This is a genomic window from Lentibacillus juripiscarius (assembly GCF_042685205.1).
Lineage (GTDB): Bacteria > Bacillota > Bacilli > Bacillales > Amphibacillaceae > Lentibacillus > Lentibacillus juripiscarius.
The window spans coordinates 25,189-82,859 of record NZ_JBHUNA010000003.1 but is presented as its reverse complement, the minus strand read 5'-3'; the positions used below and the strand labels follow the sequence as shown (position 1 = coordinate 82,859).

At 44.6% G+C, this 57,671-nt stretch carries 54 protein-coding genes, 1 pseudogene and 1 riboswitch (1 of these 56 running past the window's edge); of the genes and pseudogenes, 42 read left to right on the top strand and 13 right to left on the bottom strand.

All coding sequences use genetic code 11. The features are described from left to right. Positions 1 to 598: the start of a Na+/H+ antiporter NhaC gene (gene nhaC / locus ACFSUO_RS01690; RefSeq protein ID WP_382390424.1), read on the bottom strand. It extends 812 nt beyond the left edge of the window; the window shows 598 of its 1,410 coding nt (coding positions 1-598); it begins with the start codon at positions 596 to 598; its stop codon lies off the left edge, out of view. Positions 599 to 840: 242 nt separating this feature from the next. Here nhaC and ACFSUO_RS01685 point away from each other — a divergent pair, with 242 nt between their 5' ends. The 13 genes and pseudogenes from ACFSUO_RS01685 to uvsE all read left to right on the top strand — a co-directional run bounded on the left by ACFSUO_RS01685 (position 841) and on the right by uvsE (position 13,710). Further along, a complete protein-coding gene (locus ACFSUO_RS01685; protein WP_382390422.1) occupies positions 841 to 1,299 on the top strand; it encodes a divergent PAP2 family protein in 459 nt (152 codons plus the stop codon). Between the two features lie 100 nt (positions 1,300 to 1,399). Then, entirely contained in the window at positions 1,400 to 1,714 is a 315-nt protein-coding gene (locus ACFSUO_RS01680) for a YolD-like family protein (RefSeq protein ID WP_382390420.1), read from the top strand. Between the two features lie 305 nt (positions 1,715 to 2,019). Then, positions 2,020 to 2,481: pseudogene (locus ACFSUO_RS01675) on the top strand (HD-GYP domain-containing protein); the annotation flags it as partial. Then, positions 2,473 to 3,165, top strand: coding sequence for an HD-GYP domain-containing protein (locus ACFSUO_RS01670; protein ID WP_382390740.1), 693 nt, complete (start codon positions 2,473 to 2,475; stop codon positions 3,163 to 3,165). The pseudogene ACFSUO_RS01675 and the gene ACFSUO_RS01670, both read left to right, overlap by 9 nt. A gap of 223 nt (positions 3,166 to 3,388) precedes the next feature. Continuing rightward, complete coding sequence (locus ACFSUO_RS01665; RefSeq protein WP_382390418.1) at positions 3,389 to 4,561, top strand: peptidase; 1,173 nt, start codon at positions 3,389 to 3,391, stop codon at positions 4,559 to 4,561. A 78-nt stretch (positions 4,562 to 4,639) separates the two neighbouring features. Beyond that, on the top strand, positions 4,640 to 5,530 hold the full coding sequence (gene garR / locus ACFSUO_RS01660; protein ID WP_382390416.1) for a 2-hydroxy-3-oxopropionate reductase: 891 nt from the start codon (positions 4,640 to 4,642) through the stop codon (positions 5,528 to 5,530). 31 nt (positions 5,531 to 5,561) lie between these two features. After that, positions 5,562 to 6,554 (top strand): LLM class flavin-dependent oxidoreductase, encoded by a 993-nt coding sequence (locus ACFSUO_RS01655; RefSeq protein ID WP_382390414.1) that lies wholly within the window; start codon positions 5,562 to 5,564, stop codon positions 6,552 to 6,554. A 222-nt stretch (positions 6,555 to 6,776) separates the two neighbouring features. Continuing rightward, entirely contained in the window at positions 6,777 to 7,862 is a 1,086-nt protein-coding gene (locus tag ACFSUO_RS01650; RefSeq protein ID WP_382390412.1) for a hypothetical protein, read from the top strand. A gap of 35 nt (positions 7,863 to 7,897) precedes the next feature. Beyond that, entirely contained in the window at positions 7,898 to 9,031 is a 1,134-nt protein-coding gene (gene tnpB, locus ACFSUO_RS01645) for an IS200/IS605 family element RNA-guided endonuclease TnpB (protein WP_382390410.1), read from the top strand. Positions 9,032 to 9,410: 379 nt separating this feature from the next. Next, a complete protein-coding gene (gene argC / locus ACFSUO_RS01640) occupies positions 9,411 to 10,448 on the top strand; it encodes an N-acetyl-gamma-glutamyl-phosphate reductase (protein ID WP_382390408.1) in 1,038 nt (345 codons plus the stop codon). Positions 10,449 to 10,475: 27 nt separating this feature from the next. Then, positions 10,476 to 11,702: a bifunctional ornithine acetyltransferase/N-acetylglutamate synthase gene (gene argJ, locus ACFSUO_RS01635; RefSeq protein ID WP_382390406.1), complete on the top strand. Its 1,227-nt coding sequence runs from the start codon at positions 10,476 to 10,478 to the stop codon at positions 11,700 to 11,702. 11 nt (positions 11,703 to 11,713) lie between these two features. Further along, on the top strand, positions 11,714 to 12,469 hold the full coding sequence (gene argB, locus ACFSUO_RS01630; protein WP_382390404.1) for an acetylglutamate kinase: 756 nt from the start codon (positions 11,714 to 11,716) through the stop codon (positions 12,467 to 12,469). Positions 12,470 to 12,738: 269 nt separating this feature from the next. After that, positions 12,739 to 13,710, top strand: coding sequence for a UV DNA damage repair endonuclease UvsE (gene uvsE / locus ACFSUO_RS01625; protein WP_382390738.1), 972 nt, complete (start codon positions 12,739 to 12,741; stop codon positions 13,708 to 13,710). Between the two features lie 65 nt (positions 13,711 to 13,775). On the opposite strand, the gene ACFSUO_RS01620 is transcribed toward uvsE, so the two are convergent. Continuing rightward, complete coding sequence (locus tag ACFSUO_RS01620; RefSeq protein WP_382390402.1) at positions 13,776 to 14,984, bottom strand: dicarboxylate/amino acid:cation symporter; 1,209 nt, start codon at positions 14,982 to 14,984, stop codon at positions 13,776 to 13,778. Positions 14,985 to 15,161: 177 nt separating this feature from the next. Continuing rightward, a riboswitch (purine riboswitch) is annotated at positions 15,162 to 15,263 on the top strand. A 229-nt stretch (positions 15,264 to 15,492) separates the two neighbouring features. Between ACFSUO_RS01620 and ACFSUO_RS01615 the strand changes: the two genes are divergently transcribed. Beyond that, entirely contained in the window at positions 15,493 to 16,080 is a 588-nt protein-coding gene (locus tag ACFSUO_RS01615; protein WP_382390400.1) for a xanthine phosphoribosyltransferase, read from the top strand. Further along, positions 16,080 to 17,375, top strand: coding sequence for a nucleobase:cation symporter-2 family protein (locus ACFSUO_RS01610; protein ID WP_382390398.1), 1,296 nt, complete (start codon positions 16,080 to 16,082; stop codon positions 17,373 to 17,375). The genes ACFSUO_RS01615 and ACFSUO_RS01610 overlap by 1 nt, the downstream gene beginning before the upstream one ends. Positions 17,376 to 17,455: 80 nt before the next feature. Here ACFSUO_RS01610 and ACFSUO_RS01605 read toward each other — a convergent pair whose 3' ends face one another. Next, on the bottom strand, positions 17,456 to 19,285 hold the full coding sequence (locus tag ACFSUO_RS01605; RefSeq protein WP_382390396.1) for a cation:proton antiporter: 1,830 nt from the start codon (positions 19,283 to 19,285) through the stop codon (positions 17,456 to 17,458). Positions 19,286 to 19,411: 126 nt separating this feature from the next. After that, the gene (locus ACFSUO_RS01600; RefSeq protein WP_382390394.1) at positions 19,412 to 20,566 is read right to left on the bottom strand and encodes a CdaR family transcriptional regulator; all 1,155 of its coding nucleotides are present in this window, start codon (positions 20,564 to 20,566) and stop codon (positions 19,412 to 19,414) included. A 191-nt stretch (positions 20,567 to 20,757) separates the two neighbouring features. Here ACFSUO_RS01600 and ACFSUO_RS01595 point away from each other — a divergent pair, with 191 nt between their 5' ends. The 6 genes from ACFSUO_RS01595 (at position 20,758) to ACFSUO_RS01570 (ending at position 27,756) form a co-directional block, all read left to right on the top strand. Next, entirely contained in the window at positions 20,758 to 21,924 is a 1,167-nt protein-coding gene (locus tag ACFSUO_RS01595) for an NAD(P)/FAD-dependent oxidoreductase (protein ID WP_382390392.1), read from the top strand. 80 nt (positions 21,925 to 22,004) lie between these two features. Next, positions 22,005 to 23,363 (top strand): sodium-dependent transporter, encoded by a 1,359-nt coding sequence (locus ACFSUO_RS01590; protein ID WP_382390390.1) that lies wholly within the window; start codon positions 22,005 to 22,007, stop codon positions 23,361 to 23,363. 68 nt (positions 23,364 to 23,431) lie between these two features. Continuing rightward, entirely contained in the window at positions 23,432 to 24,397 is a 966-nt protein-coding gene (locus tag ACFSUO_RS01585; protein WP_382390388.1) for an ornithine cyclodeaminase family protein, read from the top strand. A 39-nt stretch (positions 24,398 to 24,436) separates the two neighbouring features. Beyond that, entirely contained in the window at positions 24,437 to 24,658 is a 222-nt protein-coding gene (locus tag ACFSUO_RS01580; RefSeq protein ID WP_382390386.1) for a hypothetical protein, read from the top strand. Between the two features lie 17 nt (positions 24,659 to 24,675). Next, the gene (locus ACFSUO_RS01575; RefSeq protein WP_382390384.1) at positions 24,676 to 26,139 is read left to right on the top strand and encodes a sodium:solute symporter family protein; all 1,464 of its coding nucleotides are present in this window, start codon (positions 24,676 to 24,678) and stop codon (positions 26,137 to 26,139) included. A gap of 456 nt (positions 26,140 to 26,595) precedes the next feature. After that, positions 26,596 to 27,756: a YkvI family membrane protein gene (locus tag ACFSUO_RS01570; protein ID WP_382390382.1), complete on the top strand. Its 1,161-nt coding sequence runs from the start codon at positions 26,596 to 26,598 to the stop codon at positions 27,754 to 27,756. 153 nt (positions 27,757 to 27,909) lie between these two features. On the opposite strand, the gene ACFSUO_RS01565 is transcribed toward ACFSUO_RS01570, so the two are convergent. Together ACFSUO_RS01565 and ACFSUO_RS01560 are read right to left on the bottom strand one after the other, a co-directional pair. Continuing rightward, positions 27,910 to 28,917 carry a DUF3231 family protein gene (locus ACFSUO_RS01565; RefSeq protein WP_382390380.1) on the bottom strand — a complete coding sequence of 336 codons (1,008 nt, stop codon included), beginning with the start codon at positions 28,915 to 28,917 and terminating at the stop codon, positions 27,910 to 27,912. Positions 28,918 to 29,140: 223 nt separating this feature from the next. Then, a complete protein-coding gene (locus tag ACFSUO_RS01560; protein WP_382390378.1) occupies positions 29,141 to 30,040 on the bottom strand; it encodes a patatin-like phospholipase family protein in 900 nt (299 codons plus the stop codon). 263 nt (positions 30,041 to 30,303) lie between these two features. On the opposite strand from ACFSUO_RS01560, the gene ACFSUO_RS01555 reads away from it, so the two are divergent. From ACFSUO_RS01555 to ACFSUO_RS01545, 3 genes are all read left to right on the top strand, one after another. After that, positions 30,304 to 31,053: a YqjF family protein gene (locus ACFSUO_RS01555; RefSeq protein WP_382390376.1), complete on the top strand. Its 750-nt coding sequence runs from the start codon at positions 30,304 to 30,306 to the stop codon at positions 31,051 to 31,053. Between the two features lie 137 nt (positions 31,054 to 31,190). After that, positions 31,191 to 32,783, top strand: coding sequence for a long-chain-fatty-acid--CoA ligase (locus ACFSUO_RS01550; RefSeq protein WP_382390374.1), 1,593 nt, complete (start codon positions 31,191 to 31,193; stop codon positions 32,781 to 32,783). A gap of 84 nt (positions 32,784 to 32,867) precedes the next feature. After that, positions 32,868 to 33,998 (top strand): CaiB/BaiF CoA transferase family protein, encoded by a 1,131-nt coding sequence (locus tag ACFSUO_RS01545; RefSeq protein ID WP_382390372.1) that lies wholly within the window; start codon positions 32,868 to 32,870, stop codon positions 33,996 to 33,998. A 38-nt stretch (positions 33,999 to 34,036) separates the two neighbouring features. On the opposite strand, the gene sdhB is transcribed toward ACFSUO_RS01545, so the two are convergent. Continuing rightward, positions 34,037 to 34,810, bottom strand: a complete 774-nt coding sequence (gene sdhB / locus ACFSUO_RS01540) for a succinate dehydrogenase iron-sulfur subunit (RefSeq protein WP_382390370.1) — start codon at positions 34,808 to 34,810, stop codon at positions 34,037 to 34,039. Between the two features lie 239 nt (positions 34,811 to 35,049). On the opposite strand from sdhB, the gene ACFSUO_RS01535 reads away from it, so the two are divergent. Further along, on the top strand, positions 35,050 to 35,748 hold the full coding sequence (locus ACFSUO_RS01535) for an aspartate/glutamate racemase family protein (RefSeq protein WP_382390368.1): 699 nt from the start codon (positions 35,050 to 35,052) through the stop codon (positions 35,746 to 35,748). Positions 35,749 to 36,015: 267 nt separating this feature from the next. Here ACFSUO_RS01535 and ACFSUO_RS01530 read toward each other — a convergent pair whose 3' ends face one another. The 3 genes from ACFSUO_RS01530 to ACFSUO_RS01520 form a co-directional block, all read right to left on the bottom strand. After that, complete coding sequence (locus ACFSUO_RS01530) at positions 36,016 to 37,665, bottom strand: hypothetical protein (protein WP_382390366.1); 1,650 nt, start codon at positions 37,663 to 37,665, stop codon at positions 36,016 to 36,018. Continuing rightward, positions 37,658 to 38,413: an ABC transporter ATP-binding protein gene (locus tag ACFSUO_RS01525; protein WP_382390736.1), complete on the bottom strand. Its 756-nt coding sequence runs from the start codon at positions 38,411 to 38,413 to the stop codon at positions 37,658 to 37,660. Before ACFSUO_RS01525 ends, ACFSUO_RS01530 begins: the two co-directional genes overlap by 8 nt. Positions 38,414 to 38,591: 178 nt before the next feature. After that, on the bottom strand, positions 38,592 to 39,641 hold the full coding sequence (locus ACFSUO_RS01520) for a C45 family autoproteolytic acyltransferase/hydolase (RefSeq protein WP_382390734.1): 1,050 nt from the start codon (positions 39,639 to 39,641) through the stop codon (positions 38,592 to 38,594). Between the two features lie 188 nt (positions 39,642 to 39,829). Between ACFSUO_RS01520 and ACFSUO_RS01515 the strand changes: the two genes are divergently transcribed. From ACFSUO_RS01515 to ACFSUO_RS01505, 3 genes are all read left to right on the top strand, one after another. After that, positions 39,830 to 41,314 (top strand): glycine betaine uptake BCCT transporter, encoded by a 1,485-nt coding sequence (locus ACFSUO_RS01515; RefSeq protein WP_382390364.1) that lies wholly within the window; start codon positions 39,830 to 39,832, stop codon positions 41,312 to 41,314. Positions 41,315 to 41,586: 272 nt separating this feature from the next. After that, positions 41,587 to 42,483, top strand: coding sequence for an ectoine hydroxylase (thpD, locus tag ACFSUO_RS01510; RefSeq protein ID WP_382390362.1), 897 nt, complete (start codon positions 41,587 to 41,589; stop codon positions 42,481 to 42,483). A gap of 45 nt (positions 42,484 to 42,528) precedes the next feature. Continuing rightward, a complete protein-coding gene (locus ACFSUO_RS01505) occupies positions 42,529 to 42,771 on the top strand; it encodes a hypothetical protein (protein ID WP_382390360.1) in 243 nt (80 codons plus the stop codon). 148 nt (positions 42,772 to 42,919) lie between these two features. Here the strand turns inward: ACFSUO_RS01505 and ACFSUO_RS01500 are convergent, their stop codons facing one another. Continuing rightward, positions 42,920 to 44,506, bottom strand: coding sequence for a peptide chain release factor 3 (locus tag ACFSUO_RS01500; RefSeq protein WP_382390358.1), 1,587 nt, complete (start codon positions 44,504 to 44,506; stop codon positions 42,920 to 42,922). A gap of 877 nt (positions 44,507 to 45,383) precedes the next feature. Here ACFSUO_RS01500 and ACFSUO_RS01495 point away from each other — a divergent pair. From ACFSUO_RS01495 to ACFSUO_RS01445, 11 genes are all read left to right on the top strand, one after another. Beyond that, the gene (locus tag ACFSUO_RS01495) at positions 45,384 to 45,737 is read left to right on the top strand and encodes a hypothetical protein (RefSeq protein ID WP_382390356.1); all 354 of its coding nucleotides are present in this window, start codon (positions 45,384 to 45,386) and stop codon (positions 45,735 to 45,737) included. A gap of 7 nt (positions 45,738 to 45,744) precedes the next feature. Beyond that, positions 45,745 to 46,005 carry a metal-sensitive transcriptional regulator gene (locus ACFSUO_RS01490; RefSeq protein ID WP_382390354.1) on the top strand — a complete coding sequence of 87 codons (261 nt, stop codon included), beginning with the start codon at positions 45,745 to 45,747 and terminating at the stop codon, positions 46,003 to 46,005. A 156-nt stretch (positions 46,006 to 46,161) separates the two neighbouring features. Then, positions 46,162 to 46,641: a DsrE/DsrF/DrsH-like family protein gene (locus ACFSUO_RS01485; RefSeq protein ID WP_382390732.1), complete on the top strand. Its 480-nt coding sequence runs from the start codon at positions 46,162 to 46,164 to the stop codon at positions 46,639 to 46,641. Positions 46,642 to 46,723: 82 nt separating this feature from the next. Next, the gene (locus ACFSUO_RS01480) at positions 46,724 to 47,023 is read left to right on the top strand and encodes a rhodanese-like domain-containing protein (RefSeq protein WP_382390352.1); all 300 of its coding nucleotides are present in this window, start codon (positions 46,724 to 46,726) and stop codon (positions 47,021 to 47,023) included. Positions 47,024 to 47,038: 15 nt separating this feature from the next. After that, the gene (locus ACFSUO_RS01475; RefSeq protein ID WP_382390350.1) at positions 47,039 to 47,614 is read left to right on the top strand and encodes a sulfurtransferase TusA family protein; all 576 of its coding nucleotides are present in this window, start codon (positions 47,039 to 47,041) and stop codon (positions 47,612 to 47,614) included. Between the two features lie 19 nt (positions 47,615 to 47,633). Continuing rightward, positions 47,634 to 48,041, top strand: a complete 408-nt coding sequence (locus ACFSUO_RS01470; RefSeq protein WP_382390348.1) for a DsrE/DsrF/DrsH-like family protein — start codon at positions 47,634 to 47,636, stop codon at positions 48,039 to 48,041. A gap of 20 nt (positions 48,042 to 48,061) precedes the next feature. Beyond that, positions 48,062 to 49,192, top strand: a complete 1,131-nt coding sequence (locus tag ACFSUO_RS01465) for an MBL fold metallo-hydrolase (RefSeq protein WP_382390346.1) — start codon at positions 48,062 to 48,064, stop codon at positions 49,190 to 49,192. Between the two features lie 119 nt (positions 49,193 to 49,311). Further along, positions 49,312 to 49,539: a sulfurtransferase TusA family protein gene (locus ACFSUO_RS01460; RefSeq protein ID WP_382390730.1), complete on the top strand. Its 228-nt coding sequence runs from the start codon at positions 49,312 to 49,314 to the stop codon at positions 49,537 to 49,539. A 49-nt stretch (positions 49,540 to 49,588) separates the two neighbouring features. Further along, positions 49,589 to 50,371, top strand: a complete 783-nt coding sequence (locus ACFSUO_RS01455; protein ID WP_382390344.1) for a sulfite exporter TauE/SafE family protein — start codon at positions 49,589 to 49,591, stop codon at positions 50,369 to 50,371. 142 nt (positions 50,372 to 50,513) lie between these two features. Continuing rightward, entirely contained in the window at positions 50,514 to 50,813 is a 300-nt protein-coding gene (locus ACFSUO_RS01450) for a rhodanese-like domain-containing protein (RefSeq protein WP_382390342.1), read from the top strand. A gap of 466 nt (positions 50,814 to 51,279) precedes the next feature. Further along, positions 51,280 to 53,406: a heavy metal translocating P-type ATPase gene (locus tag ACFSUO_RS01445; RefSeq protein ID WP_382390340.1), complete on the top strand. Its 2,127-nt coding sequence runs from the start codon at positions 51,280 to 51,282 to the stop codon at positions 53,404 to 53,406. A 58-nt stretch (positions 53,407 to 53,464) separates the two neighbouring features. Here the strand turns inward: ACFSUO_RS01445 and ACFSUO_RS01440 are convergent, their stop codons facing one another. Next, the gene (locus ACFSUO_RS01440; RefSeq protein WP_382390338.1) at positions 53,465 to 54,013 is read right to left on the bottom strand and encodes a hypothetical protein; all 549 of its coding nucleotides are present in this window, start codon (positions 54,011 to 54,013) and stop codon (positions 53,465 to 53,467) included. Between the two features lie 191 nt (positions 54,014 to 54,204). Between ACFSUO_RS01440 and ACFSUO_RS01435 the strand changes: the two genes are divergently transcribed. From ACFSUO_RS01435 to copZ, 3 genes are all read left to right on the top strand, one after another. Further along, the gene (locus ACFSUO_RS01435; protein WP_382390336.1) at positions 54,205 to 54,516 is read left to right on the top strand and encodes a metal-sensing transcriptional repressor; all 312 of its coding nucleotides are present in this window, start codon (positions 54,205 to 54,207) and stop codon (positions 54,514 to 54,516) included. 13 nt (positions 54,517 to 54,529) lie between these two features. Beyond that, positions 54,530 to 56,911: a heavy metal translocating P-type ATPase gene (locus ACFSUO_RS01430; protein WP_382390334.1), complete on the top strand. Its 2,382-nt coding sequence runs from the start codon at positions 54,530 to 54,532 to the stop codon at positions 56,909 to 56,911. Between the two features lie 230 nt (positions 56,912 to 57,141). Beyond that, on the top strand, positions 57,142 to 57,348 hold the full coding sequence (copZ, locus tag ACFSUO_RS01425; RefSeq protein ID WP_382390332.1) for a copper chaperone CopZ: 207 nt from the start codon (positions 57,142 to 57,144) through the stop codon (positions 57,346 to 57,348). 107 nt (positions 57,349 to 57,455) lie between these two features. Here the strand turns inward: copZ and ACFSUO_RS01420 are convergent. Beyond that, positions 57,456 to 57,671, bottom strand: a 216-nt coding sequence (locus tag ACFSUO_RS01420; protein ID WP_382390330.1) for a hypothetical protein, incomplete at its 5' end; no start/stop codon positions are given.

The window sequence follows — 57,671 nt, the reverse complement described above, 5'->3', positions numbered from 1 at the left end:
CAAGACCGGGCACAGTCGAGTACAGCATGTGTTTAATATGCTCGAATAAATTGGTTTCGGTAAGACCTGCCGCCAGATTGGTTGTTTCCGAAAGCGGTGACATTTTATCACCAAAATAAGCACCGGAAATAACGGCACCCGCAACCATTGCTGCCGGTATGCCCATGGCAGCGCCAATTCCCATTCCAGCAACTCCTATGGTTCCCATTGTGGACCATGAACTTCCAATCGATAGTGCGACAATGGCACAAATGATGCAGATCGTTACTAGAAACAGGGAAGGGGTGATCATTTGCAAACCATAATAAATCATGGTAGCGACAACCCCGCCTCCAATCCAGGAGCCAATAATCATCCCGACGAGCATAATAATGATTACCGCCGGCAGTGCCAATCTGATCCCTTTGTACATGCTTTCTTCAATATCTTTCCACTGAAAGCCTGCATTCCACGCCACAAGGGCAGCAGTTACCGTTCCGATAATCAGCGGAACATGCGGTGCCCCTTCAAAAACAACAATCGTGACTGCCATGACGGTAATCATGACAACCAACGGGATAAGTGCCTGCAGTAATGATATTTCTTTGTTCTTTCCCATTGTATTCCCTCCCCAATATCCCCAGATGTTTAAGTATAAGTTTCAGAAAAGATGCATCAGTAATCGCTTCCAAAATAGTGAAAATTAGAGAAAATAATAAGCTAGTTAATTATATGACTAGTTTAAAATATTGTCAAACAATGTCGAGAAACCTGTTTTAAAGTAATACAATATAATTCTCGAACAATTATGATGCATAAAAGTGAATGGGCTGCGTCATTTTAAACTTGAGGTGAACGTATATGTTGAATCGTGCGATTACGACAGCTTTGATTGGGATTGGGGCTGCACAATTCTTGAAAATTCCTCTCCATTACAAGGAGACGGGCTCATGGGAGTGGGAAAAACTGTTTGGTTCCGGTGATATGCCGAGTTCGCATTCTTCGGCTGTTACGTCACTGACAACCTATATAGCGCTGCGGAAAGGGATATCCTCAACTGATTTTGGTATTAGCAGTATTTTTAGTCTGATTGTTATGTATGACGCCATGGGGATACGCTGGCAGGCCGGGCAAACGGCTATTGCTGTGAACGATATGTATGAACAATTGGAAAAGCTTGCAGATCACCATCCTGATATTGCCTATAAAAAACGGGAAAAAGAGCTGAAAGAAATGCTTGGTCATATGCCGAATGAAGTAGGTGGCGGAGCCCTGCTGGGAATAGGGATAGGCATCCTCAGTTATTTTGCTCAAAAATAACGTGTTTAACTTTCGAAAAATAAAAAGATGTTCAAGTTCAAGTTGAAGGGAAGGATTTTTTGTGCTAAAATAAGAACACTTGTTTCCTTGGGGTGCTAATATGTCTGATGTGAACGATCGTGGAACAAAAAAATGGACGGCTATGATGCTGCCGGAGCATGAAGAATTGCTGCGGAAGATGTGGGCTGAGCAGGAATATAAAGAAAAGCCAATACTGGACGAACAGCAAAAAGAGGAAATAGATGCACGGCTGCAAGCGGCCGTGAATAACGATCTGACGGTAGAAGTAAAGCATTACAACGGCCGGGATTTTCTTACAAATAAAGGTAAACTGACAAGAATAAATCAGGAACAACTGTGGCTGGGAGATGAATCTATCATTAAACTGGCTGATGTTTTGGATGTGTATATTTAATGACTCCACGTTTGTAAGCTGCAGCTGTTACTGATTAGCAAGGGGGATCTGAAAAGAGATAGACGAAACTCTTTCATTTTTGCTAAGTTATGTTAGAATAGGCATAAAGTTGCAGGATTATCTTTCTTAGTGATCATCCTTGCTCTATTACGTTTTTTTCATTATTCGACTTTGTACTAGTTGACAGCTTTTATTTTTTTAATATTCATGAAGTGGCTAATCATTTATAGAATGCTAGAGAGGACACTAGAATGCAGAACAAGCTGAGGAAGAATTCAACATTACTAAATTAAGAGAAACGTACGACTATATGGTTCTTGTGGCTTTTTTATATTATTTATTTTGCTTATGATATAGCTTATTATTACATATTGCCTGAATTTCCGTGGGAAGTCGAGCAAAAATTATTAAATGATGGAATGGGTTATTGGTCTTATATTATAATGCTAGGCCTACTACCTATAGTTATTTATTTAATGCATTATAAAAAAATATGGATGATAAAATATATTTATTTTGTAACATTTACGATAATGAATATTATAAATGATATTTGGATTTATTGGGGGAGTGAAGCTACATACAGTAATGGCAATGTGATTGAAGTGATAATAGTTTTATTTGCCCCTATATTTGTGAATAAGTATTTTTTTACTTTTGTATCCTTAGGTACCACCCTGAAATTCATCATTGTTGGTTTGGCTATAAAAGATTTGGTGGTTTTATTTCCGCTAATTTTAGTTGTTGTTTTATCCATAATGGGATATATCCTTCTACATCGTTTTCTAAGCTATGTGTCAGCAGTGGAGACATCTTACGACAGACAGCTTGAGGGAATTGTAAAAGGAGTTATTGCAACACTGGAATTGAAAGACCCCTATACACGCGGACATAGTGAACGGGTAGCTCAGTATGCCATGATTCTAGCTAAAGCGACAGGTAAGTTTAAAGTGGACGAGTTAAAATATTATTATTACGCCTGTTTGCTGCACGATATAGGGAAGGTTCATATTCCTGATTCGATTTTGACCAAGCCTGGAAGGTTAACAGATGAAGAATTTGAATTAATCAAAACACACCCATCTGTCGGAGCAGACGCTGTTCGGGATGTGGAAGGAATTGCTGATAATATTGATGTTATCAGACACCACCATGAACGATGGGATGGGGGAGGATATCCAGACGGATTAAAAGGCACAGAGGCGTGTTTCTTGGTCAGAGTGACGGCTATTGCGGATGCGTTTGACGCAATGACTTCTTCGCGATCGTATCGGGCTGCTTTGCCTCTGGATGATGCTTATCAAGAAATAGTTTCCGGTAGAGGGACTCAATTCGACCCAGATTTAGTAGATGTATTTAAACAAGTATATCCTTCATGGGTAGAGTATCATGAACAATATCATAAATATGAAGAGAACCTGAACCATGAAAAAGCAGCACCTACTTATTGAGGGAGGTGAAATGAGATGAAAATCCGTAAGCTTCATAAAATTAAAACCACTTGCTGGTGGTGTATTTGGGTCGGACGACCATGATCAGTGGATGCTACCAAGCTAGCATCCTATTTTTACGACCTAAGCTGATGGAAGCCGGCTTCTTGCCGTTTTCTGCCATTAATTTATCAACGGTTTTCACGAATCTATCAGCGCTTTCCGCCAGGGGGGTGAACAGAACATGGACCTAACGTTGCAATCAGAAATAACATTGTATCCCTTATCGATTCGGGAGGATAAAAAGCATTATATCGTGGAAGAGCCGATGTCGGGGGACTTTTTTGAGATGCCGGCTGTTTGTATTGATGCGATCCATTTAATCAATCAGGGGGAACCGCTGGATAAAATTGAGCGTCAGCTTGAAGCGCAGTATCCGGAAGAAGAGGTGGCGCTGGTTGGGTTTATTGAACAGCTTGTGGAGCTGGGCCTGGTGAAAGAAGTGGATGGAGAGGCGGTACCGGTGGCTAAGAAAAGGCAGTCGCCGAGCGGGTTTACCTGGTTACCTGCCGGGGTTGGCCGATTTTTCTTTAATCCCATTACAACGAAATTTTACATAGCGATCTTTTGTATCAATTTACTGCTGATTATCATGAATCCGCAGCTTTTGCCCGCGTATCAGGATTTATTTCTATTTGATGTGATGACGTTTAATATGCTGCTGTATATGGGTATTAGCCTGCTTTTGATTATAATGCATGAATTCGGCCATATTCTGGCGGTGCGTTCGCATGATTTGCCTGCTGCGCTGGAAGTGGGCCGGCGGTTGGTATTTGTGGTCTTCCAGACGGATTTGACGTGTGCGTGGCAATTGGCGCCAGAACAGCGGAATAAGTTGTATCTGGCTGGTATTTGTTTTGAGCAGGTCATTGTTCTGATAGCATTTGTCATCCAACTGGCTGTGGGTGAACAGACGCTTATTTCCGGTGTTTTAGCGCTTGTGGTATTGGATATTTTTATAAAAACGATTTATCAGTGCTGTTTTTATATGAAGACGGATATGTATTATCTCTGTGAAAACATGACAGGGAGTTACAATCTGATGGAAAATGGCAAACAGTATTTACGCAAATGGATTCCGTTTATTAAACAGGATTCGACGACAGAAACGTTTGCAGGGGAAGCGAAAACAGTACGATTGTATGCACTGTTTTACAGTATAGGGCTGATCCTGACAGCTGGCTTGTTTTTGTTTTATTTTATTCCGCAGATTGGTTATGCCTATGCACAGACATTGCCGGAGTTGCTTGATCCGACCGGAAATCCGCTCTTTTGGGATGCGGTTGTTTTTGTTGGGCAAACGTTTCTGCTAGGTGGTTTATTCCTTTATGCCTGGCGCAAACCCGGGACCTCCTGATCATAGTGATTCTATGTGATGGGGGTTTTTTTGTTTATTTAGAAATTTACTGTAAAATGGGAGATAACAAGGAGGGGATTGGTCGTGAAAATAGGTTTTGTCGGTCTTGGTATTATGGGGAAGCCGATGTGCCAGAATCTCATGAAGGCGGGCTATGATCTGGTCATTTCCAGCAGTAATCCGGATACAAACCGGCAGCTTCAAAAAGAAGGTGCCAATGTTGTTAGCTCGTATACGGATTTGGCTGCTGCGTCGGATGTCATGATTACGATGCTACCCAACTCGCCGGAAGTAAAAGAGGTTATTCTTGGACAAGGGGGCCTGAGGGATGGAGCAAGATCCGGGTCTGTTATTATTGATATGAGCTCAATTGCCCCGACAGTGAGCCAGGAGGTTGGCAAAGCGCTGGAGGAAAAAGAGATTGGTTTTCTGGATGCCCCGGTTAGCGGTGGGGAACCAAAAGCAATTGATGGAACCATTGCGGTGATGGCCGGTGGAGCGGAGGAAACGTTCCAGAACTGTCTGCCTATCATGGAGACAATGGCCGGATCGGTAGTAAGAACAGGTGACATCGGATCGGGGAATGCCACAAAATTGGCCAACCAAATTATTGTGGCGCTTAATATTGCTGCTGTTTCGGAAGCGATGGTGCTGACAAGAAAGATGGAGGTTGACAGTGAACTCGTCTATGAAGCGATACGCGGCGGGCTGGCCGGCAGCAATGTTCTGGATGCCAAAGCACCGATGATGATGGAACAGAATTTTGACCCAGGCTTTACCATTGATTTGCACTTGAAAGATCTGAACAATGTGCTGGAAACGTCCGGTGATATTGGCGTGCCGCTGCCATTGACAGCCTCCATTAAGGAAACATTGCAGGCGCTTCAAGCTGACGGCCAGGGGGACAGTGATCATGCGGCGGTTGTAAAGTTTTATGAAAAACTGGCAAACATGACAAATGATAGCTGATAATGGAACAACTTGAAAGGAGACACCACAGATGAAGCTGAGTGTACTGGACCAGGCGCCCATTTCCAGAGGATCAGGACCTGAAGAAACATTGGAAAACACACTGAAACTGGCCCAAATAACCGAAGAATTAGGCTATACACGCTATTGGGTGGCGGAGCATCATAATACCAATGGGCTTGCGAGTGTATCGCCGGAAATACTGATGACGCGCATTGCCTCCTGTACCGAGACGATACGGGTTGGTTCAGGTGGTGTGCTGCTCCCGCAATATAGCCCCTTTAAGGTAGCTGAGAATTTTAAACTGCTTGAGGCAATGTTTCCGGGCCGGATTGATCTGGGAATCGGGCGGTCACCAGGCGGGTCACAAGACACACGAATGGCACTGACGGACAGTATCCAAAAAAGCATGAGCGAATTTCCGCGCCAGTTGTCTGATTTACAAGGGTTTCTGCATAATACATTGCCGAAAGATCATCCGTTCCGCCTGGTTAAAGCTGCACCAAGGACAGCGACAGTGCCGCCCATGTGGGTGCTGGGGCTGTCCGAGAGAGGAGCGGCAAATGCGGCTGAACAGGGGACCGGTTTTGTGTTCGGACATTTCATTAGCCCGGCAAAAGGACAGGCGGCGTTAAAGACGTATCGGGAAAAGTTTCAGCCATCACTGAATGCGGACAAGCCGCAGACCATCGTTTGTATTTTTGTAGTGTGCGCTAATACCGAAGCAGAAGCTGAAGAACTCGCCCTCAGCCAGGATAAATGGCTGCTGAATGTTGGCAAAGGTTCGGATGTAAAAGTGCCCAGCGTTGACGAAGTGAAAAATAAAACATTCAAACCCGAAGAACTGAACGAAATCAGGAAAAACCGTGAACGCTGTGTCATTGGCACACCGGAACAGGTGAAAGAAGAACTGTACCGTCTGAGCGACGTTTATCAAACGGATGAATTCATGATTATTACCAACATCCATGATTTTGACGCCAAAATCCATTCTTATAAATTGCTGGCCGAAGCGTTTGCGTGAGAAAAGGTTGAAATTGCTGTTTTGGCTGCTTTCGATGATTTGTTTTGCATTTTTGCTCGAGGGAAAATAGAGTTTTCCAGGCTTTTCGATAGGTGATTATCAAGTTTTACCAACTCGACTGAATTGGCTGGATGGCTTATACTGTGAGTAATAGAGTGATTCATTCGCTGGGTATAAGCAGGCCTGTGGGACGCATGATTAAAACATGTGGGAGTGGAGAATATGGAAAATAATGATTATCTGCAAGCCATTCTGGAGCAGCAACAACAATTTCAGGTGGAAATGCGAAATGAATTTAGGAACGTCCATGTGAAATTGGATCAGCATGAAAAGCGTTTTGACAGAATAGATGAGAAGTTTGCCGAGGTAGATGAACGCTTCGACCAGGCGGATGCGCAATTTGCACAGATAGCGGAGCGCTTTGATGGAGTGGACGCGAAGTTTGCTGAGGTAGATGAGCGCTTTGACCAGGCGGATGCGCAATTTGCACAGATAGCGGAACGTTTTGATGGAGTGGACGCGAAATTTGCCGAGGTAGATGAGCGCTTTGACCAGGCGGATGCGCAATTTGCACAGATAGCGGAGCGCTTTGATGGAGTGGACGAGAAGTTTGCTGAGGTAGATGAGCGCTTTGACCAGGCGGATGCGCAATTTGCGCAGATAGCGGAACGCTTTGATGGAGTGGACGCGAAGTTTGCTGAGGTAGATAAGCGCTTCGACCAGGCGGATGCGCAATTTGCGCAGATAACGGAGCGCTTTGATGGAGTTGACGCGAAATTTGCTGAAGTGGATGAGCGCTTTGACCAGGCAGATGCGCAATTTGCACAGATGGCGGAACGTTTTGATGGAGTTGACGCGAAGTTTGCGGAGGTAGATGAGCGCTTTGACCAGGCGGATGAGCAATTTACACAGATAGCGGAACGTTTTGATGGGGTTGACGAGAAGTTTGCCGAGGTGGACAGACGTCTTGATGGGCTGGATGAAAAATTTGATTTACTGTCGGCTCAGACGGCAAATGCTGTCACGACACTGTCTGATAAGTTGGATTCGATGAATGAAAAGCTGGATGACAATATTGTGGCAAGGTATGAAATTGATTTTATCTTGTTTAGGCGAGAAGACCCCCACCTCAAGAAATGTGAAGGGGGAACCCCAGTGAGTAGGTGGGGGATGAATCGCCTTCGGACAAGGGATGGCTTTAGCCATCTCAATTGTCCGACCGATTGGATCTCAAGTGTCTTTCAAAACACCCCATTCACCTTATTACAAAGTAAGGAACAAATGTTTGCATACCTTAGAATAAAATGATATAATAATAGACATAATAGGGGGTGAATAAACTATTGGTCCACAAATCCTTCAACTTTCGTCTCTATCCAACCAAAGAACAAGCCATATTAATCAATAAAACCATTGGGTGCGCACGTTTTGTATACAACCATTTCCTCTCCAAGTGGAACAATACATACAACGAAACGGGAAAAGGCTTAACCTACACAACCTGCTCATCCCAACTGCCTCAACTAAAAGAAACGTTTGTCTGGTTAAAAGAAGTGGACAGTATCGCCATCCAATCATCATTAAAGAACCTTGCCGACGCCTATAGCCGATTCTTCAAGAAACAAAACAAAGCACCACGATTTAAATGCAAAAATCATAACATCCAAACCTATAAAACAAAATATACAAACGATAATATTACTGTTTCCGGAAATAAAATTAAGCTACCCAAACTTGGACTCGTCACGTTTGCAAAAAGCCGTGAAGTCGAAGGCCGCATCTTAAACGCTACCATCAGACGTCATCCAACAGGCAAATATTTTGTATCCATCCTCGCTGAAACAGAAATAGAAGAATTGCGAAAAACGGAATCAACCGTCGGAATTGACGTTGGATTAAAAGATTTTGCCACCCTTTCCGACCATACAGTCTACAAGAACCCCAAATTCTTTCGTGCATTGGAAGAAAAATTGGCCCAAGCTCAACAGATTCTTTCCAGAAGAAAAGTGGGTTCTTCCAACTGGAACAAGCAACGTATCAAGGTTGCCCGATTACATGAAAAAATCGCAAACGCACGCAAGGACTACTTGCATAAAATGTCAACCAACATCATCAAAAACCACGATGTGATTGGTCTAGAAGAATTGCAAGTGGCCAACATGCTGAAAAACGCTAAACTAGCCAAATCCATTAGCGAGGTAAGCTGGTCACAATTTCGGACCATGCTTGAGTACAAAGCGAAATGGTATGGCAAGAAAGTGGTCACGGTGTCCAAAACATTTCCCAGCAGCCAGCTATGTTCGAACTGTGGATATCGCAACAGAGACGTTAAGAATCTCGCACTGCGTGAGTGGGATTGTCCCGAATGCCATACCCATCATGACCGAGATGTAAACGCAAGTAAAAATCTTCGTAATGAAGTCTTACGATTAACCGCAGGAACTGCGGGGATAGCCTACTCCATAACTAACCAATAGGTTGGTGTTCTTAGGAATCCCCCACTTCAATCAGACCGTAAGGTTGATAAGTGGTGGGTAGTTCAAAACGGCAAAGGTTCAGCACCTGGAAAAAGAAGTATTTAAATTAAAGAATCAGTAATGGCTTAGAGCTTTGTTTGAATATAATTATGATCAATCGGCTTCGGAAAACCCCGTTATCTGCTAAAAAAATTAGCGGATAACGGGGTTTTTTTATTCCCCTTGGACAAATAGTATTGCTTGAACGGACCTGGTGTTGACATGTGAGCGTAGATTCGCCCCAAAATTTTTTGCGAAAATTATAATTATACACTTGACTTTATTTTTATACATTTTATAATAGTGGGAAAACATTTCGGAATGAATGGGAGGTTTCAACATGAAAGCGGCCATTATCGGGGCAACAGGCTATGGTGGGGCAGAGCTAATTCGTCTTTTGCATTATCATCCGGACGTGACATTACAGTCGTTCCACTCGTCCAGCCAGGAGGGGGAATCGATTGCGGCGAGCTATCCTCATATGCAGGGAATTGCCGAAAAAAACCTTAAGCATATTGATCCCGCACAAATTGCCAAAGAGGCCGATGTTGTCTTTGCAGCGGCCCCAGCAGGTGTATCAGCCGAGCTTGTGCCGGAATTGGTGGATAACGGTGCGAGAGTGGTTGATTTATCCGGTGATTTTCGTTTGCAGGATACCGGCAAATATGAAGATTGGTACCAAAAGAAGGCACCGGATAAACAGTATGTAAATCAGGCTGTCTACGGATTGACGGAGTGGCTGGAGACGGATATCACCGGCACACAGCTTCTTTCCAATCCGGGATGTTATCCGACAGCGGCCTTGCTCGCGCTTGCCCCGCTGGTTAAACAGAACCGTGTAGATACAAGCTCGATTATCATTGATGCGAAAACGGGTGTGAGTGGTGCGGGCAGAAAAGCAGCAGCGGCGACACATTTTACGGAAACGAACGATAATCTGAAAATCTATAAGGTTTTTAAGCATCAGCATACACCGGAAATCGAAGCAATGTTGGAAGCATGGTCCGGGAAACCGGAAGCTATTACTTTCAGTACGCATTTGGTTCCTATGACAAGGGGGATTATGACCACGATTTATGCGGATGCCCCGCAGGATATGACAGCACAGGAACTGACGGAACTCTATCAGGAATGTTATAACGATTGTTATTTTGTCAGGGTGAAAGAGCAAGGTACATATCCGAGCACAAAAGATGTTTACGGATCGAATTTTTGTGATTTGTCACTTTCCTATGATGAACGGACGAATCGGATCATGATTGTTTCAGTGATTGATAATCTTGTGAAGGGCGCGGCCGGTCAGGCTGTTCAAAATATGAACCGGATGTTTGGACTGAATGAGACGGCTGGGCTGGATTTAATACCAGTTTATCCATAAGTAAATAATCGGAAGGAGGAGATAGAATTGCTGACTGCAAAGAGCGGCATAAAAACATTGGAAAAGGGGTCCGTTGTGACACCGGATGGGTTCCAGGCAGCAGGTATGCATACGGGTGTGAAGCGTAAACGAAATGATTTGGGGATGATTTATTGTGATGTGCCGGCAAGTGCAGCAGCGCTCTATACGCAGAATGTGATCCAGGCCGCACCACTCAAGGTCACCAAAAAGAGTATTGCAGAAGAAGGAAAACTGCAGGCTGTAATTGTTAACAGCGGAAATGCGAATGCATGCACAGGAAAAAAAGGGGAAGAAGATGCTTATACAATGAGGAATGCCGCTGCTGAAGAATTATCTCTTCCTGAACATCGTGTCGCTGTTTCGTCGACAGGGATTATTGGACTCGATATGCTCATGGATCGGATTCTTCCTAATATTAAGCATCTGGATTTGCAAATGGATCAGGAAGCGGCAGCAGCCTTCAATCAATCTATCCTGACAACCGATGCCATAAAAAAATCCACATGTTATCAAACAGTCATTGATGATGTACCGGTGACCATAGCCGGATCGGCAAAAGGTTCTGGCATGATTGAACCGAATATGGGAACCATGCTCGCTTTTATAACCACGGATGCAGCCATCGAACCAGATATGCTGCAGCTGGCATTGAAGGATGTGACTGATCAAACATTTAACTGCATAACCGTTGATGGTGATACATCAACGAATGACATGGTGCTCACGATGGCAAGCGGTAAAGCCGGAAACGCGAGTCTGACACCGGCACATAAAGACTGGGATGTTTTTGTGGAAATGCTTCAAGAGACGTGTGAAGATCTGGCGAAAATGATTGCTCGTGATGGGGAAGGAGCGACGAAATTAATCGAAGTTCAAGTAGCGGGGGCAGCGGATGACGAACAGGCGGTCCAGGTAGCGAAAACGGTCGTTGGTTCCTCGCTGGTCAAAACGGCTGTCTATGGAGCCGATCCAAACTGGGGGCGCATTATTGCCGCGATTGGACGAAGCGGTGCGGATGTAGATGCCGGGACAATTGATGCGTCCGTCGGTCCGTTTCAGCTTCTGGAACACAGTCAGCCGTTACCTTTTTCTGAAACGGCCGCATCGGATTATTTAATGCAGGATGCGATCACCATAACCGTTGATTTGAATGTCGGCGACGGATTTGGCAAGGCCTGGGGATGCGATTTGACGTACGACTATGTGCGCATCAATGCCAGTTACCGGACGTAAGGAGGAGTGACATGAGCAGAATTGTTGTTGTCAAATGCGGTGGAAGCATATTGGATAATTTGACAGATTCATTTTTCGGAAATATGGCAAAGATGCTGGAAAATGACGTCTTTCCAATTGTGGTGCATGGCGGTGGACCGGCCATTCAGGAGATGTTGGATAAACTGGATGTAACCTGCGCGTTTACAGATGGACTCCGGACGACATCGGCAGCCGCGATGGATGTGGTGGAAATGGTATTGACGGGGAATGTGAATAACGAGCTGACACGCCGATTCAATCAGGCAGGTATGCAGGCGGCAGGATTTTCCGGCGCCGATGCCCGTCTGATACAGGCCGTACCAAAAAATTTTCAGCGGTATGGCTATGTCGGGGATGTAACAGATGTGAATGCTGCGTTTCTCTTGGCTATGCTCGGGCGAGGGATTGTGCCGGTCATTGCTCCTGTTGCTGTGGGAAGAGACGGGAGCCGGTATAATGTCAATGCTGATACAGCTGCTGGTGCCATTGCCAGAGCAACGAATGCGGAGCGATTAATTTTTGTGACCGATGTGCCTGGGGTTATGCAGGGTGAAAAATTGCTTAGCAATATATCAGAAACAGACATGGAACAGCTGATTGCTGAAGGAGTTATTCAAGGTGGCATGATTCCGAAAATTAAAGCGGCAGTCGGCAGTTTGGGAGAAGGACTCTCCGATGTGATGATTGCGGATGCGAACCAGCGCATTAGCGCGTCCGGCTTCACAGGAACAACCGTTACAAAATAGGGGGGGCTATCGACCCGTCGGTGTGGCATATCGACCTGTTAATGACGAGTATCAACCAGTTTGTGGTGGATATCGACCAGAAAGGAAAAATATCAACCTGCTGCCGTTGGATATCAACCGGTGACCAGGGAATATCAACCGGTCACCGGCTATTATCAGTCCGCCAACCCTGTGCGCGCAAACACGCATCTGCAATGATTTACATTCATGGAACGGTCAAAGACGGGGCAAACTCCTGTATAAGAGTGACCAAAAAGGAGTGTCTGTCTGTGACGTTTGTTCGTCTAGGATATGTGGCGATGAGTGTGCATCTGCAAAACGCTTCGCCATCGAAAACGATGACCTATTCCAATTTTTCCAGGATGGAGGATAGGGAAGCGGCTATCCATAAACTTGAAACGATTGCCCGAACAAATTTGGCTAACTGTCTGCGTTTGCTGAAACATAATATTGCCCACGACATTACTTTTTTTCGATTATCGTCGAAGCTGGTACCACTGGCGACACATCCCGAATTGAGTGACTGGGATTATATGCAGGCGGTGGGGGAACCGTTGGATAACCTTAAACAATTTTTACAAAATCATCCTGATATGCGTGTGGATTTTCATCCGGATCATTTTGTACTGCTTAATTCACCGAAAAAAGAGGTGCTGCAGAATTCGATCCGGACATTAAGCATGCATCACAAGCTATTGAAGGGGATGGGGATTGACCCTGTGAACCGGTGTGTCCTGCATGTCGGCGGAGGATATGGTGATAAGGAAAAAGCATTGGAACAGTTCATCCATAACTGGGCGTTTGTGCCACGTGATATCCAGCGTATGATTATACTGGAAAATGACGATAAGACCTTTACCCCGATGGATACGTTATATCTGTGTGAAAAACTGGAGTTGCCGATGGTGTTTGATTACCATCATTATCTGGCAAACCATAAGGAAGGGGAAAATTGGCGTGATGTCTGGGATCGGATTTCAGGAACATGGCAGCAGACGCAGCTTCCGGTAAAAATGCACATCTCCAGCCCGCAGTCTGCAGAAAAGTTCCGGGCACACGCTGACTATGTTGACAGTGGCATGCTGATGGACTTCTTGCAAGAGATAAACGGAAGTGTAACGCAAATCGACTGCATGATTGAAGCAAAACAAAAAGATGACGCCCTCTTTCAACTAATGCAAGACCTTGAAAAGCACCCCAACATTCAAATCGCAGACGGCGCAAGCTTTTACATCCAATAGGGACAGGGACAGGCTTCTTGTCCCGCCCCCATCCTCCCTTGAACAAATTTCTTCCTGCAACGGTTTTAGCTTTCCATTTGTCTTTCCGTATTATTGATCACCACGGATCCTGACGCGTCGCCCGTTATATTGACGGCAGTACGGAACATATCCATAAATCGGTCGACGCCAGCAATCAGTGCAATGGCTTCCAGCGGCAGGTTCAGTGTTGTCAGAACGAGCGTCAGCATTACTAATCCGGCACCTGGAACGCCTGCTGCACCGATGGAACCCAATGTGCCGATAAGAATGATGATCATAATTTGTGTAAACGTCAGTTCAACACCATATGCTTGCGCGGTAAACAAAGTGGCAACACTCAAATAAAGGGATGTACCGTCCATATTAATCGTTGCGCCTAATGGAAGGATGAAACTTGAAATCTTTTTCGATACGCCTAAACTATCTTCGGCGCATTTGATGGTCACCGGCAATGTCCCAGAACTGCTTTGTGTACTGAATGCGACCAGACTTGCCGGGGCAATGCCTTTGAAAAACTGAAACGGTTTCATTTTGCCGAACGTTTTGACGGCAAAAGAATAGGTGACAAGTGCATGGACAATGCAGGCAGCAGCTACAACGGATATCAGCTTAATCAGCGGCAGCAATACGGAAAGGCCATACTCACCGATAATCGGTGCCAGCAAACCGAAAATACCAATAGGGATAAGTTTCATGATAATCCATGTGATTTTGTACATGATCTCAGCAAAACCTTCAAAGAAGTAATAGACCGGTTCTGCCTTTTTTCCGACCATGGTAATGCCGATTCCGACGAAAATAGAAAAGAAGATGATTTGCAGAATGTTTCCGCTTGATAAGCTTTCGATGGGGTTGGTTGGGATGACGTTCAGTAATACACTGATGACACCATCTGTTTCTGTAGCTTCAGGTACCTCTCTGGATGTGGAAATGTCGACGCCTTTTCCCGGGGTGAACAAAAAGGCGGCTATCAGGCCGATGCTTACAGCGACAAAAGTAGTACAAATATAATAGAGGATGGTTTTTCCACCGATTCTCCCCAATGTTTCCATGCTGCCAGTGCTTGCCACACCAACAATAAGCGAAGAAACGATCAGCGGCACAATAATAAATTGAATAAGACGCAGAAACAAGTCACCCAATGGCTGTACAACATCGATACTTGGCCCAAAAATAATACCGGCAATTACAGCAGCTATAAAAGCAACCAAAATCTGTGTCAGCAAACGTGTCTGGCTGGGGTTACCCGCCATAAGATATTCCTCCTTTCATTGTGCTAGTAAATGAGTATGTTGAACGTATGAAAATGAGAACTTTATTAAACGAAATATTCAAAAAATAATTTCTGGTGGGCTACCCATTTCGGGTGCAGTTGGACAAGGAATTTCCGCGGGGTTGATTTTGTGGTAGGATGTGCTATAATGGGCTACATCAATTAAATAGCTTATTTTCATATAATAGCGGGAATATGGCCTGCAAGTTTCTACCGGTTTACCGTAAATAAACCGACTATGAAAGGAAGCCCAGTGAATGGTGCCGTTTTTAATTCAGAACCTTATAAGAAAAACTTCGGCACTCACGATAAGACGTGGCGAATGCCGAGTTTTTCTAATAATTGGCGCCAGTCTTGTTTTCGGATTCTTATACCCGGAAAACATGCTTTCCTCATAGTTTGAGTGGAAGCTTGTTTACGGGTTTTTTGTGTTTTGGGTCCCGGCTGCTTGTCAGTGGCGTATTCCTGGGAGCGGGAAGGAGATCATCATGAATTTGTTAAAGCAGAAGATTGTAACGGAAGGAAAAGTCCTGTCCGACTCGGTATTAAAAGTGGATGGGTTTTTGAATCATCAGGTTGATCCGGTACTGATGCAGGAATTAGGGGAGGAATTTGCTTCCCGCTTTGCCGGGGAAGGAGTCACCAAGATTGTGACACTCGAATCGTCAGGTATTGCACCGTCGGTTATGGCGGGCTTAAGCATGGGCGTCCCGGTTTTATTTGCACGGAAACGCAAGTCCCTGACGCTGACAGATCATTTATATACTGCCGGGGTTTACTCCTATACGAAAAACGAAACGAATGACATTTCTGTATCGGCTGATTACCTTTCCAGTGATGATGTCATCCTTGTCATTGATGATTTTCTAGCCAATGGGCAGGCTGCGGATGGTCTGATTTCCATTGTGGAACAAGCCGGAGCATCGCTGGCCGGAATTGGCATCGTGATTGAAAAAGGTTTTCAGAATGGCGGTGACGTACTCAGAGGCCGTGGTATTCGTGTGGAGTCACTCGCCGTTATTGATTCATTGGCTGATGGAAACGTAACATTTCATACGAAGGAGGCATCATTATAATGAAAACAGCCACACTCAGTCTGCAGCATTTGCTAGCTATGTATGCCGGAGCTATTTTGGTGCCACTTATTGTCGGTCAGTCACTGGGGCTGACATCCGAGCAACTGACATATCTGGTCGGTATCGATATTATGATGAGCGGGGTCGCGACCATCCTGCAAGTTGTCCGTAATCGTTTTTTCGGGATTGGTCTTCCGATTGTTCTCGGCTGTACCTTTACAGCAGTTGGACCGATGATTGCAATTGGCGGGGAATACGGGATTTCAGCTATTTATGGGTCTATTATCATTTCGGGAATTGTTGTCCTTTTAATCAGCCGGTTCTTTGGCAAGCTTGTTCGTTTTTTCCCGCCGGTGGTGACAGGGACAGTCGTAACGATTATCGGAATTACGCTTATTCCGGTTGCCATTCATAATATGGGTGGCGGCGAGGGTGCTAGTGATTTCGGGTCAATGACGAATATTTCTTTGGCATTCGGAACGCTGCTGTTTATTATTTTGCTGTACCGGTTCTCGAAAGGGTTTATTCGGTCAATTGCCATTTTGCTAGGACTAGCGGCAGGAACCATTACTGCCGCATTGATGGGCATGGTTGATTTTGCAGCAGTTGGCGATGCGTCGTACGTCCACATGGTCAAGCCGTTTTACTTCGGAATGCCGACGTTTGAGTGGTCGGCCATTGTGACGATGACGCTGGTTGCGATTGTGTCACTGGTGGAATCGACTGGCGTTTATTTTGCGCTTGGCGATATAACGGAGAAGGAATTGCATGAAGATGATTTAACTCGGGGCTACCGTGCAGAGGGTCTGGCAGTACTGCTGGGCGGAATTTTCAACGCGTTCCCATATACGGCTTTTTCGCAAAATGTCGGTCTCATGCAGATGACAGGAGTTAAATCGCTCAGGGTCATTCTTATAACAGGTTTCATGCTTGTGACGCTGGGGCTCGTTCCCAAGATTGCCGCAATAACCACAATAATTCCGACATCTGTATTGGGCGGAGCGATGGTGGCAATGTTTGGAATGGTGATTGCCCAGGGGATCAAAATGCTCAGCACCGTGATTACGGAGTCTGCAGAAAATGCGATGATTGTTGCCTGCTCAGTTGGAATGGGGATGGGTGTTACGGTTGTTCCGGAGCTCTTCAAGCAGTTTCCGTCCAGTGTCCAGATTCTGACGAGCAACGGTATTGTAGCCGGAAGTGTGACTGCCATTGCGTTAAACATTGTTTTCAACATGACACCAGTCCGACTGAATCAAAAGCAGCCATCTCCGGTGCATCAAGAAAGCGCCTAAGTTTGGCATTAGTGCCAGGTTTGTGTGCAGGCAGCATGCACAGGCGCCATTACAAAGAAAGACACGATTGGGCCGAGCGATCAGGAGGATTCTTCCTGATCGCTTTCGTTATTTTCCGCCTGTTCTGTGAGCATGACGACCCAATCCCCTTCATTCAGTTCGAGTTTTTCACGGCGGAGTGTCATAAACGCAATTTCTTTATTCTTCTTCCAGACAAACAGCAGCATACCACTTTCATCAAAGTCTTCCCGTTTCACTGCTTTCTGTTCGGTCATTTCCATGGAATCAAATGTATAGCCTTCCTGTAATTTTTTGCTTAATTCCGGCAGTATCGCATTTTCATGAAAAAGCACGTGCCCTTTTATGGCAGGGGCAATCTCTTCATTATCCGAATCCCCCCGCTTGCTCGCAGGCAGAGCGAATGTGTTATTGTACCCGAATTCCGGTGCATACGACTGGCAAATGAGCGCATTATACGCGGGTTCGTCCGTCATGGCCAGAATATAGTCATACGGGGTAAGGTCAACCTCAAATTGAATATACTCGGATAAAATTTGCCCGTAAAATGTGTTAATCCCTTTGTTTTGGGCATCTAACAAATGCTCATAGGAATCATCGATCATCAACACAGGAATTTCCAGCGATTTGCAATAGTCGGCAAACGCAATGGAAAAGCGGTTCGCCCCGATGATTAAAATACCTGCCTGTTCTTCGCTGGCGAGATTCAGTTTCTTTGCCAGTGGCCCCAATGTAAATCCGTGCGCACATACAGTAATGAAGACGAGTGCAAACGTGATGGTGGTCAAAATGGAAGCACCTGCATAGCCATCTTCAGCCAGTACACCCGCGAAATAGCCGGATACGGTCAGCGCAACAATACCACGCGGGGCTATCCAGCTGATTAGCGTCTTCTCGGAAGCGCTCATTTCCGTGCCAATGGTCGAAAGCCAGATGGAAAGCGGCCGGACGACAAACAGCATGATTAGTACAAAACCGAGAATAGGGATAGTAAAAATCTCCAAAATGGTTTCCCTTGTCAGCGATGCCGTCAGTAAAACAAAGATGGTTGACGTAAGAATAACGGAAATGTTTTCGACAAAATGGGAAACATTGCCGATGGACGTCACATATTTTTTCGTTCGTGCCATCGTCAGCCCCATAACCGTTACAGCGAGCATTCCGGTCTCATGCATAATTACTTCGCTGACGGTGAAGCAGAGCAGGACAAATGACAAGACGATGGGGGATTTCAGGAATTCCGGGAAAAGTCCTTTCCGCACCATCTTGCTTACGAAAATGCCGGCAGCGAGCCCGATAATCGCGGCTAGCAGCGCCCCTGCGAAAAACGTCAGCAAATAATGCCCCTGGACGTTCTTATCACCGATTACTTTGATTACCTGATAGGCAAACAGCGCCAATAACGGGCCGATTGGATCAATGATAATCCCTTCCCATTTCAGGACAGTTGCTACTCGTGGTTTCAGCTTTGCCTGCCTTAGCAGCGGAATAATGACAGTAGGCCCGGTGACGATAAACAACCCACCGATAATGAACGAAATGGCGAAATTCAATCCGGCAATGAAATGTGCTGCCAGGGCGCCGCCAATCCAGGCCAAAAACGCCCCAATTGTCACGACCCGCAATACCGATTTGGAGATTCCTTTCAGTTCGCGGAAATTAAGACTGGAACTGCCCTCATACAGGACAACCGCTACAGCCAGGGAAATGAGTGGTGTATACAGTTCATCAAGTGCTTCTTCCGGATTGATAAGCCCAAAAACAGGTCCAATCAGAAGGCCAGCAACCGACATGATGACAATCGATGGCCATTGGATCCGCCATGCCAGCCATTGTGAAAATATGCCTAGTATGATGATAATGACGATACTGAGCAGTTCTGCCTGTGCCAACGGTTTCACCCTCTTGTAAGACGAAAATGACAGCAATCATTGCTGTCTGGAAATAAAAGTCCACCATTAGCCTGCACGTTTTTTCGGTATACTATGCTTTATGCGTTAGGTGCTGCTGTTCGGATTTCAAGCTTTTAGGATGAGATAAAGCATCATGCAGTCTGCAAATGCTCCGGTATCGAGAGATGTAAGTGTATTAATTTTTTGCAGGCGGTAAATCAGGGTATTCCGATGAATGAACAAATCCTTGGCAGCCTGGCTGATTGTCAGGTTGTTTTCACAGTAGGCGATGAAACTTTTTGCTAGTTCCGGAAAATGATCATCTTCGAGAAGGTACTTGACGCGGAACTGCAGTTTTTCACGGAACGGTGCATGAAGCTGATCCGGAAGCAGCTCTTTTACCATATCCCAATTGTGGTAAGTGTAGATTTGTCTGGATGTGCCACACTGTTTCCCGAATGTGATAAGTGCTTCGGCTTCCTGGTAGGATTGGTTAATATCAGCCAATGACTTGGACAGTCCGCCCGCCGCGACCGTTGTGTCTGTTACACGGTAGACTGCAAACATTTCCAGCAAGTTTTCACTTTGACTGGTAAACCGGTCCAGCGCTTCTAAATAGGCCATTTCCGAATCCGCTTTTTTTAACAGAATAATTTTTTCGGTATTTAAGAACGAACAAATAACATCATCACTGCAATGATAGGCTCTTTTCGTGCAGTCAATCAGTCGTTCTTTCAACTGGTCAATTGGTATTGTTTGCTGGATATTGCTGATGAGGGAGTCACCGATATGGATCACAATGCAAAATCGTCTGGAACTTTGAGAGATAGCAAGCATTCGACAATATTGATCAACATATTCCTGGCTGATGGATTCATTGAGCAGGATATACTGGGCAAATGTCTCAAGTGTTTTCGTCTCCAAGTCTTCCAATTGCTGATGAAATGTTTCCTGCCACATCATTTCGACGTATTTTCTGACCAGTTTCGCATATGGTTTAACCTCTTCGGGCGGGCCAATAATGCCCAGGACACCGACTGTATTACCATTCAACTGAAGCGGAGTCGCCACCCCCGGGAGAACATTAGGCAATCCCCTGATTTTATCGTCGTCAAATGACAGGAAGTTATCTTTGGACAGTACTTCCTTGGATGGCTCATGCAACTTCCCAATCCGGCTGGGGTCTGTAGAACCAATGATATAACCGTTTTTATCACTTAAACTGATAGGGAATGGCAAAATTTCTGAAACCGCTTTCACAACCTTTTGTGCAACTTGCACGAATCCCTCGATCCTGCTCACATCCTCTCTTCAAGCATATCTTAACCACTGTTAATTGTAACATAATTAAGACAATTATAACAATACTAAGATATTTTTGTTCAAATTAACCATAGCCCCTAAGCTGCCAAATGCGCTATAAATGGATGTAATCTTGAAAATAATCTAATTTTACTGCCTGGGGTGATTTCTTGACGAAACAAACGGATATTATCATTGTCGGCGGCGGTGTAGTTGGGTCGAGCATTGCCTACAATCTGCTGCAGGATGGGTTTGAAGGATCAATAACGATTTTTGAAAAAGATAAAATATATGAGTTTGCATCAACGCCAAGAAGTGCCGGAGGGTTAAGGCAGCTGTTCACAACAGGTGTCAATATTCAGTTGAGCCGGTACGGACTGAAGAAATATAAAACATTTGCGGAAGATATGGCGGTGGACGGAGAAATTGCCGAAATCGATTTCAAACAACGCGGATATCTGTTTTTGGCCAAGAATGAAAACATGGAACAGCTTCAGCAACAACTTCAGCTGCAGCAGAAATATGGTGTTCCTGCTGAATTGATGGCAAAGGAAGAACTGCATTCCATCATTCCTGAGTTAATTATTGATGATCTGCAAGGAGGGCTTTACTGCAGCGAGGATGGCTACTTGGATCCATACTCCGTTATGCAAGGTTATGTACGGAAAACGAAGGAGCTTGGCGGTACGTATGTGTATGAGGAAGTCGAGACGATTCTGACGGAAAGGGGGAAAGCAGCAGGTGTTCAATTGAAAAACGGGGATGTTTATAAAGCACCTGTCGTTATTAATTGCGCAGGACCATGGGCATCGGAACTGAGTGAAAAAGTTGGCCTCCCGCTGCCGATTGTTCCTTTGAAACGGCAAATCATTCAGTTTGATGTGGCAGAGCCGCTGGAAAAATATCTGCCGCTCACAATTGACCCAAGCGGTGTATATTTCCGGCATGAAGGTAACGCATTGATTACCGGCTTCTCGGAAAATGTGAAACCGGGCATTGACTTCAGGTGGAAGCGATCGTTTTTTGAAGAACAGTTATGGCCGGTTCTGGCGGAAAGGGTTCCAAATTTTGAGCGGGCGAAAATTAATCGTGGCTGGGCCGGAATATACAGCCATAATACCAAAGATCAGAACGCTATCATTGGTGAACACCCACAGCTTGATGGGTATTACATGGCATGCGGATTCAGTGGGCATGGCATGCAACAGGCTCCCGGTGTTGGAAAGGGTCTGTCCGAATTAATTCGCAAAGGACGCTATGAAACGCTTGATTTGAATCCGCTCCGATTTGAACGATTTGCCAGTAATGAATTGATTATTGAAGGGGCTGTTGTATAAGAAGCAAAACTGACCGGCTTAAATCATTAAAAAAGCCGGTTGTTTGCATTGAGTTTTAATGGGGATGGAGGGAGATTAGTATGAGCAATTCTAATCGTGAAAAAGGAAGGGAAAGCTGGGGCAGCAGGTTAGGGTTCATTATGGCGGCATCCGGTTTTGCAATTGGCCTTGGGAATATTTGGCGATTTCCCTATATTGCTGGAAATAATGGTGGGGGAGCATTTCTTCTTATCTATCTTTTAATTGTTCTAGTTATTGGAGTTCCTCTGTTTTATGCAGAAGCTGGATTAGGACGAAAAGCGCAAGCCGGCGCGATTACGGGTATGCGTAAATTAGCCGGAAAAGGAAGTCCGTGGGTATCCATTGGGTGGCTTGGCACACTTGCGGCCTTATTGATTATGTCCTATTACCTGATGATTATGGGGTGGCTGTTTGCGTATTTTTTTAATATAGGTATCGGCACCTTTCAAGGAATTACGTCTGAACAGGCCGCTGTGATCTACGAAGATTTGATTTCCAACCCTCTTGCAGTACTGGGATACAGCATTATACCGACATTGCTCTTGGGTATTATTGTGTCGAAAGGTGTAAAAGATGGCATCGAGAAATTTGTGAAAACGGTCATGCCTCTTTTATTTGTTATGCTTATTTGTCTGGCTGTTTTTTCACTGTCCTTGCCCGGATCCTTCGAAGGGGTTGTCTGGTATTTGAAGCCTGATTTTTCTCAGATAAATGCAAATACGGTACTGGCGGCACTTGGGCAGGCCTTTTTTTCGATTGGCATTGGCTTGGCATCAGCCTTTACCTATGGCAGTTATTTAAAGCCTCATGGTTCAAACTTGGTGAAAGATGGTGCCTGGGTCATTTCGCTGGACACGTGTATTGCCTTTTTGTCAGGATTGGTAATTTTTCCAGCCCTTTTTGCTTTTCAAATGGCACCCAATTCGGGACCAGGGCTGCTTTTTTTAACGATACCGACGTTGCTTGATCAACTGCCGTTCGGATATATTTTCGGGTTGGCCTTCTTTTTACTTGTGATTATTGGTGCTATCACAACTGGGGTAGGTCTGATTGAAACACTTGCTGCTAATGTTGCTGAACTGTTTGATTTGAAGCGAAAAGCTAGTGTCTGGATTATTATTAGCGTGACCTTTGTAATGGCAATTCCATCCATTTTGTCACAAGGGCCATGGTCAAACGTGCAATTGTTTGGCATGGATATTTTTGGACTGATTGATTATGTTTCCGGAAATATTTTACTGACTTTAGGCGGGCTTCTTATCTCACTGTATGTTGTGTTCCAATGGACATTCAAGCGATTTATGAACGATATTAATACTGGAACGGTATCTATGAAACTTTCATCTGCTTGGAAACCAGTTATAAGTTATCTTATTCCTTTGTCTATTGCAATAATTCTTATAACTGGTTTAATGTAAAGAGAGAGGCCTGCTGGTAGTATCACATAGGTTAGTAAACAGGTTGATTTCTAAAGGAGATTGATAAAATGCTATTTTTAAGTGAACAGGACATGAAGCAATCGGTGACGATGAAAGACGTGATTGATGCCATTGATGACACGTACCATGTTTACGAATCGGAAACGTTTCAGGCGCCGGAGCGCATGCATGTACAGGATGGCGATAATACACTGCTGCTAATGCCGTGCTTTACCGGTGATGCAATTGCAACCAAACTTGTCACCATTTTTCCCAACAATCAGACACATCCGACACTGCATGGGCTGGTTGTGTTGAACAGTAACGAGACAGGTGAAGTGAAAGGGGTGTTAAACGGCTCTTTCCTGACCGGCATGCGCACAGGAGCCATTGGGGGTTCCGCTGTTCGTCACCTGGCGCGTGAAGATGCGGCGTCACTGGCTGTAATCGGCACGGGTACACAAGGTTTCTATCAAGCTATTGCTGCATGTACGGAACGGCCAATCAAGCATATTTACCTCTATAACCGTTCCAATGAAAAAATAGAAGCATTTAAGAGTTCGCTCCTAAACTGGGTTGGAAAAGCCATTCAAGTCCATCCCGTCTCCTCACCAGAAGAAGCTGTCAACGATGCTGATATCGTTATAACAGCGACAACATCCAAAGATCCGGTTCTTCCGGATAATCCAGACTTGCTGAAAGATAAATTGTTTATTGGCATTGGTTCATTTCAGCCATCAATGAGAGAGTTTCCTAAGTCCCTCTACGACATTGCGGATGTCGTGATGGTGGATACAGAACATGCCATTGCCGAATCGGGTGATATTGCCACACCGCTTGAAAAAGAATGGGTAACCGAAGACGCCATCACAGCAATGTCCCGCCATATTGCGAGTGGCACCGAGTTCAACAGCCGGGAAGCTGGGACAGTCGTGTTTAAATCAACTGGAATGGCTTTATTTGATGTGGTTGTTGCCAATTTGATGTATCAAAAGGCTCAGGAGAATAATGTTGGAACAAGACTGAGTATGTAGGTAGGAAAATTCAACAAGTGATGAAGGGAGGTGATAAGCGTGCAATCCAAATCAAGGCTTTTAGACCCTGGCATTATTTTAGTAGGTGTTTTGCTTTTTTGCGCAGCTGTAGTGTTGATATGGTGGCCGACTGATGTTTATTTTATGGGAATTTCACTGGCGGGATGGCTGATGTTTTCGAGTTATGCAGTATGGTTTCTTTTGGCGGTAATCTATGTTGTCTGGACTGAGAAGAGGGAAAAGGCAAAAAATGATAAATGAAATGGAGGGAAGCAGATATGCAAATACTCGAAACCACCATATTAGGGGTATACCTTATCTTAATGACGCTGATGGGCATTTATTTCACAAAACGTGCACACTCGTCTGAAAATGATTATTGGACAGCCGGTAAAAGCATCAATACGTTTGTCGGAGCGTTTGCGTTGTTTGCCGCATTAGCAAGTTCCAGTTCATTAATGGGTGCTGTTGGATCAGGTGTGGCACTTGGTGTTCCTTTTCTTTTTGCCTATGGGTTTGGTGCGGTCGCTATATTGCCGTTCACGCTGTTTTTGGTATCCGGTCAGATTAGGCGTTCGGGCGTCAGTACACTGCCTGAATTTTTTAAGCAGCGATATGGAAAAGCAGTGCAGATTGTGGCTGTATTTATAGTTGTATTTGGGATGACATTTTATATGGTTCCACAGCTTACGGCATCGGGTTTAATTGGATCTTATGTTTTAGGGGTTGACTATAAAACGGCTGTGATCGTGCTGGGAATTGGGTTTACACTTTATGCAGCTCTGGGTGGAATGTGGGCTATCACATATACCGATCTCATTCAAGGGTCTGTCATGCTCATTGGGATGCTCGTATTGTCATTAATTATTCTCGTTCAGCACAATGGGTTTTCATCACTGATACAGGACGCCTTAGCAACCAGTCCAAATTTCGGTGACATCACACAGCCTTGGATGTCTTATTTTGGTCTGTTTTTAGCTTTCTTATGGTTCGGAATTGTCTCACCGTCGGCAGTCATGCGTAACTTTGCTTCACGGGATGCAAAAACAGCGCGCCGTTCGGCCATGTGGGCTTGTCTCTTGTATTTATTGGTTTTCGCATTTGGGCTCATAGTTGCTGCAGGTGGGGCCAGTCTTGGTATAGCCGATACCCTGAACAATCAGGATATGATCTTTGTATCGGTGATTGAAAATTATATGTCACCACTTCTGGCTGGAATTATGCTTGCCGGATTGCTTGCTGCTATCATGTCTTCTGCTGATGCAATGCTTTTGGCGATTTCAGCAGGTGTTGCTCGTGATATTTATAAGGAGTATATAAATAAGGAAGCATCGGAAAAGACCGTTACCAAAATTGGTTTTGTGGTCATGATTGTTGCGAGCGTGATTGGTATTGCCATTGCTATTAATCCACCACAGCTGATAGCCATCATGGTTGGCTGGGTAGGTGGCTTTCTATTATCTTCCTTTGGTTTTCCACTGGTTCTGGGAATTTGGTGGAACCGGGCCAATAAAGCCGGTGCTCTCGCAGGTATGCTGGGTGGGGCCGTTACATTCCTTATACTTGTCATAACAAAGCCTTTCGCATTGGTATCAGAACCGATCATTGCAGCCCCTGTTTCGCTAATACTTGTCATAGTAGCCAGCTTGCTCACACAACCGCCATCATCTGAGACCCAGAACCAGGTCAATCGTTATCATGCAGAAGATGAGAAAACCGATCTGGGAAAGACCGCTGGATAAAATCATCTAGTAAACGAGTGAATTTCATAATTCAATATCTACCTTTAAAATACGAACAATTAGGTTATTGCGTTTGATTTCCACTTCAGGCGGACGCTTTCCGCGGGCGGCTGATGAGCCTCCTCAGGCTAACGCCTTGCGGGGTCTCATCTAGGCCTCTTATCCCGCAGGAGTCGTCCGCCTTCCGTTCCAATCTTCTAAGGTATAGTACGAATGACCAAGTGTATTTTCAGTTATAAGTTCGTATATTAAGCAAAAAAAGTATTTATAAAATTCACTCAAACGATAAAAAATTGCCCGGGAAATGATGTAAAATGTCAATGCTTAGATACCCCTTTGTTCAGAAATTATCCCGTACTAATAATCAAAATATATTTACAATTACAGTAAAATGAAATATGCTGGATATTAAGTGGGGCTGTTTCACTTTCATTCTCGATGGGGGAGGGTTTTTGTATGGCAGAACAAAGGAAAAACAGCTTTTTTGAAGGCGCTTTCGGGCGATTTGTGCTGCCGGGTATCATCATTCAGTCAACGCTGATTGGTGGTGGCTATGCAACAGGCCGTGAAGTTGTTTCTTACGGGGCAAAATTCGGAGCAATGGGCTGGATTGCTGGATTGACGATTGTGTTTGGCTTTGGACTGATGGCATTTTTGATGTTTGAAATTGCGCGCCGGTTCCGAGCGTATGACTATCGCAGTCTGGTGAAGCAGTTCTTGGGACCGTTCTGGTTTTTATATGATATTATTTACTTTTTGCTGGCAATCCTGATCATCTCGATTGTTATAGCAGCAACCGGATCGATACTGGAGAGTACACTGGGATTGAATTACTGGGTTGGTGTCGGTGTTATTGCCATACTGGCCGGAATTCTTAACTTTTATGGAACAAAATTGATTGAACGGTTTAAAACGGTGGGTACCACGGCGTTACTCGTTGCATACATTCTTTTTGCGATTTTGGTTATTTCCAGTTCGTGGGGCGAAATCACGAATGTGTTTGCGACAGGTGATACAAGTTTTGCCGGGGACTTTACCATTTGGTCGATTATTGGGGCAGGTATCATTTATGTTGGTTATAACCTTGCTGTTTATCCGGCAGCATTGTTCACAGTGAAGCGTCAGAAGTCTATTAAAGATACGCTGATAGGTGGTGCAGTTGCCGGCGTTCTAATGACGGTTCCGTGGTTTCTGACATATTTTGCATTAATGGGCTTTTATCCATCTGAGGCTGTTTTCACAGCTGAAGTCCCATGGCTTGAAATGCTGGATGGATACGGCTTATGGATAGGGATTATTTTTGGTATTGTCGTTGGCTGGACGCTGATTGAAACAGCAACCGGGATGATTCATGCATTCCTTGACCGTGTAAATCATAACCTTGAAGAGCTCGGAAAGGAACCGATGTCGAAGGGGATGGATGGAACAGTAGCGATTGTTGCATTGGTACTGTCTGCCATTCTGTCCAGCGTTGGCATAGACGGGCTTGTCTCCACAGGATACACCGTTCTCGGGTATGCGATGCTGATTGTCTATGGAATTCCAATCCTGCTAATCGGTTCGTACAAAATTGTTAAAGGCGTTAAAAGCGAAAAAAGCACGAAAATGAGTGCATGACGTAAGTGAACAGCCTCCGCTAATAAATCCCGAATATGTGGTTTTTAAAGCCTATATTCGGGTTTATATTTATCTAATGCTGATTTTTATGGCTAATAGGATTTTTATTCGGGATACCTAGTGATGTGGTTATGTGATAGTAGATCACTGCTTTTAATCGTTTGCTAATTCATCCCGGTCTCTGGCACGGGGTGGTTCTTCCATCCACCCATTATTTATCAGAATGTTCGCATCGTCCTCAGAGTATTTCAGAATTTCTTGGATAATCCGGTTATAATGCACGGTTAAATCACGTCTCATACTTGTGGATATACTTGTTCCGTAATACCCGACCCCTAGTGCAATTAGACCTGTGACGGTAAACATCATCAATTTATCGGATAAGGGTGAAACTTTGGATTCTGTTACATAGGTATCGGATGCCATTGGGACAGGAAGGTCATCTTCACGTAAAACCGAGCCAAAAATTTCGTTGTGTTTTGAAGCGATTTCCTTGCCCCGAACAAAAAATTGGGCAACTTTTTTTGATTCCGCGACCTGACTAAAACCGATCAATGTCGCTATCCCAAGTGAATTACGCTGAAAATTGGAATATAGATTCGTCATTTCCAATGAAAGGAGAGGCCTTCTTTCTCCAAACCATCCTGTAAGGAAACTTTGCTTTTTGACAAAATCCACCTTTTCGGGATACGGTATGTAAGGTGAACGGACATAAAGGCCTTTCGACAATAACGTGTTTTTTGCCATTGTATCCAGTTGAATCGCTTCCGTCAGGCATTGAGCATAGAACTCGTTAATATCTGATCGTACAGCTAAAGACTTTGAAACACTGTATGCATTGAGTGATATTTGCGCCATCTGATGCAAGAACATTAACATGTAGTTGTCAGAAAATAAGCGTGGGGCGTCTTTGTTTAAGTCCTGATTTTCCGAAAATCCCTGTGGTACCGGGTAATTCTCTTCATTATAAAGGGCATTAAGTTTTTGGATATGCGTTTGGGATAATTGTAAAGCATGTTCTAAAATTGGGCGAACGTCGGGGTCTTCAACGGTTGCTAAAAAATGCTTTATCATGCAAATAGATGCGGTATCATTTATATAAGAAGTCCAAAGCTGTGAAAGCTCTGCGGAAGTCAGTTTTATGTTCTGTTCAGTATCCACGGTAGTCAAGCCTCCATTTAATCTCTATCCTTATCTCTTATTAATTGCCCTCTATTGTATTAATTATTCTTACCCGGGTAGGGAACAGTCGATTTGTTTTCACATAAGGATACTGAATCTTGTCTTGGTTTTTTGTAAAAACATAAAACCATCCGAACGTATATATTTACCGGAAAAACGTCTGAAGCAGCCTGGGAAAGGCTGCTTCAGACGTAAGGCTCGATCAAGATGGGACAACACCATCTTTTATATATGTTGAGGGTTTTTCCGAGCTTTTCAGGAAGTTTTGCAATGCCTCGAAATTCTTTTCTGCTTCCTGATAGCCTTGCTGGTACAGAATTTCCAATTTTTGGCCGTTCTTTTCGATTCGGCTGGCTGCCAGTGGCTCCTCGGGCTGTATCATGAACACTTCATTGCGCTGTTCCATTTCTAAAAGCTTTCTCATTGTTTGGTTATAGCTTAAATGACGGTTGCGCAGTAATTGAATGAGTTCGGGTTTATTTTTGAAGAATCGCCTGAAGAACCAGTTTAATTTGGTTGCCTTTTTTCGATAGCCTTTATTACGCGTGAGGATGACGACGTGCTTTTTCAAACCGCGTTCGATCAAAGGGTTAATCGGTATCGGATCGGAAATACCGCCATCCATCAGCTGCTTGCCCTGATACTCGATACTGGGTGCGAGCACTGGCAAGGAACAGGAGGCACGGATAACCTGAAGCAAGTTATTTTTTTCGGTGAATGTATCATGGAAGAGGGGGCGTCCCGTGTTTATATCTGTTGTGCCGACAATGAACCTGGCGTTCGTCTGTAAAAATGATGCAAAATCGATTGGGAACTGTTCATTGGCAAGCTTCTCAAAAATAAAGTCCATGCTGAATAATTCTTTTTTCTGGAGCATGCGTTTAAATGAAATGACGTCCGGATTTTTCCCAAGTGCTTCAAGCAGCTGATAATTTCGTTCGCGCTGTTTGGCAACATAGGAACTTCCGATGAGTGCTCCTGCTGATGCTGTTGCGACAAATGGGAATTCCAGCTGCCGGTCCAGAAAATAGTCAAGAACACCAACCGTGAATGCACATCTCATGCCGCCGCCTTCCAACATAAGGCCTGCATTGTATTCCAATTTCCTACACTTCCTTTTTCTCAGATAAGAACCATTATAGCAGGGGACGCCGAAGACGAACAATTTATTGGACTGGGGGGAGGGATGAGCCTATAAAACCGCTGATGAAAAACTATTATGAACATATGAATCGCATTATTCTGTATGTATATGCAAATTGACCGGCATATATGAACTAAAAAAATACTCAATCCTTGCAATACCGTACTTGATGCTGTGCATATTAAAAGGTACAGTACATAAGTACATTTTAAGGAGTAAACATGATAAATAATATTTTAAAGAGTACCAGCCACCGGGAATATCCGCTTCCTAAAGGCCCGTGGATCATGATGCAGGAATGGGAGCATTTACTGTTTATGCATTGGCCAGTTTCACCGCACAAACTGAAACCCTATCTTCCGCCTGGGTTGGAACTGGATACGTATGATGGGGATGCATGGATTAGCATTATTCCATTTCAAGTCAGCAATGTACGTTTGCGAAAAATACCACCAATTCCATTTTTCAGACCCTTTTTGGAAATAAATGTACGGACGTATGTGAAACGGAATGGTGTGCGGGGAGTCTATTTTTTCGGTCTGGATGCCAATAAGCTGTTGGCTGTACTCGGTGCAAGAATGGCAACATTGCCGTACTTCTATTCTAAGATGTCCATGGCCAAGATAAATGGATCTTTTTATTATGATAGTGCTCGAAGTGGAAGAAATTCTGCCATTTTTCAAGCAAGTTATCAGCCAATCGGGGATCCTTATTATCCTGAAAAAAAGAGTCTTTCTTCCTGGCTGCTGGAGCGGTACTTTCTGTGGTCTTATAAATATGGAGCGCTTTTCCGGGGTGGGATTCATCATAGGAAATGGGAACTCCAGGATGCTAGGGTAAATTTGAAGGAACAGTCATTAACATCCTTTTTGCCCAGTGATTTATTAGAAACAGCCCCGTCGTTAGTGCATTATGCGACATCTAAAACTGCGCTCAATTGGATGATACGGAAAGAAGGGACAGATAGTTAGGAAGGGGAAAAATCTCATGTTGATTATCCGTCGAATATTTTGGAATATTTTAATGAATACTATTGCAATCGCATATATAATTTTCGTACAATATAGAATATATAGGGAACCCCAAAACAAAAAGGAGTTGGATGATGATGTTTTCCCCACTAACCCCACTGGATTGGAAGCGCAGGGCGGTCAAATATTATCCGGAAAAAATAGCAGTTATTGATGACAATAAACAGTTTACGTACAAAGAATTTGGTGAGCGGACAGACCGGCTTTCTATAGCATTGCAGGAGGCGGGCATTCATAAAGGTGACCATGTTGCAGTGATGCTGCCGAATACGCATTATATGCTGGAGTGTTTTTATGGGATTAGCCAGCTTGGTGCTGCGATGGTGCCGCTGAATTATCGTCTGAAAGCGGAAGACTTGGAATACATTATTCGGCACAGCGATGCCAAAATGCTAATCGTTGATGAAGAATTTAGTGGCCCGATTGAGGAGATTGTGGATAATCTGGCTTTGGAACAGATTGTGATTGTATCAGTGGACGGGCATGAAACGTCGTTAAGAGGGGTGGATTATGAAGCATTCCTCGAACACGTCCCGGAAAATGCGGCACCACCCGAAGTTGAGATTGATGAAAATCAGCTTCTTACATTGAATTACACAAGTGGAACTACGTCGAATCCGAAGGGCGTGATGCTGTCCCATCGCAGCAATTACTTGAACGCGGCCAATTTTATGTATCATCTCGGCGTCAGTCATGATGATGTCTATCTTCATACATTGCCAATGTTTCATGCGAATGGCTGGGGTGGTGTCTGGGCTATCACAGCTGCAGGCGCTACTCATGTATGTCTGCGCAAGGTTGATCCGCCGCATATTCTTGATTTGTTTGAGGACAAAAATATTTCGCTTTTATGTGGTGCGCCAACAGTAATAAATATGCTGGTGAATGAACCGAAAGCGAAGGAGACATCTATCAGTACCAGTCCGCGCATGGCGACTGCCGGAGCACCTCCAGCAGCAGCGCTTATTCAGAAAGCGCAGGATTTGCTTGGGTTAAATATGATTCATGTCTACGGGCTGACGGAAACATCGCCATTCATTCTTTACTGTGAGTGGAAAAAAGACTTTGTTTCTAAATCAGCAGATGAGCAAGCGGCCATTAAGGCAAGACAAGGGATTGAGCTGGCCTTTAACGGAGAAACAAAAGTCATCCATCCAGACGGAGAAGAAGTTGCCTGGGACGGAAAAGAATTGGGCGAAATTATTACCCGTGGAAACGTCGTTATGGATGGGTATTACAAGGATTCGGAAAAGACAGAAGCAGCCATTAAGGATGGATGGTTCCACACCGGCGACCTGGCAGTAACGCATCCGGACGGATATATTGAAATCCGGGATCGTGCCAAAGATTTAATTATTTCCGGCGGTGAAAATATTTCATCCACCGAAGTAGAAGGCGTGCTGTTCAAACACCCGGATGTTGTGGAGGCTGCCGTTATTTCCATCCCGCATGAAAAATGGGGCGAGGTACCTAAAGCAATTATTGTGTTGAATGAGGGAGCAGCTGTGACAGAGAAAGAGATCATAGACTATTGTCGCTCCAGTCTGGCTCATTTCAAAGCTCCTAAAGCAGTTGAATTTGTGGATTCACTTCCGAAAACAGCAACAGGAAAACTGCAAAAGTTTCGCTTAAGAGAAATGCATTGGGATGGCCCGAAAAAAGTGAATTGAGAAGGGACGGTCCGCGGTTTCCGTAATAATAATTCATTCGCAAAGACCTAAATAAAAAAATGACGAGACAAGGGAGGGAGCGTTTTGCCGCTGACATCCGTCCGTGTTCTTGATTTAACCCGGCTGCTTCCAGGTCCATATTGTACGATGCTGCTGGCTGATTTTGGGGCAGAAGTGATTAAAGTGGAAGACCCGGCAGTTGGTGATTATGCCAGGTATTACGAACCAAAAGTGGACGAGAATAGTGCGATGTTCCATTCACTCAATCGAAACAAAAAAAGCATTTGCCTTGATTTAAAATCCGCAGAAGGGAAAGAGGACTTTTTGCGGATGGCTGCTGATGCGGATGTGGTTGTGGAGTCATTTCGCCCGGGGGTCATGGAGCGGCTGGGGCTTAGTTATGACGATCTGAAGCAGGTTAATCCCCGGCTCATTTATTGTGCGGTTACCGGCTATGGCCAAACCGGACCATATGCAAATGAACCTGGTCATGACATTAACTATTTAAGTTTCGCCGGCTTGCTTTATTTAATGGGCGAAAAAGATGAAAAACCGGTTGTCCCCGCAGCACAAATAGCTGATATTGGCGGTGGTGCTCTTCCGGCTACTGTTGGTATCTTACTTGCTTTATTGGAGAGGAAAGATTCTGGAAGGGGGCAGTTTGTCGATATTTCCATGTTGGATGGAGTCATTTCATGGCTCCAAACGCTGCTCCCTAGCTACTTGTCCGGTGGTAATAATCCGGAAAGAGGACAGCAAATGCTGAATGGTGGCAGAGCCTGTTATGCCGTTTATGAAACAAAGGATGAGCGCTTCCTTGCTGTCGGCGCACTTGAGGCAAAGTTTTGGGAAGCCTTTTGCCATGTCATCGGCCGAAGTGACTTTATACCGCTGTTAGGGGCGCCACTCCAAGAACAGTACCGTTTAAAATACGAGATTCAAACGATTATTTCCCGGAAAACGCAAGCTGAATGGCTTGAGTTATTTTCGGAAGTGGAGGCCTGTGTGTCGCCAGTACTGACGTTTGATGAAATGGTTCAGCACCCACAAGTTAACGCGCGTGAGATGATTCAGTCGATGAACCATTCGTCATTAGGTACTGTAAACCAGATTGGAACGCCGATTAAGTTATCCGAAACACCTGGTAAAGTTTATGGACAGGCACCAAAACTTGGGGAACATACAAATGAACTTAAAGAAGCAAATAGAACGTAAACCATAAATGAAAAATAAGCAGCCTGGGCAAGGGCTGCTTAATAATTGTCACTTCCAAAAAAGCTTTTAAAGGATTGGAGGGTGGCTTCCCGGTTGACTGCTCCGATGGAAGTTGTAATCGGAATACCCTTGGGACAAACCTGCACACAGTTTTGGGAATTACCGCACCCTTGCAGACCGCCATCTTCCATAAACGATTCAATCCGGTCCCCTTTGTTCATCTCACCGGTTGGATGGGCATTCTTAAGTCGTACTTGAGGAAACACAAATGGCCCCATAAATTCACTTTTATCGTTGACATTCGGGCATGCTTCGAGACAGACTCCACAAGTAAAACATTTGGACAGTTCATAGGCCATCAGGCGCTTATTTTCATTCATGCGCGGACCAGGGCCAATGTCGTATGTGCCGTCAATCGGTATCCATGCTTTGACTTGCTTGAGAGAATCAAACATGCTTTCCCTGTCAATGATGAGATCCCGCACAACAGGAAATGTCCGCATTGGCTGCAGCCGGATGGGCTGTTCCAGTTCATCAACCAGTGTGGAACAAGCCTGACGCGGTACATCATTAATTACCATGGAACATATCCCGCACACTTCTTCAAGGCAGCTCATTTCCCATTGTACGGGCAATGTTTTTTCCCCTTTTTTGTTTACCGGATTTTCTCGGATGGACATCAGGGCTGAAATAACATTCATATTTGGCCGGTAAGGCACAGTAAATTCTTCCTTATAGGCTTCTGAATCCGGAGCTTCCTGCCGTTCAATAATTAGATGAATAGTATCCGTTTTTTCCTTTGTTGCTGACATCTTTTTCACCTTCCTGTCAAGTTTTTCCGCGGCTAGTAAACGATTGATAGATGATTCTCTCCATAGTATTGGAAAAAATATTTATTCTATACAGCTTGGAAACAGATTAAGAAATCGCAGTGAATGCTTATTTGATTTGAATATTGGACAGTGTATGGCTGTTCTTTTTCCAGCCATATGTGGTATGTTGGTAATAGGGCATTTTTCCTATGAAAATACTAGGGAAAGGGTGGAGGAGTATGAAACAAGCAGGTATTGTTGGTGGATTGGGACCAGAATCCACGGTTGATTACTATCAGTCATTCATCCAAAAATACCAGCAACGAATGAACAGCAAACAGACACTTCCGGAGATTTTTATTAACAGCATCAATATGTATAATATTTTCCAGTATATCAGTGAAGACCGGCTGGATGATTTGGCTGATTATGTCGGCGGGGCGGCACAGCAACTGGAAACGATCGGGGCGGATTTTGTTATAGTTGCAGCAAATACGCCGCATATTGTGTTTGACGAAGTTCGGAAAAAAGTAAATGTCCCGATGATCAGCATTGTGGAAGCGACATTGGATCAGGCTGACGAACTGGGGTTGGAGCGCCTTGGACTGCTTGGGACCAAATTTACGATGGAACATGACTTTTTTAAACAACCATTTGTGTCGGCCAATAAAAAGATCGTTGTTCCAAGTGAAGACGAACAGCAGCTGCTGCATCAAAAAATTGTGGATGAACTGGAAAATGGTATTGTGAAAGAAGAAACGAAAGAAATTTTCCTGAGGATTACGAACCAGATGATCGAGGAAGAACAGCTGGACGGTCTGATTCTTGGATGTACAGAACTGCCGATGATCCTGGGGGTAGACGATTTCGAAATCGCCCTATTGAACACGACGGACATTCACGTTAGTAAAATGATCGACGCAACATTTTCAGACTGAGAAACATTCGGTCTTAGCGTGTGGTGTGGCAACTCGAGCGGGAGCAGCCGGAACTCGAGCGGGAGCGCCCGGAACTCGAGCGGGAAGCGGCCCAACTCGAGCGAAAGCGGGGTGAACTCGAGCGAGAGCGCCCGGAACTTGAGCGGGAGCAGCCGGAACTCGAGCGAGAACGCCCGGAACTCGAGCGGGAGGCGTGGCAACTCGAGCGACAGCTGTCCCAATTCAAAAACGGAGCTCTGTCACCAACAAGAGCTCCGTTCAATTTTTTTATGCCTGGTTTTGCAGCTGATAAGCGCTATTCTTAGGAAAAGCCACAAACCAGCTAACAATCGTCACAATCAATAACACACCAAGATAAATATAAATTCCATTGCTGAATGATAAGGCGATAAAATGGATGAGTGCGAATAGTCCCGCAAGGAGTGTCAGTAAAATATTCATCCCTGTATTCATGTCCTGTGCTAATTCGAACGACTGGCTAAACGGATAGGTCCCCTTATTCAGTAGTTTATACGAAATAATTGTATGCAGACATCCCGCCAATAACACAACAGCCAAATCTGGTATAATTTTTACAGAAAAAATAACTGTAAACACTGTACCTAATACAATGAATATAGGCAGGTACAATTTTACCAGGAATGCCTTTATCGTCCCACGGTGAAGTGAAGCCAAATCCCTAATTGGTGCGGCGCGAAAAATCCAGCTGCCTTTAAAGTTTTCCGAGTATTTCAGCATATGAATGACCGTTGGAATCATGATACTGCTGAAATAGATGGTTAAGTACGTTTTGCCTTGCCCCACATCAGAAAATGAACCATCACTGAACGAATTGAACAAAAAGATAAATGGGAAAATAAACGCTATTCCCAGTGATGGATACACCTTTAATTTAAACTCCCTTTCTTTCTTCATCATCAAGGATGCAAACTGAAAGAAGATGCGTTCTTCCCGGTTGAAACAGACCATTCGGGCCAACAGCTGATTAGGCCTGATTAATTTCTTTTTATTTTTCCGGGAATCATTCAATAACTTTTCCAAGTTTCGCTCAAAGGAAGACATTAGCCGGGAGTAAATGATAATGGAGATAACCGGAACGAATAAAGCTGCCAATGACAAAAAGATGATGCCGCTGGATGCATTTTTCCCTAGAAACCATTCAAATGGTGCTCCGAACCAAATTGGCGGTAGAAACAAGTGCCACCAGCTAAACGTATAGGAAACCGTTAAATCGATAATCTCAAAGGAGCGAGCCAGCAGCTGATATCCCACAACAATTCCAACGGATAAAAGAATCTGGACATAATTGATGATATCCTTCAATTGTTCCCCGCTGAAAACCTGCAGTGTAAAAATGTAGGTGAGTGCTGTCAGGGCAATGATAAAGAAAACATTAAGGACAAGAATCGCTAAAAATAGGAGCGAAAACACAATACCTTTCTTGATTATCATAACAACGAATGGGACGGCAAGAAGCGCTCCGGTCACGAGCGTCATATAGATACTGACGTGAACCATTTTGGCAGCACTGATTGTTTTTTTGCTCACTGGTTTTGTACCAATAATATTTTTGTCCCTGACATCCAAGAGGACGGATGTAAAATCAGAAATCATGGATGTCATCAGGAAAAACATTATGATTCCGAACATAAGGCTCATCTGCAGCATATAGTGATCGCCCAGAAATAGAAAAGGAATCAGGATCAGTCCGTAAAATCCGTACAGCCATAAGGACTTTAGAAATTGATTGCCTTCTTTCTTTTTTGATGACTCCATGTTGAAAATGGTTGGAACACGTCGTTGGTCCATGGTTAATTTCAACTGGAGGATTTTTCGCAGGTCATCGTAATCAATTCCGAGCCGCTTAAATACAAATTGGCATTTATCAAGGAGTTGCAGTGACCGAAAATCATTCATTGCTGTATCCTCCATTAACAATGCCTACAAAACTTCCGGCAACATCTTTATGTTCGTCAAATCCTGTCAGCTGATTAAATATTTCCTCCAGTGTTCCTTCCTTATTTTGCTCTCGCAGTTCCTCAAAGCTGCCGTCTGCTTTGACTTCCCCGTCCAGCAACAGTACAATCCGGTTACTGATTTTCTCGACAACGTCCATGATGTGCGAGGAATAGAAAATTGTTTTCCCCTGCGCGGCGAGCTGGGAAAGAATTTCTTTAATGATCATGACACTATTGGCATCCAATCCATTTAACGGTTCATCCAAAAAGAGTAAGTCAGGGTCATGCAGCAGGCTTGATATAATTAAAACCTTTTGCCGCATCCCTTTGGAGAAAGAAGAAAGCCGTGTATTAAATACATTCTCCATTTCAAATTCATTCATTAATTGTCGTGCTTTTTCTTCGGCTTCTTCCTTGACCAAACCGTAGAGTTCACCAATGAAGGTTAGATATTCGTTTGCTGTGAGGTTATCATATATTTCCGCGTTCTCGGGCACATAGCCAATTTTTCGCTTATATGTATGGTCACCGGCTGCGATGTTTTGCCCAAAAATTTCTACCGTTCCCTGATAATCTTCCATTAAGCCAAGCATTATCTTCACAGTTGTACTTTTCCCTGCACCATTAGGGCCAATATAGCCAATAATCTGTCCCTGGTATACATCTAAATTGATGCCATTCAAGACACGTTTGCCACCCAAGTTCATCGTTAAATCAGTAAGAGCTAATATTCTTTCAGCCAAATATAATCCCCCTCTCAACAAAATAATATAACTATTCTAACATATTTTGGGAAATTACAGGGAAGGTGGATGCAGTATTTTCAGGTAAAAAACACCTTTATCAGTGAAAGTTTGTTCAAGATAAAGGTGCCATATGGAGCGTTTACAGTAATTCCATGTTCACAAATGGTGATTTATGATCAAGTTCGCCCTTGATCCGTGTGGCATGTATTTTTTCTCCTTGCAGCCACGACGCAAAATCAAAAATAACCGGCTTGCGGTCCGATCCCATCGCAAACCATGCTTTCATCTGGTTCGGGAAGTAAGCAGCTGTATGGAGTGTGCCGGCCGATGCGTCATATTTTTTTGAAAAAACGTCTTTATCTGTATCATTCATGATCCTAAAAGCCTGATAGGCATCCGTTGCGTGCTGCTGCTGCTTTTGAATGGTTTCCTCCCGTCGGCGGGAGTCTTCCTGGCGGTAACGGTTTTCCTTATCCAACAGATGAAAGTGATTTGTGCAAACATTGGATTTCCGTGCTGCAACTTCCCTTGGTGAAGCTTCCACGACGTACGATTCTCCATTTCGGTCTAATAGAACATAACTGAATGAGTGGCGATGCGGGATTTTTTTCAATAAAGCGATGGCTTCATGGACATTTGCACATGTTTCGAGGGTGATTCGCCCAATCATATTGCACAGAAAACCATCACTGGCTTGTTTGCGGTGGGTAAAGTTATAGCCCATCACGAGACCTTTTTCATTCATCCCGTCAATCCGGCCGGTGATCTGCATGGACGGGCCGATGACAGCATAGCCCCGGTCGGACGGCTGGAATATCATGTACCGCCCTTCGTAGGAAGCCGGATGGCTGTCATAGTTGCGTATCATGTAATCGGAGCTGGTGAGAATGGAACATCCACTAAGGCCGTACTCCAAATAGTATCCTCCAAATTCCCGGATGGCATCTTCCATTGTCATGTTGAGTGCGTCACGGAGACCAAGCAGTTCGTCCCAAATGGCTGGGGCAAATTGCATAATTAATTCCTGCGCGGTTTTCGCATCGATCAGGAAGTGACGATCTTTTTTGGGTCCCCATAGTTTTTGACGGTTCGGCAGGATAGGGGAATGCTTGAGCATGTCACCCTGCATATAACCAAAGTTGTAATGGGTTCCTCTGTATTGGATAACGTCGCTGTATACGTGCTTCATAGATGTCATGCCTCTTTCCGTTATGCTAATGACAGTGTACGTCATTTGCCCTGCAATTCAAATAATCTGCATGGACGGACAGTTGGACAATGGACCACGTCCCGTTGTATAGAATGGCGGGACAATGAAAAACTAATGATGCATGAGATGTTCGCAGGGAATTATTTTATCAGGAGGTTTTAGGTGTTATGAAAAAGGTGACGGTTGTTTTTTGGATTACGCTGGCCATTACAGTTGGTTTATCTATATTGGGGGTTGTTGCGCCGGGTCAGTTTGAAGATATTTCGGCCGCGGTGATGGGGTATATATCTGACAAGTTCGGCTGGTACTATTTGCTGATTGTAACACTGTTTATTTTATTTTGCTTGTATTTGGCGTTTAGTCCGTACGGCAAAATCAGACTGGGGAAGGCCGGGGAAAAGCCGGAGTTCAGCTATTCGTCATGGCTTTCTATGCTATTCAGTGCTGGTATGGGAATTGGGCTTGTATTCTATGGTGTCGCGTCCCCGGTATCCCATTATGCCAAACACCCCCCGACGGCTGAACCTGGTACAACGGAGGCGATGGAAGAGGCCCTGCGTGTTACATTCTTTCACTATGGGGTTCATGCATGGGCCATTTATGCAGTTATTGCATTGGTATTGTCTTACTTTATGTTTCGCCATGAAAAGCCGGGGTTGGTCAGTGCGTCACTGGAGCCTCTGTTTGGTAAAAGCATGAAAGGGTTCGCCGGTAAAGTTATTGATGTTATCGCCGTCTTTGCAACCATTGTTGGGGTTGCTACGACACTTGGGTTTGGTGCGACACAAATTAATGGCGGTATCGCTTATCTATTTGATATACCGATTTCCTTCTGGGTACAGTTGGTTATTATTCTGATTGTGACTGTTTTATTTATGATTTCGACATATACCGGATTGAGCAAGGGCATTAGATATTTGAGTAATGCTAATATGGGCTTAGCTGCGGCACTATTCCTGTTCACATTAATTCTTGGTCCGACACTATATATTTTCAATTCATTAATCGATACGGTTGGGGAGTATATCCAGCAATTGCCTCGGGAAAGTTTCCGATTGGCGCCTAACGACGAAGACCAGCGGCAATGGGTGCTTGATTGGACTGTGTTTTTCTGGGCTTGGTGGCTTGCTTGGGCGCCATTTGTTGGTATATTCATTGCGCGGGTTTCAAAAGGACGCACGATACGAGAGTTCATATCCGGTGTGTTAATTGTACCTACCGTTGTTAGTTTTATATGGTTTTCCACGTTCGGTGTTTCCGGTATTGAAGCACAAAATAATGGCGCGGATATTGCTGGATTACCTAAAGAGCAGGCCTTATTTGCGATGTTTGATCAATTTCCACTGAGCATGGTGTTGTCCGTATTGGGGATTCTCTTGATTAGTACATTCTTTATTACTTCTGCCGACTCAGCTACTTTTGTTCTGGGCATGCAGACGACCAACGGATCCATGTCGCCGCCGACAAAGGTGAAATTCACATGGGGGCTGGCTCAGTCCACCATCGCAGCCGTTCTGCTATATACAGGTGGACTACAGGCATTGCAAAATGCGCTAATTTCAGCAGCACTGCCATTTTCTTTTATTATGCTGCTAATGATTGCTTCTTTTTATAAAGCATTGAAAAAGGATAAAGAGAAAAATTGGTCCTAAATGAAAAGACGGACTGTCCAGGTTGTATCGTGTGAATCCAATCGGCCTGGGCAGTTTTTTATCGCATGCGCGATTACTTAAGGAAATTTGCAAAAATAAGCTTATCATAGTACACTTTGTTATTACAGGGCAATTGGTAATTATTTTTAAATTAGGAAATTAGTTTTAAACTTTAGAGAAAGGTGTCGTTTTACATACGCAGGGAAGTTTCCCGGCTTACCAGGGAACTGAACAATAGATCCAACAAAAGTGAAAAAAGGGGGAGTGTTAGAATGGAAGATCTCTATCCTTCAAGAAAAAAGGACCAGCCGGAAATTTTGGAACGGAAGGATCCTGTGATACACACAGATCGATCCCAGGATAATCAGGCCCCTGTTTCAAAAGAACAGCTTGATTCCTACGAACGAAATGGGTTTTTGCAAATTGAAAACTTTTTCTCCGATGAAGAAGTGAAAGGTATGCAGGAAGCCATTTTTGAATTGCAGGATTCGAACAGGGATGTCACTTCCGATAAAGTAATCCGTGAACCGGAAAGTGATAACATTCGTTCTATTTTTCACGTGCATAAGGACGACAACTACTTCAAAGACGTAGCAAACGATCAGCGGATACTCGACATCGTCAACCATCTGCTGGGAAGCGATGTCTATATACATCAGTCCCGGATTAATTATAAACCGGGTTTCAAAGGGAAGGAATTCGATTGGCATTCTGATTTTGAAACATGGCATGTAGAAGACGGCATGCCAAGGATGCGGGCCGTCAGCCTGTCCATTGCACTGTCCGACAACTATACGTTTAACGGGCCTTTGATGCTTATACCGAGGTCCCAGAATTATTATGTCAGCTGTGTTGGGGAAACACCGGATAATAATTATAAGGAGTCACTTAAAAAACAAAAAGTCGGTGTTCCGGATGAAGACAGTTTGCGCTGGCTCGCCGAAACAGGAGGCGGCATTTCCGTGCCAACCGGGAAAGCAGGTTCGATTACACTGTTTGAATGCAACACCATGCACGGATCAACGAGTAACATCACGCCGTATCCGCGCAACAATTTATTCATGGTGTATAATAGTGTACAGAACCGTCTGGCCGAACCATTCTCCGGCGGTAAAAAACGGCCGGAATATATCGCAGTAAGGGAAAGCGGTATTCTGACAACAAGTTAATGAAATGAACAGCCGGGAAACTTTCCTGACTGATCAGAACCGGCATTGATGCTGATGCGGTCGCTCCTGGGTGCTGACCTTGGGGTGGCCGCTTTAATTTTATCACGCATTGAAGTTTCACTTTATGATAAAGGTTTTTCGCTAGTGGGGGAGGCGATTTCGTTTCGAATACCAGCTGGATGCTGGAGATATCAACCGGATAGGGGAGGAAATCAACCGGACAATGGCGACTATCAACCCGTTTATGGTCGATATCAACCGGTTAACGCGGTTATCAACCAGTTGTAATCAACTATCAACCGGTCCACGGTGACTATCACCCCGTCGCCGCCAACTATCAACCGGTCAGCCCCTGTTATCCGGCATCTCGTCTCAATCCACTAAAAAGACACACAGAATATCTCATCGGAAATCCTGTGTGTCCGGGGTGAAGCTGTTAAGTTGTCTGGTCGTACTGATTGACGTCAAATAGGTCAATCAGTTCAATGTCCGGGTGATTATCTTTAAACCAGTTCATGGAAAATTCATTTTTAAACAGGACGACATAATTGTCAGAACGGTCCCGGACAAGCATGTTGCGCTCGTCGTACATGGATGGATCTACTTGCTCGTGCTTCAGCCAGCGTGGAACCCGCTCTCCGATTGGTTCGAGTGCGACCTCTACATTGTATTCATTCCTCATCCGATACTGGAAGACTTCATACTGCAGCTCGCCGACTGCCCCCAAAATATACGATTCGGAACGGTAGTGTTTGTATAACTGGATGGCACCCTCCTGGACGAGCTGTTCGATACCTTTTTTGAATTGTTTGGCTTTCATGACGTTTTTGGCAGTAACACGCTGGAACTGCTCCGGTGGGAATTGCGGAAGTTCCTGATATTCGAAAAGGTTCTTCCCTTCCAGCAGTGTGTCCCCAATCTGATAGGCATTCGGGTCATAAATGCCGATAATATCTCCGGCATATGCCTCCTGGATTGTATCCCTTGAAGAAGCCACGAACTGCTGGGACTGCGCAAGCTTAATCGGTTTACCGGTACGTGCCAGTTTGACACTCATTCCGCGCTCGAATTTTCCTGAACAGACCCGAAGAAAGGCGACCCTGTCACGATGAGCCGGGTTCATGTTGGCCTGGATTTTGAATACAAATCCGGAGAAGTCCGGGTTATCCGGCGAAATAACGCCCTCCGTTGATTTGCGCGGTGCTGGTGATGGTGCCATCGAAATGAATGTATCGAAAAATGTCTGAACACCAAATGGCGCTAGTGCACTGCCAAAAAAGACCGGTGTCTGTTCGCCGGCTAAAACAGCATCAAGTGAAAAATTGTCGCCCGCTTCTTCAACAAGTGCCAGTTCATCGTTGGCAGCCTGGTAGGTTGCGTTGGAAACAAGCTCCTCGTGTTCCGGTTTTTCCAACTCTGTATATGGGATATAACTTTCTTCTTCATTTCCGTTATACTGGATAAATTGCTTACCATACCGGTCAAACGTTCCTAAAAACCGTTTGCCCATACCTGCTGGCCAGTTCATCGGGTATGTTTCAATATTTAGCACTTCCTCGATTTCTTCCAGTAGCTCAAGCGGCTCGCGGCCTTCCCGGTCCAGTTTATTAATGAATGTGAAAATTGGAATTCCCCGCATTTTACATACTTTGAACAATTTGAGTGTCTGTGCTTCAATACCTTTGGTTGCATCGATAATCATAACAACACTGTCCACAGCAGTAAGTGTCCGGTACGTATCTTCACTGAAGTCTTCGTGGCCGGGGGTATCCAGGATATTAACCTGATAGCCTTCGTACGGGAAGTTCATCACACTGGAGGTGACGGAAATACCGCGCTGTTTTTCGATTTCCATCCAGTCAGACGTAGCAAATTTACCCGACTTTTTCCCTTTGACGGTACCGGCTGAACGGATCAGATTCCCGAATAGCAGAAGTTTTTCTGTCATGGTGGTTTTCCCGGCATCCGGGTGTGAAATAATGGCAAATGTTTTTCGTTTATTTACTTCATCTTGTATCGTCATAAAAAATCCCTTCTTTATAGAAATGCTGTTGTGTTCCGAAGAGGTAGGTAAGGGGGTATATAAAGAGGAGAGTGTCATTTATGTTTAGCTAATTATGCTGAGTTATCACCATCAAAAGATAGCACGTCGAAAGGGTTTCGTCAAACATGAGTGAATTGAAGGGAGCAGGTATCCTCCGATTAGAAAAACACCTGCTTTTTTGTTGCAAACCGAGTTATGAGTGCCCGAATGCGGGCGAACTCGCTGAAAAAGGTAACTCATCGGTGCGGGCGAACTCGCCGGAAAAGGTAACTCATCAGTGTTATGAGTGCCCGAAAGCGGGCGAACACGCCGGAAAAGGTAACTCATCAGTGTTATGAGTGCCCGAAAGCGGGCGAACACGCCGAAAAAGGTAACTCATCAGGGTTATGAGTGCCCGAATGCGGGCGAACACGCCGAAAAAGGTCGCTCATCAGGGTTATGAGTGCCCGAAAGCGGGCGAACCCGCCGAAAAAGGTAACTCATCAGGGTTATGAGTGCCCGAAAGCGGGCGAACTCGCCGAAAAAGGTAACTCATCAGGGTTATGAGTGCCCGAAAGTGGCCGAACTCGCCGAAAAAGGTAACTCATCGGTGTTATGAGTGCCCGAAAGCGGGCGAACTCGCCGAAAAAGGTAACTCATCAGTGTTATGAGTGCCCGAAAGCGGCCGAACTCGCCGAAAAAGGTAACTCATCGGTATTATGAGTGCCCGAAAGCGGGCGAACTCGCCGAAAAAGGTCGCTCATCGGTGTTATGAGTGCCCGAAATTCCTTAGGTTATGGATGTATTTTAAAGCGCCTATTGACAATATACGCATGGGGGTATATGATGGTGTCAGTCGATTTGAGAGGAGAGGCACATGACACTGGCATTGATTTTAATTCTATTGTTTGTACTGGTGCTTGTTTATCGCCGCTATATTCCGGTGGCGGGTATTGGAAATATGCCGTTACATTCGGTATCATATAATAGTAACGATGTTGTTTTTGTCGATATGAGGGACTATCAGCTGTCATGCCGCGATCCGATCGAATGTGCATATCAGCTTCCACTCCCTTATTTGAAGCGATATATTCATGAATTACCAACTGATAAACAGGTTGTTATTGTCGCTTCCGATTATGAAGGTAAAAACTTAGGCGCACGTTTTTTGAAACAGAAGCGTATAAACGTTATCGGGTATCACATGATGAGAAACGAAGGAAAGGAGTGACATGAGCATGCAATATGAATCCGACGTAAAAAACCGTGTGAAACGTATTGAAGGACAAGTCAGAGGGCTGATGAAAATGATGGAAGAAGAGAAGGAATGCCGCGATGTTGTCACACAGATGACTGCGGTTCGAAATGCCCTTGACCGTACGGCTGCGCTGATTGTCAGCCAGAATCTGGAGCAATGCATCCGTGAAGAGAAACAGGACGGCGAAAACTCCGAGGATCTCATCAAAGAGGCGGTCAACCTACTTGTCAAAAGTAGATAAACAAAGGTGTTGACAAAAGCTAGATCTTCTTTTAAGGTGTTATATAGGTTACGTGATTATCGCTAACCTTTTTTTATTGCTTGTTTATATACCCGTACAGGTATATGTATTTGTTAAATGATATGGAAAACTCGTACCAAAGGAGAGGGGATGAATATGTCAGAGAAAAAGAAAACCACCATCGTCTTATTCAGCGGTGATTATGATAAAGCAATGGCTGCTTATATTATCGCTAATGGAGCGGCAGCCTATGATCATGAGGTCACTATTTTCCATACCTTCTGGGGGCTGAATGCATTGCGCAAGGAAAATCAGGTTCCAGTCAAAAAAGGGTTGATGGAAAAAATGTTTGGGAAAATGATGCCACGAGGGACAGATAAAATGAGTCTTTCTAAGATGAATTACCTGGGCATGGGTCAAAAAATGATCAAGAAAGTGATGAAAAAGCATAATGCTATGCCACTGCCACAATTGGTTGAGATGGCACAGGAACAGGATGTTAAATTGATTGCCTGTACCATGACAATGGATCTGCTTGGACTGCAGAAAGAAGAGCTTCTTGATGATATTGATTACGGTGGCGTGGCTGCTTACGTTGGGGAAGCAGAAGAAGGAAATATAAGTTTATTTATTTAATTTTTATATACCCCTTACCGTAAAATGTGATAACAGTTATTCCTTTTGGGGAATATAAAACAAAGCTTAGGAGGGACAAATGATGAAACAAATTGCCATGAAAGAATTAGTGGAAAAAGTAAAAAGCAAGGAAAATCTCCATATCATTGACGTGCGGGAGGATGATGAGGTAGCACAAGGCAAAATTCCTGGTGCTAAACACATCCCGCTGGGAGAGATTCCGGAACGTCTTAATGAGATTGATAAAAGCAACCATTATTACATGGTTTGCCGTTCAGGCGGCCGAAGTGGCAAGGCCAGTGAATTCCTTGAAAATCAGGGATTCGATGTCACAAACGTTGACGGCGGGATGCTTGCCTGGACCGAAGACGTAGAAAAGTAACAGGAGGTGATTGTTATGGGAATTACAGCAAATGAAACATTGGATGCGAAAGGACTTTCTTGTCCGATGCCAATTGTCAAAACGAAAAAAGCTATTACCAATCTCGAGCCTGGGCAAGTAATGGAAGTGCAGGCAACCGATAAAGGATCCACGGCCGATATCAAGGCATGGGCGGAAAGTACAGGTCATCAATACCTTGGTACGGTTGAAGAGGATGAGGTGCTGAAGCATTATTTGCGCAAAGCAAGTGACCATGAATCAAAAGAAGAGACCAAATACGAAGATGTCGTTGATTTGAATGAATTCCGCCAAAAAGTTGATGGTGAGGCAGCTGTCACAATTCTCGATGTTCGTGAAAATGCTGAGTATGCCTTCAATCACATTCCGGGCGCTATTAACATTCCGCTCGGTGAATTAGAAGAACGTATGGATGAACTAAAAGATGCAGACGAAATTAATGTAATTTGCCGTACAGGCAGCCGCAGCGACCTGGCCGCACAAAAGCTTTCTGACAAAGGATTCAAAAACGTAAAGAATGTCGTACCAGGTATGGCTGACTGGGATGGCTCAACTGAACAATCAACGAAGTAATTTTTAGGAGGAATGGAACATGGAAAGCCAAAACAATACACGCGTAGCAATAATTGCAGCAAACGGCGGCATGTTTGATGCCTATAAAGTATTCAACATCGCTACGGCTGCTGCAGCATCGGATAAAGAGGTTGGTATCTTCTTCACATTTGAGGGGCTCAACCTAATTCATAAGGAAGCACACAAAAACTTGCCGCTGCCGGAAGGAAAAGAACACTTCCAGGAAGGATTTGAAAAAGCGAATGTTCCATCCATCAGTGAGCTATTGAAAATGGCCCAAGAGATGGGGGTAAAGATGATTGGCTGTCAAATGACGATGGATGTTATGAACCTGGAAAAAGATGATTTTGTTGACGGCATTGAAGTAGGTGGAGCGGCATCTTTCATTGAGTTTGCCAAAGATGCCGACATGTCACTGACATTTTAATGAAAGGGAGGCAATGGAGTATGTCACAAAGCATAACAACAAAGGAACTTGCTCGTCGCGTTGTAAACCGGGAAGATACCTTGATTCTTGACGTCCGGAATACGGATGAATTTGATGATTGGAAAATTGAAGGGGACAGTGTGGATGTTATCAATGAGCCATACTTTAACCTGCTTGATGGTGTTGATGCTGTCGCTGAAAGAATAAACAAAGACCAGGAAGTCATTGTCCTTTGTGCTAAAGGCGGTTCATCCAAAATGGTCGCCGAGATGATGGAAGAAGAAGGCTTTACCAATGTCTATGATTTGGAAGGCGGCATGAAAGCCTGGAGTGAACATCTGGAACCAGTGAAAATAGCTGATTTGCGTGACGGCGGAAGTCTGTATCAATTTGTCCGCCTTGGCAAAGGCTGCCTGTCTTATATGGCGGTTTCAGGAAACGAGGCGGCTGTCATTGACGCAAACCGGATGACAGACATGTATGAACGATTTGCTGAGGAAAAAGGCGTCACTATCAAGCATACTGTAGACACGCACTTGCATGCTGACCACATATCCGGTGGCCGTCAGCTCGCTGAGAAGACAGGTGGAACGTATCATTTGCCGTCTAAAGATGCGGAAGAGGTCACATTCGACTATGCACCTTTGGAAGAAGGAAGTGACATCACCGTTGGCGCCACAACGGTCAAAGTACAGCCGTTATACTCACCGGGACACACGATTGGAAGCACATCGCTCGTGATTGATGATCAGTACTTGCTGACAGGGGATATTCTGTTCGTCAGATCTATCGGCCGTCCTGACCTGGCCGGAAAAGCGGAGGACTGGGTAGGCGACCTTCGCGATACCTTGTACAGCCGTTATAAAGAGCTGTCTGATGACTTAGTTGTATTGCCTGCACACTATTCATTTGTGGAAGAACTCGGCGATGACGGCAGTGTCAAAGCACGTCTCGGTGATTTGTATAAGCGGAACTCAGGTTTGCAGGTGGATGATGAGAATGAATTCCGGAAAATGGTTACGGAAAACTTGCCACCGCAGCCGAACGAATATGAAAATATCCGGCAAACCAACATGGGTAAAATGAATCCGGAAGATGAAAAGCAGCGTGAAATGGAAATTGGACCAAACCGTTGTGCAGTCCATGGCTAAATGTAAGGATTAATCCTGATGACAGCAGGATAGAAGGAAGATTTCAAAACAATAAACTATGAGTGAGTGTTCAAAAGGAGGATAACTTCTTGAACAACCTCTATGAGGAGGAAATGATGATGGAAGCAGCAAAAGTATTAGATGCAACAGGTATGGCATGTCCAATGCCTGTTGTGAAAACAAAAAAAGCGATAGAGGAATTGAACACAGGCGATATTTTGGAAGTTCATGCTACGGACAAAGGTGCTAAAAGTGATTTGACGGCATGGGCCAAATCAGGCGGCCATGAACTGGTAGATGAAGCAGAAGAAGGCGACATCCTGAAATTCTGGATTAAAAAAGCTTAATGGAGACCCCTCATACAGGGGTCCCCTTCTTTTAGGAGGGAAGGTTTATATGGAGTATAGTCTCGTTTTTCTTATCGTTCTTTTTCTGATTGGTTTTGCTGGTTCATTTGTTTCTGGAATGGTGGGTATTGGCGGATCTATCGTTAAGTATCCCATGCTGTTGTATATCCCGCCTATGCTGGGGTTAGCAGCCTTTTCGGCACACGAGGTATCCGGCATCAGCGCTGTACAGGTTCTGTTTGCAACCATCGGTGGTGTCTGGGCATACCGCAAAGGCGGATATTTGAATAAAACACTCATTATTTATATGGGTATTAGTATTTTGATAGGAAGCTTTATTGGCGGCTATGGGTCGCGTTTTATGACGGATGGCGGGGTCAACTTTGTTTATGGTGTACTGGCAACAATCGCAGCTGTTATGATGTTCGTTCCCAAGAAGCAAATGGACGATATCCCGCTTGATCAAGTCACATTTAACAAGTGGCTTGCCGCAGCCTTAGCGTTTGTAACCGGAATTGGTGCCGGTATCGTGGGAGCGGCAGGAGCATTTATTTTAGTGCCAATTATGCTGCTCGTCCTGAAAATACCGACACGCATGACGATTGCATCATCGCTTGCGATTACGTTTATTTCGTCAATCGGTTCCACTGCCGGCAAAGTTATGACAGGGCAGATACTGTTTATTCCCGCCGTTATTATGATTATTGCCAGCCTGATTGCGTCCCCATTGGGTGCGAACGCGGGTAAACGTGTGAATACGAAAATTCTGCAAGGTATTTTGGCTGTTCTGATTTTGGGAACCGCGATTAAAATTTGGATGGATTTCTTTTAAAAATCATCCTGTTGAACTACAATTTCTTATGAGGTGATATCATGGTTATTGTTGCTGCTATGAAAATTCTCGCAGACTGGAACGGTCCATAAATGGCAGTATTTGAGGAAATATATATAATAAAACGCAGGAGGGATAACGAATGAACCAAATCGATATGAAAGAGTTAGCTCAAAAAATCGAGAATAAGGAAAACGTCCATGTGATCGATGTACGTGAAGATGACGAAGTAGCACAGGGTAAAATTCCTGGTGCCAAACACATTCCACTGGGGGAAATTCCGGAGCGTTTAGATGAAATGGATAAAAACAACCATTACTACATGGTTTGCCGCTCCGGGGGCCGCAGTAGCAAAGCGAGTAAATTTCTTCAACATGAAGGTTATGATGTGACCAATGTTGACGGTGGTATGCAAGCCTGGGATGGCGACGTAGAGAAGTAAAAAGATGTACGAACCAAGAAAAAACAGATAATCGGTGTTTTGCCTTCCATTATTACACACACTTGAGCCATGAACTCTGTACTAAAAGAAGTTTATGGCTTTTTATGTTTTGTGGTGCAAAATCATTTATAGGCGTCTGCATGAATTCTGGACATGTGTAGTATATAATAGAAAATTGTTAGGCTATTTGAAAGAGGGATACGAATGCGTAATAAACTGTCTATCAAAATCGGGCATAAGCACAATGTAAATGAATGTCTGTTTTTATCCCCCTAACAGAAAAACAGGGCTATCTTGAGCAAATAACCCTGTTTTCTTATGCATCCGAAAACAGGTATCAGCTTGCACTATAAAACACCCACAGGAATTGCTGTCATAGGAAGATTTTCCATCATATGATTAATAATTACGGTACTAGGGTATTGTATTAATAGAACGAAAAGCATGGTGGAAAGGAGTGATTGGTATGGCGAATAATGAACATAGCAAGCACCATGAACAGCACAATCATCATAATCATGAGGCGCCTAAACAACATGATCACAGCAGCCACGAACATGACCACAATCATCATCAAGGCGGACATAGTCATCACGGTGATAGTGACCATCACGACCATGGGGGTCATGACCACGGCGGTCACGACCATCATGACCACGGAGATATGGTGAATGACTTTAAGAAGCGGTTTTATATATCTCTTGTCATAACCATCCCTATTCTCATTTTATCTCCTACGCTGCAAAGTTTTGTGAGCGTCGACTGGGGTTTTCCATTTGACCAATACATTGTGTTCGTGCTCGCAACGTTTATATTTTTCTATGGCGGATGGCCTTTTCTAACAGGTGGCGTCAGCGAAATTAAAGATAAGAATCCAGGCATGATGACACTGATTGGCCTTGCTATCTTAGTTGCTTACGTTTACAGTTCGATGACTGTTTTCGGCTGGGAAGGCAGCGATTTCTTCTGGGAACTTGCTACATTAATTGATATTATGCTGCTCGGCCATTGGATTGAAATGAAATCGGTCATGGGTGCATCAAACGCCCTGGAAGAACTGGTTAAACTGATGCCGAATGAAGCGCACAAACTTGATGAAAATGAGGATATAACCGACGTTCCGACATCAGAATTGCAACAAGGCGATTACGTACTGATCAAACCTGGTGAAAAAATACCGGTCGATGGCACCATTTATGAGGGCGGATCGGCTATTGATGAATCCATGCTCACCGGTGAATCCGTACCGATTGAAAAAGAAAAAGACGATGAAGTGATTGGCGGGTCAGTTAATAAAGAAGGGTCGATTAAAGTAGCGGTAGAGAAAACGGGTGAAGATTCCTATCTATCCCAAGTCGTTACGATGGTAAAGGAAGCTCAGGAATCCAAGTCCAAAACACAAGACTTAACAAACCGGGCTGCCAAATGGCTGTTTTATCTCGCACTTGCATCCGGGTTTATTACCCTGTTTATCTGGCTCGCACTCGGCTATGCCTTTGATGTTGCACTGGAGCGGATGGTTACGGTTATGGTTATTACCTGTCCACACGCACTCGGATTGGCGGCACCATTGGTTGTGGCTGTATCCACTTCTTTATCGGCAAAACGCGGGCTGTTGATTCGTAACCGGGCCAATTTTGAAGGTGCACGCAATCTGAATGCAGTTGTTTTTGATAAAACAGGTACACTGACACAAGGCGAATTTGGCGTGACGGAATTAATACCGAATGACGGTTATGAGAAAGAAGACGTCCTTACATGGGCAGCAAGTTTGGAGCAAAATTCCGAACACCCAATTGCGGCTGGGATTGTCAGCTCGGCAACCGAACAAAATCTCGAACTGAAAAAAATCGAGACATTCGAATCCATAACAGGCAAAGGGATTGAAGGAACCATAGAGGGACGGAAAGTGAATGTCGTCAGTCCCGGTTTTATACAAAATAATGACATGACTTATGACCGGGAAACGTTTGATCAGTTATCGGAAGAAGGGAAAACCGTTGTATTTGTATTGCTCGACGATGAACTGATCGGCATGATTGCATTAGCTGACATCGTTCGGGAAACGGCAAAAGAAGCCATATCGTCGCTTAAGAATAAAGGGATTGAAACCATTATGCTCACCGGTGACAATAAAAAGGTGGCTAACTGGGTTGCCGATCAGCTCGGTATTGACGAGGTTTACGCCGAAGTGCTCCCCGATGACAAAGCGAATCAGGTGAAGACAATCAAAGGAAAAGGTTGGAAAGCAGCCATGACAGGCGATGGTGTCAATGACGCACCAGCACTCGCAACGGCTGATTTGGGAATTGCTATCGGTGCCGGTACAGACGTCGCCATGGAATCAGCTGACGTTGTCCTGGTCAAAAGCAATCCGAATGACGTTGTGTCCCTAATGGAACTGTCACGTAAAACCTACCAGAAGATGGTTCAGAATCTGTGGTGGGCAGCCGGCTATAACATTGTTGCTATCCCGCTTGCGGCTGGTGTTCTCGCGCCCGTCGGTATCATTCTCAGCCCTGCCGTTGGAGCAGTGCTAATGAGCCTGAGCACGGTCATTGTTGCTATTAACGCGAAATTATTGAAAGCATAACGAAAACATGCCCTGAAGATACGCGTCTTATAGGGCATGTTTCGTGTTAGGCAAAAATTTAGTGAGAAATGCCAAATGGCACGAATTGAAAGTAATGTAACCCAAAGTAAAGAACAGCAATTAATATTAAGGTAAAAAAAGGGTATCGGAGGAAAGAAAAAATAGCTTGTCCGGATTGTTTACGAATGATGTCTTCCGTCGTATACAGAACTAACAGTAAAATCATCGTCACAATTAATCCCATTATTGTCATGATTTCATCGGGTCTGGACATGGCCACCATATCCCCAAGCATAGCCCCCATCATGCCTCCCATCATTCCGGAAAGCATTCCGTCAATTAATGCAGGCAGTCCAACAGGTATTCCAGTTATAAAGCCGATTGTCAAACCGATCAGAATGGCGTATACAGTTGAAGCAAATAAATTGCCATGAAGGAAAACACCAAGGATTGTCCCGCCTAAAAATCCCACAGCCATTCCTGCTGCCATGGCAATCATCATCCCATACATCGTTGTGACCCATTGCCGGTAAAAGGCAACATAAAAGATAATTGCCGTTGTTTGCAGGCTGCAAAGTCCAATTATGAAAAGCAGTCCAATGGTCATTGAAAAAGCTCCTATCGTCAGTTGTCCAATTTTGTATCGTTATGATGGATACTATGTTATACCTTGTATGGGTATGATGGTAAACAGATTTTTTTATATTCGTTCTTTGTTATGCAAAGTTAATTTATAGAATATTATCTGTTGACATATATACGCAAGGGGGGTATCCTATAATTAGGAAAGGAAAGGAGATGAGGCAGTTGGATGAATACATGCATGACCATCCGGTAACACCCCGCACACGAGATGAAAAAGACGCTGTCGTCAATCGGTTGAAACGGATTGAAGGACAAGTGCGGGGTATTCAAAAAATGGTTGAAGAGGACCGGTATTGTGTGGATATATTAGTTCAAATCAGTGCGATCAATGCTGCCTTGAAAAAGGTCGGATTTTCCGTAGCTGAACGGCACACGAAGCATTGTGTCAGTGATGCGGTACAGACCGGAAAAGGACATGAAGCAATTGATGAATTAATGGAGGTTCTGAAGCAGTTTTCCAAGTAGGGGGGGATAAACAATGAGCGAATCGGAACACACAACACTTGGTGTAACAGGGATGACCTGTGCTGCCTGCTCGAATCGGGTTGAAAAAGTTTTAAATAAAATGGATGGAGTAGATGCAAAGGTCAACTTAACGACCGAAAAAGCAGCAGTTGACTATGATCCATCTGAAGCCTCCATTGATGATATAACGGCCAGGATTGAAAAACTTGGCTATGGTGTCCAGACGGAACAAGCGGAATTCGATGTTTATGGCATGACGTGCGCCGCCTGCTCGAACCGGATTGAAAAGGTTTTGAACAAACAAAGCGGTATCAAGTCGGCGAGTGTCAATTTGGCAACCGAAAGTGCTGCTGTAGAATATAATCCAGGCCTGATGGAAGAAACCGAGATTATCGAACGAATCCAGAAACTCGGCTATGATGCGAACGTGAGGACCGAAGACGAAGATAAGCAAAGCGCAAAAGAAAAACAAATAACACAGATGAAAACGAAATTGATCACGTCTGCTTTACTGGCCGCACCACTTCTTTTAACGATGCTGGTTCATCTGTTTGGTGTCAGTGTGCCATCGTTTCTGATGAATCCGTGGTTCCAGTTTGCGTTGGCGACACCGGTTCAATTCATCATCGGCTGGCAATTTTATGTTGGTGCTTATAAAAACTTGCGTAATGGCGGGGCCAACATGGATGTGCTCGTTGCGCTTGGTACAAGTGCAGCATACTTCTACAGTTTATATGAAGCAATAAAGACGATTGGCAATCCAGGTTATGAACCGCATCTCTATTTTGAAACGAGCGCCATTTTGATCACACTCATTCTATTTGGAAAATATCTGGAAACAACTGCAAAAAGCAAAACGACGGCTGCTTTGTCGAAATTGCTGGATTTACAGGCCAAACAGGCTCGTGTCATTCGAAATGGCAAGGAAGAAATGATTCCAGTCGAGGATGTCGCTGTCGGTGACCATCTCTTGGTCAAACCCGGCGAAAAATTTCCGGTAGACGGCACAGTTGTCAAAGGGAAAACGTCAGTTGATGAATCGATGATCACTGGTGAATCAATCCCGGTTGAAAAAGATGTCCAATCCGATGTTATCGGTTCGACTATGAACAAAAATGGTACGGTTGAAATGGAAGCCACCAAAGTCGGAAAAGATACCGCGCTGGCTTCGATTGTAAAAGTGGTGGAGGATGCGCAAGGCTCCAAAGCACCGATTCAGCGGCTGGCGGATGTGATTTCCGGCTACTTTGTTCCGATTGTGGTTGGGATTGCCTTCGTTACATTTATTATCTGGATTGCTTTTGTGCAGCCGGGTGCCTTCGAGCCAGCGCTTGTCGCGGCGATTGCGGTTCTCGTTATTGCCTGTCCATGTGCGCTGGGCCTCGCTACACCAACGTCGATTATGGTCGGAACAGGAAAATCAGCTGAAACAGGCATTTTGTTTAAAGGCGGTGAACATCTGGAGCGTACCCATCAGTTAGATGCGGTCATTATGGATAAAACCGGTACCATTACTAAAGGTAAACCGGAAGTGACCGACTTTACGGCTGATACAGAAACATTGCAGCTGCTGGCTAGTGCAGAAAAAGGATCCGAGCACCCGCTGGCGGAAGCGATTGTTGCGTATGCCGCGGAGAATGACGTGGAAACGACCGAAGCTGATGCATTTGAAGCGATACCCGGTCACGGTATTAAAGCCACGATTGCCGGGGATGAAGTTCTGGTTGGAAATCGCAAACTGATGAATGAACACGGTGTCCCAGTAGAAGCCGCGGCTGATTTGGAAAGATATGAATCAGCCGGCAAAACCGCTATGCTGATCGCAGTTAGTGGGGAACTCCGCGGAATTGTTGCAGTGGCCGATACCGTGAAAGATACTGCTGCTAGCGCCATTAAACAGCTTCATGAGCAAGGGCTTGAAGTGGTGATGCTGACAGGTGACAACGAACGGACGGCACAGGCAATCGCACGTCAAGTCGGCATCGATCAGGTTATTGCACAAGTTTTACCGGAAGAAAAAGCGGATAAAGTAAAAGAAGTCCAAATGCAGGATAAGAAAGTAGCGATGGTTGGCGATGGGATTAACGATGCACCTGCACTTGCCGTCGCCGACATCGGAATTGCTATCGGAACGGGAACGGAGGTTGCGATTGAAGCTGCGGATGTAACAATTCTTGGCGGTGAACTGCTGCTGATTCCAAAGGCAATCCAGATTAGTAAAGCAACGATTCGTAATATCCGTCAAAATCTGTTCTGGGCATTTGCCTACAATAGTGCAGGCATTCCGATTGCTGCTGTCGGACTGTTAGCACCATGGATTGCCGGCGGTGCCATGGCATTAAGCTCTGTTAGTGTTGTGTCTAACTCACTTCGTCTGAAGCGAGTGAAGATATAGGGAAACTTCCTTTTGTGGGCGGTTTCCCCACAAAAGGTAAGTTGAACTTATCGGGTTGTTACCGTCCGTAATTCCGACGCACTTAAAAATCAGAGGCAAGCGTAAAGTAAGGAATTTTACGGACGGTTAGCAACGGGGAATAATGGAAACGTCCTTCTGTGGGGCGGTTTCCCCCACAGAAGGTTAGTTGACTCTAACTATTATATTTTTAAAAAGGGGAGTTGTAAATTATGCAAACAACATTGGATGTAAAAGGGATGACATGCGGTCATTGCGAAAGTGCAGTAAAAGGTGCTCTGGAAGGGTTAGATGGCGTACAAGCTGTCGAAGTAAACCTTGGTTCTGGAAAAGTGGATGTTACCTATGATGATGCGAAGGTAACAGTTGCCGATATGCGCGAAGCAGTTGAAGATCAAGGTTACGATGTAGTCGCGTAACGATAGGATAAGCCGGTTCTCCTTATGGGGGGTCGGTTTTTTCATCTTGCGAATAATTTATTCAATGGTTGGGAAGCTATAAGAAGTAATTTGAAAAACTTATTTTTCTATATATAATCGAGCGAGAGCACCCGCAACTCGAGCGAGAGCGTCCATAACTCGAGCGAGAGCACCCGCAACTCGAGCGAGAGCACCCGCAACTCGAGCGAGAGCGTCGACAACTCGAGCGGGAGCATCCACAACTCGAGCGAGAGCGTCCACAACTCGAGCGAGAGCACCCGCAACTCGAGCGAGAGCATCCGCAACTCGAGCGGGAGCACCCA

Bases quoted from the DNA above. Each gene is read 5' to 3' on its own strand.
- ACFSUO_RS01515 (WP_382390364.1), top strand. From the start codon at position 39,830: ATGAAAAAGGTGACGGTTGTTTTTTGGATTACGCTGGCCATTACAGTT.
- ACFSUO_RS01680 (WP_382390420.1), top strand. From the start codon at position 1,400: ATGTCTGATGTGAACGATCGTGGAACAAAAAAATGGACGGCTATGATG.
- ACFSUO_RS01655 (WP_382390414.1), top strand. From the start codon at position 5,562: ATGAAGCTGAGTGTACTGGACCAGGCGCCCATTTCCAGAGGATCAGGA.
- argB (WP_382390404.1), top strand. From the start codon at position 11,714: ATGAGCAGAATTGTTGTTGTCAAATGCGGTGGAAGCATATTGGATAAT.
- ACFSUO_RS01585 (WP_382390388.1), top strand. From the start codon at position 23,432: ATGCTATTTTTAAGTGAACAGGACATGAAGCAATCGGTGACGATGAAA.
- ACFSUO_RS01520 (WP_382390734.1), bottom strand. From the start codon at position 39,641: ATGAAGCACGTATACAGCGACGTTATCCAATACAGAGGAACCCATTAC.
- ACFSUO_RS01575 (WP_382390384.1), top strand. From the start codon at position 24,676: ATGCAAATACTCGAAACCACCATATTAGGGGTATACCTTATCTTAATG.
- ACFSUO_RS01475 (WP_382390350.1), top strand. From the start codon at position 47,039: ATGGGAATTACAGCAAATGAAACATTGGATGCGAAAGGACTTTCTTGT.
- ACFSUO_RS01530 (WP_382390366.1), bottom strand. From the start codon at position 37,665: ATGAATGATTTTCGGTCACTGCAACTCCTTGATAAATGCCAATTTGTA.
- ACFSUO_RS01550 (WP_382390374.1), top strand. From the start codon at position 31,191: ATGTTTTCCCCACTAACCCCACTGGATTGGAAGCGCAGGGCGGTCAAA.
- ACFSUO_RS01480 (WP_382390352.1), top strand. From the start codon at position 46,724: ATGAAACAAATTGCCATGAAAGAATTAGTGGAAAAAGTAAAAAGCAAG.
- ACFSUO_RS01440 (WP_382390338.1), bottom strand. From the start codon at position 54,013: ATGACCATTGGACTGCTTTTCATAATTGGACTTTGCAGCCTGCAAACA.
- ACFSUO_RS01445 (WP_382390340.1), top strand. From the start codon at position 51,280: ATGGCGAATAATGAACATAGCAAGCACCATGAACAGCACAATCATCAT.
- ACFSUO_RS01485 (WP_382390732.1), top strand. From the start codon at position 46,162: ATGTCAGAGAAAAAGAAAACCACCATCGTCTTATTCAGCGGTGATTAT.
- ACFSUO_RS01525 (WP_382390736.1), bottom strand. From the start codon at position 38,413: ATGAACTTGGGTGGCAAACGTGTCTTGAATGGCATCAATTTAGATGTA.
- ACFSUO_RS01460 (WP_382390730.1), top strand. From the start codon at position 49,312: ATGGAAGCAGCAAAAGTATTAGATGCAACAGGTATGGCATGTCCAATG.
- ACFSUO_RS01610 (WP_382390398.1), top strand. From the start codon at position 16,080: ATGAAAACAGCCACACTCAGTCTGCAGCATTTGCTAGCTATGTATGCC.
- ACFSUO_RS01615 (WP_382390400.1), top strand. From the start codon at position 15,493: ATGAATTTGTTAAAGCAGAAGATTGTAACGGAAGGAAAAGTCCTGTCC.
- argC (WP_382390408.1), top strand. From the start codon at position 9,411: ATGAAAGCGGCCATTATCGGGGCAACAGGCTATGGTGGGGCAGAGCTA.
- ACFSUO_RS01495 (WP_382390356.1), top strand. From the start codon at position 45,384: ATGACACTGGCATTGATTTTAATTCTATTGTTTGTACTGGTGCTTGTT.
- ACFSUO_RS01435 (WP_382390336.1), top strand. From the start codon at position 54,205: ATGAGGCAGTTGGATGAATACATGCATGACCATCCGGTAACACCCCGC.
- ACFSUO_RS01665 (WP_382390418.1), top strand. From the start codon at position 3,389: ATGGACCTAACGTTGCAATCAGAAATAACATTGTATCCCTTATCGATT.
- ACFSUO_RS01555 (WP_382390376.1), top strand. From the start codon at position 30,304: ATGATAAATAATATTTTAAAGAGTACCAGCCACCGGGAATATCCGCTT.
- ACFSUO_RS01465 (WP_382390346.1), top strand. From the start codon at position 48,062: ATGTCACAAAGCATAACAACAAAGGAACTTGCTCGTCGCGTTGTAAAC.
- ACFSUO_RS01450 (WP_382390342.1), top strand. From the start codon at position 50,514: ATGAACCAAATCGATATGAAAGAGTTAGCTCAAAAAATCGAGAATAAG.
- ACFSUO_RS01500 (WP_382390358.1), bottom strand. From the start codon at position 44,506: ATGACGATACAAGATGAAGTAAATAAACGAAAAACATTTGCCATTATT.
- ACFSUO_RS01590 (WP_382390390.1), top strand. From the start codon at position 22,005: ATGAGCAATTCTAATCGTGAAAAAGGAAGGGAAAGCTGGGGCAGCAGG.
- copZ (WP_382390332.1), top strand. From the start codon at position 57,142: ATGCAAACAACATTGGATGTAAAAGGGATGACATGCGGTCATTGCGAA.
- ACFSUO_RS01430 (WP_382390334.1), top strand. From the start codon at position 54,530: ATGAGCGAATCGGAACACACAACACTTGGTGTAACAGGGATGACCTGT.
- ACFSUO_RS01570 (WP_382390382.1), top strand. From the start codon at position 26,596: ATGGCAGAACAAAGGAAAAACAGCTTTTTTGAAGGCGCTTTCGGGCGA.
- ACFSUO_RS01470 (WP_382390348.1), top strand. From the start codon at position 47,634: ATGGAAAGCCAAAACAATACACGCGTAGCAATAATTGCAGCAAACGGC.
- ACFSUO_RS01685 (WP_382390422.1), top strand. From the start codon at position 841: ATGTTGAATCGTGCGATTACGACAGCTTTGATTGGGATTGGGGCTGCA.
- ACFSUO_RS01670 (WP_382390740.1), top strand. From the start codon at position 2,473: ATGGGATATATCCTTCTACATCGTTTTCTAAGCTATGTGTCAGCAGTG.
- ACFSUO_RS01650 (WP_382390412.1), top strand. From the start codon at position 6,777: ATGGAAAATAATGATTATCTGCAAGCCATTCTGGAGCAGCAACAACAA.
- thpD (WP_382390362.1), top strand. From the start codon at position 41,587: ATGGAAGATCTCTATCCTTCAAGAAAAAAGGACCAGCCGGAAATTTTG.
- sdhB (WP_382390370.1), bottom strand. From the start codon at position 34,810: ATGTCAGCAACAAAGGAAAAAACGGATACTATTCATCTAATTATTGAA.
- ACFSUO_RS01455 (WP_382390344.1), top strand. From the start codon at position 49,589: ATGGAGTATAGTCTCGTTTTTCTTATCGTTCTTTTTCTGATTGGTTTT.
- ACFSUO_RS01490 (WP_382390354.1), top strand. From the start codon at position 45,745: ATGCAATATGAATCCGACGTAAAAAACCGTGTGAAACGTATTGAAGGA.
- ACFSUO_RS01535 (WP_382390368.1), top strand. From the start codon at position 35,050: ATGAAACAAGCAGGTATTGTTGGTGGATTGGGACCAGAATCCACGGTT.
- ACFSUO_RS01620 (WP_382390402.1), bottom strand. From the start codon at position 14,984: ATGGCGGGTAACCCCAGCCAGACACGTTTGCTGACACAGATTTTGGTT.